This is a genomic window from Corynebacterium sp. CCUG 61414, assembly GCF_024453945.1.
Lineage (GTDB): Bacteria > Actinomycetota > Actinomycetes > Mycobacteriales > Mycobacteriaceae > Corynebacterium > Corynebacterium pseudogenitalium.
Genome location: NZ_JAGPYU010000005.1, coordinates 55,774 through 110,474, shown reverse-complemented (window position 1 = coordinate 110,474; position 54,701 = coordinate 55,774). Strand labels below are relative to the sequence as shown.

The window sequence follows — 54,701 nt, the reverse complement described above, 5'->3', positions numbered from 1 at the left end:
CTCAGGTAACTGTGGGTCGGTCATGAACAAAACCTCCTATGGATTGACGTTCACAACCATCCTGGCACTAAGGGAAAACCAGGAATTTGGTGCGCGTGTCCCCCGCCCAGACACCACATTCCCGTTTTCCGCAAGACCCCCTCGGCGTTTCCCCAGGTCGTCAACTCCACGAGAGGGAATTTGGTGCACTCCCCCTCGCCTCAGTGCCAAAGGACGCAACCCCCTTTTCACGACCTGGGCCTTTACCCCCTCTCCCAACAGGAATTGCGTCCTTTGGCACTGGCACCCCAACCTCGAACATATTTTCGCCTCACGTGCCTGCCGCGTCGGGTCCCGTTCGTATCCTGATGGTTGCAACCACCAAAGAAAGGAACCCATCATGGATCAGTCATTACGCGCGCGGGCCCGCGGCGCCATGTACGGCCAGATCATTGGCGATAACCTCGGCGCGATCGTCGAGTTTTCCTCCCCCGCGCAGATTCGCTCCCGGTTCCCGGACGGCGTCCGCGAACTCACTGGTGGCGGCCCGTTCAATGTCGCACCGGGCCAGGCCACCGATGACTCGGAGCTTGCGTTGGCGCTCGCCCGCAGCATGGTGCGCTGTGGCGGGTACGAGGAAAAGGACATGTTCGAGTCGTATGTGCGGTGGGCGGCGTCGTTCCCACCAGACATTGGCAATACGTGTGCGGCTGCGCTTCGGCCGCCGTTTGAGCCGAATGCGGCCAGCAAGTCGAATGGTGCGTTGATGCGGGTCAGCCCGATCGCCATCGCGTACGCGCACGACCCGCAGCTTGCCGGTGATCACGCTCGCACCGACGCTCGCCTGACTCACCCCAACGAGTACCCGGTGGCCATCAACGGTATGTATTGTGAGGCGCTCGCCCGCACGATCAGTGGTGAGGATCCTCGCGAGGCGCTGCTCGCGGCGGCTGGGGATGAGGCGTCGACAATTAGGGAGTTCATGCAGTACCTTCCCGTGGATGTTTATAGCCATCGCATGGGGTACGTGCAGTTCGCCTGGAATATTGTGTGCTATTTCGTCGCGAACGGTGTCTCCTTCGAGGAGGACCTCGTCTCGATTGTCGGGATGGGCGGCGACACGGACACAAACGCCGCGATCGCCGGCGCGTTCTTGGGCGCGGTGTACGGGGAGGAGGGGATTCCTCGCAGGTGGCGCCAGATTATCGACGCCTACTCCACCCACAAAGCGAACCGACCCGAGGAGTTTTCCGTCGAGGGCGCCCTCGACCTGGTTGACGCTCTCCTGGCCTAGGCGCGCACCACATTCCCGTTTTTTGAGAGGGCGCCTCAGCGTTTCCCCTGGTCGCCAATTCCATGAGGGGGAATTTGGTGCGCTCCCCCTCACCTCAGTGCCAAAGGACGCAACCCCCTCTTTACGACCAGGGCTTTTAGCCCCTCCCCCAACAGGAATTGCGTCCTTTGGCACTGGAGTCCTCAGCAACTATTCGTCCGGGTTCCGGATTTCCACGTAGTCGGGGTCGTGCCAGTCGACGTTGACGTTGTCCTTGGTGTCCAACCCCTGGTCGGCTTCCTCGGGCACCTTGGCGAAGATGTTGCGGCGGGCGCGGCCGGCGCGCAGTTGGCGTTCGACTCGTTGGGCGAGGACGGTGAGTCCCCAGTTGATGAGGATCATGATGATGGCCACGACGGCCAGCGATGCCAGGAAGTTTTGGTTGGCGGATGCGCTTTGGATGCCGGAGCGGACGACTTCGACGTAGCCGATCTGGTAGCCGAGTGCGGAGTCTTTGAGCGCGATGATCATTTGGGCGATCAGGGCTGGCAGCATGGCGGCGATGGCTTGGGGCAGCAGGATGGTCCGCATGGTTTGCGGGTAGGTGAGGCCGAGTGCTTCGGCGGCTTCGGTTTGGCCTTTGGGGAGGCTTTTGATGCCGGAGCGGAGGATTTCGGCGATGACGGACCCGTTGTACATGGTGAGCCCGAAGACGACGGCGGCGAACGCCAGGTGCTTTGGCGGGGCGAGGTGGTAGATGGCGAAGAGCTGGTAGGCGAAGATCATGAGGAGGAGCACTGGGATGGCTCGGAAGATCTCGACGATGACGCCACACACCCAACGAACAAAACGATTGCGGGAGAGTCTGCCCAGGCCGAGGAGGATGCCGACGGCCAGGGCGAGCAGGATGGATGCCACTGCTGCTTTGAGGGTGCCCATGAGGCCGGGGAGGATGTAGGTGGTCCAGGTTTGGGAGTTGAGGAACGGGGTCCATTTCGCCGCGGCGAGTTGTCCGTTGGCCTGCAGTTTCCAGAAGACCCATGCGGCTATCGCGAGGCAGACGGCGAGGCTGATGCCGGTGAGGATGCGGTTGATGCGGCGGCCGTTGGGGCCGGGGACGTCGTAAAGTACTGTTGCGCGGACGCTCATTATTTTTTCACCGCCATGCGTTCGGAGAGGGCGCCAAGGGCGAGGCCGGTTGGCAGGGTGAGGATGATGAAGCCGAGTGCGAAGATCCCGAAGATGGGGAAGAGCATGTTGGCGTGGTTTTCGATGGTGGATTTCATCAGCAGCGATGCTTCGGCGACACCGATTGCGGATGCGATGGTGGTGTTTTTCGTCAGCGCGATGAGTGTGTTGCCGAGCGGCACGATGGCTGCGCGGACTGCTTGGGGGAAGATGATGCTGCTGAATGTTTGGCCGAAGCTGAGGCCGAGGGATCGGGCGGCTTCGGCTTGTCCGAAGTGGACGGTGTTGATGCCGGAGCGCAGCGATTCTGCGACGAATGCCGAGGTGTAGATGATGAATCCGAGCACGGCGAGGCGGAAGTTGTTGTCTACCAGGAACGTCGCGGACTCTCTATCGGCAAGCGTGATGCCGAGGTTTTGGTAGAGCCCGAAGGAGCAGAAGATGATGATGAGGGTCAGCGGTGTGTTGCGCACGACGTTGATGTAGAACGTCGACATCGCGCGCAGCACGGGGATGGGTGCGACTCGCATCGCGGTGAGGATCGTGCCCACGATCATGGAGCCGATTGCTGAGTAGATGGTGAGCTTGATGGTCAGCCAGAAGGCTGCCCAGAGCTGCGGGCCCAGGTCGGACCAGAGTGTGGACATGATGTTCCTGCCTTAGGGGGTCTTACTGTTCGATGAAGGAGAGGTCGCCGGGGGTGCCTGCGGAGACTGCGTCGTCGCCGCCAAGATTCTTATTGACGAGGGCGTCGAACTCTCCGGACGTTTGCAGTTCTTTGAGCGCGTTGTTGATGGCGTCGGTGCCTGCGGTGTCGCCCTTTGCCAGGCCGATGCCGTAGTACTCGTCGGTGAATGGCTTGCCGTCCTTGGTCATTTCGACGACCTTGAAGTCGCCTGGGGTTTGGGCGGAGTAGCCGAGCAGGATGGTGGCGTCGGTGGTCATGGCGTCGATGTTGCCCTGGCGGAGTGCTTCAACGCAGGAGGAGTAGGTGTCGTACTCCTGGAGCTGCACGCCTGGCAGGGCGTCTTTGACCTTCTGGGCTGGGGTGGAGCCGGTGACGGAGCAGAGGATCTTGCCGTCGAGGTCTTCGAGGCCCTTGATGTCCGTGTTGTCGTTGCTGACGAGGAGCGCCTGGTGCGTGACCAGGTATGGTCCGCCGAAGTTGACGGACTCGGAGCGGCCCTTGTTGATGGAGTAGGTCGCCGCGATGGCGCCGACCTCGCCGTTTTGGATGAGGGTTTCGCGCTGTGCGGATGGGCTTTCGCGCCAGGTGATGGTCGGTTCTGCCCAGCCGTTCGCCTTCGCGATGTGGTTGACCACGTACGTCGCCACGTCGACGTCGAGGCCGGACATGGTGCCGTCCGGGTTGCGCAGGCCGAGGCCCGGCTGGTCGTACTTGGTGCCCAGGGTGACCTGGCCGGATTCGATCTGGCCGAGGAGGTCGGTGCCTTCGCCGGCACCGCCGCCACAGGCGACGAGGGTTGCGGCAGCAGCGGAGAGCGCGGCGGTGAGTGCGGCGTAACGGATGTTCATGGTGTTGTCCTTTCGGTTAGTGGGCCAGGATTTTGGCCAGGAAGTCTTTCGCCCTGTCGGTCTTCGGGTTGGTGAAGAACTCTTCGGGGGTGGCGTCTTCGATGATCGCGCCTTCTGCCATGAAGATGATGCGGTCGGCGACGCGCCGGGCGAAGCCCATTTCGTGTGTGACCACGAGCATCGTCATCCCCTCGTTGGCGAGGTTGGCCATGACATCAAGCACTTCATTGACCATTTCGGGGTCGAGGGCGGAGGTGGGCTCGTCGAAAAGCATGACTTTGGGTGACATGGCGAGCGCCCGCGCAATCGCGACGCGCTGCTGCTGCCCACCCGACAGTTGCGCCGGGTACTTGTCCGCCTGATTCGCGATGCCCACGCGATCCAGCAGCTCAATCGCCCGCTTCTCGACGTCCCCCTTCCCCTGCTTCCGCACCTTCAACGGACCAAGCGTCACGTTGTCCTTGATGGTCAGGTGCGGGAACAAGTTGAAGGATTGGAACACCATCCCGACGTCCGCCCGCAACTTCGCAAGGGCCTTGCCCTCCTCTGGCAGCGGGACTCCGTCGATGGTGATGGTGCCTTCGTCAATCGTTTCGAGCCTGTTGATCGTGCGGCACAGCGTCGACTTCCCCGACCCCGACGGCCCGAGCACCACCACTACCTGGCCTTTCGGCACAGTAAGGTTGATGTCTCGGAGCGCGTGGTAGTCGCCGAAGTGCTTCTGTACGCCCGCTAGGTCAATCATGGCTTCACTGGAGCTATTGCCCGACCCACTCTGGGCAGTGAATGTGCTTTGTGTCATAACGGGCACGTTAGTGGCCTGGCCCACACTTTGTATAGTTCTTGGGTGCTTTTCGCCCGAAAGTTCACCCCCACTGCCTGAACTGCGCGCCACATCCCTTCCGGTTCGCAGCCGACCTGGGCTTTTGTTCTCACCCCCACCGCCCCGGCGCACCACATTCCCGTTTTCCGCCAGACCCCCTCGGCGTTTTCCCAGGTCGCAAATTCCGAGCGAGGGAATTTGGTGCCCCCTCACCTCAGTGCCAAAGGACGCAACCCCCTTTTCACGAACTGGGCTTTTACCCTCTCCCCCAACAGGAATTGCGTCCTGTGGCACTGGCTCCCTTAAAGAGCTCCTAGAACGGCAGCTTCGGCGCCAATGCGGGGAAGACCACCGTCACGAGCGCGGCCGCGCCGAGCGCTACTGCGAGGAAGATCCCGGCGAGTGGGCCAGCGACGCTGAGCCAATCGCGCATCTCTGCTGGGCTCACATCTTTAATGCTACTTCCTTCGCTGTTGCCGATTGACCCGGTCTGCTTTGGTCCAGTCTGCTTTGGACGTGGGCTTCGGACTACTCTCCCCTTGTAGTCCTCGCGCTGAGAGCAGGCTTTCAGGGCAGGCTCGAAAGCGCGAAGGAACTTGAGCTGGGAGTTGAGCTGTTTAAGTTGTTGTTCGTCGGCTGTGCCGATGGTGGTGGCGTCGAGAAGTTCGGAGCGCTGCTTGGTGAGTGCGGTGACCTCCTGATCGAGGAGCGCCAGCTTTTCGGATGCTTCTTGTGGCGTTACCAGCGCGAATGCCTCGCGTAACCCATCCTCCGAAAGTGCTTTCTTGGGTGCGATGGTGCTTGCTTTGAGGCTGGGAAGTTCGTCGTCGAACAGGGTGAACGTGCAGGTGCCATTCCGGTACTCAACGTTCGCTGCGTGTGCTGGTGTTGCGGTCGTAGCCAACAGGGCTACGGCGGTTGCGGAAGTAATGATTCGCTTCATGTGGTGTCCTTTCCTGTCGGGGAACCTGATGGTTCAGGTTCTTCAAGAGTTTGACGCTGCGTCGCGCGCTTTGGTTCCATCGCGTCTTTGACTAGCTAGGCGTGGGTTAGTATTTCGGTATGCTTACCCGCTTTGAAGTTGATGGGTTTAAGAACCTGCGCAACCTAGCTATCGACCTCGGCCCATACACCTGTGTCGCCGGGGCGAATGCGATTGGTAAATCTAATCTTTTCGATGCTCTCCAGTTCCTAGCGCTCACTGGGTCGCGGACGTTGAATGAGGCTGCCATCAAGATCCGGGGCAATGGCGGCGACGTGCGCGATATTTTCGCGCCGGGTGGCAAGATGTCGTTTGCTGCGGAGATGATTACGGAGAAGGAGTTTGAGGATTCCTTCGGCAAGTCGATTACTGCTGATCAGACGTATCTCCGGTATGAGGTTGATCTTGAGCTGCGGGACGTGACTGTTGGCAACAATAGGAACGTTTCCAGCATTGTTGTCACCCGTGAGGAGCTGAAACCGCTTACGAAGGCGGATGCTCGAGAGAAGCTGGGTTGGGCAAAGAAAAGCTTTGTTGAGTCTGCGATCGTGGGCGGACGTCGAAAAGCGTTTATTGAGACGAGTGAGCAGGAACGACAAATCCATGTGCGGCATGGAAGTCAGGGAAGGCCGTCGTTGGTGTCGCTGAGCGGGGATGCGCCGGCCCGTACTGCGCTGTCGGTGTATGGGCAGCAGGACCAGTATCCGGTGATTATGGCGGCGCGCCGGGAGCTGGATGCGTGGATGTACCTTTCCCTTGAGCCGAGCGCCATGCGCGCGCCGAGCGAGGCGTTGGCTCCCGACTTTATTAGTGCGAAGGGCGGGAACCTGCCGAAGACGTTGGATCGTCTTGTGGGGCAGTCGCCGGATCATGATGTGCTTGCGGAGCTTGCTGATGTCGTCGGAGATCTTGTTGATGTACGCAGCGTTACGGTGGACTTTGACGAGGCACGCCAGGTGTTTACGCTGCAGGCGCAGGTCGGTAATGGCGGTGTGGTGTCTGCCCGTTCTCTTTCTGACGGGACGCTGCGCTTCCTGGTCCTAGGCACGATCTTGCTTGACTCCGGTGGGAGCCGCCTGATCTGTTTCGAGGAGCCTGAGAACGGCATTCACCCGTTGAAGATTCAGGCGATGTATTGGCTGTTGCACGATTTGAGCGTGGACCCTGAGGAAGCAATCGGGTCGGAGAATCCGCTTCGTCAGGTCATCGTGAATACCCATTCACCAGCATTTTTAGCGCTGCACAAGGACAATTTTGACGAGCTGTTGCTGGGGTCGAAGGATCCGATGAATGGCTCGCTGGTCCTCACCCCGGTGGTGGCGGAGGGGAGCTGGAGGAAGTCGAAGGTGAAGGCTTCGGCTGCGAACGTTGAGGAGCTTCTTCGCGAGTCGTTCCCGGAGCTCAGCTTCCGTGAGCTCTTTGTGGCAGACGATGAGGGGGATCGATGAGTAGTCCACTGTACTGTTTGCTCGTTCGCGAGGGCACCAGCGACGATGGCTTGATGAGCCCGCTCAAGGCGCTCCTCATCGATCTCGGATTCGGGGCTGACTCCCAAATTGTTGCTCAGCCTTTCGCGGGGTCGAAGCGCACGGCTGATGTCCTTCAGCTCATCATGGATGAGGGCCAGACGCCTGACATTGTTTTTGTTCATCGGGATGCAGACAATGACGGCTATGAGCGCCGTGAGCTTGAAGTCCACCAGGCGTCCGAAGAGGTCAGCCCGGAGTTCGCGGTTGTTCCCGTTGTGCCGGTGAAAATGACTGAGGCGTGGGTGCTCCACGCACTGCACAGTCCGCAGTATCAGGCACAGCTGGGGATCAACATTCCTGCGAAGGATCTGCCAGCCAGGAAAACTATCCCGAATATCGCGGCGAAGGATCGGCTAAAGCAGCTTCACGACGCCCACTTCGCCACCCGCGGGCGCCGGAGGCGAAAGCACGATTCCCGCTTCACGACGGACCGGTCTCGCTGGGTCGAGGCACTCACCGATGTGAGCTTCTTGGAGGGGTGCGAGTCCTTCGAACGCGTGCGTGATGAGATCCTCAGCGCACAAACAGGCCTCTAGCCTCACTCACTCCCGATGGGACACCACATTCCCTCCCTGACACTTGCCGACCTGGGCTTTTCCAAACCCGGCTGCCAGAATCCAGGAATTTGGTGCGCTCCCCCTCACCCCAGTGCCAAAGGACGCAACCCCTTCTTCGTGACCTGGGCTTTTACCCCCTCTTCAAACAGGGGAATTGCGTCCTTTGGCACTCGCCCCCCAAAAAAACTAGATCTCGAACCCCTGCCGCCGCGCGACATCGAGGGACCCGTCCTGTGGCATGGCGTGCGTCGGCAACCCTGCGCGGACTTGGCGGAAGAAGTTGTCGGACCTGCGGTTGGCGTCTCGGAGGTCGTAGTAGGTGGTCATCTCCTGGTCGTATTCCCCCAGCGCCTCGGACCAGCTCGCGGGGGCCTGGTAGGTGTTTTCCATGACGCGCAGCCGCGCCGGGATGCGCGGTTTGAGCTGTGGTTCTTGGCCGGGCCACCCCAGGGTCAGCCCGACGACTGGGAAGGTAAAGCGTGGCAGTTCCAGCAGGTCAACGACGGCTTGGAGGTCGTTGTGGATGTTGCCGAGGTAGTTGGCGCCCATCCCGAGTGACTCCGCAGCGTTGACTACGTTTTGGGCCATGAGGCAGGCGTCGGTAAATCCTTCGACGAAGGGGCGGGTGTGCCCGGCGGCTGAGGGGTCCTCCAACAGTGCGGCGTTGCGAGCGGTGTCCACGATGAACAGCAGGTAGACGGGCGCGCGCCCGACGTATTCCTGCTGCCCGATCTCGGCCAGCCTTCGCTGCAGGTCGTCGTCGGTGACGTGGATGATGCTGGCTTGCTGCAGGCCGCGCGAGCTGGCGGTGCGCATCGCGACCTCGAAGAGCTGGTCCAGCACCTCCTTATCGACGCCCCTCCGCTCAAACTCGCGGATCGTCCTGTGCTGTAGTTGGTGTTCGATGGTGTGGTTCATGCCCACACGCTACTTGAAATCGGCTACCCGAGCTCCTCTCGAAGCACATCGCGAACGATTTCGGCGACGTGCTGCGCCTGGGTGCCCGTGCCCTGCTCGACTTGGGTGCGGCAGGAGAATCCGTCGGCGACGACGGGCCCGTCGTGTTCCCTCACGCGCGGGAACAGCTCGCGTTCTCCCAGTTCCAGCGACATTTCGGCGTGGCCGTCTTCGAAGCCCCAGTTACCGGCGAGGCCGCAGCACCCGGTTTGGATCTGTTCCTCGTCGTAGCCGAGCGCCGCCAGGATCAGGGAGGACTGCTGTGGGTCGCCGAGTGACTTCTCGTGGCAGTGCACTTGGGTGAGGATGCTGCCGCTGTGCTTGCGCACCTTGCCCTCGGCGACGAGCTCCTGGATCTTCGGGGCGACGATTTCGGCGAAGGTGTGGGTGGCTTCGGCGAGTTCGCGGACGGCGGGGTCGGCGGTTTGGGTGGTGGCGTCGTGTTGCAGCATGACGGTGCACGACGGCTCCAGCGCGACAACCTGCAGCCCTTGGTCGAGGTACGGCTTGAGCACATGCGCGGAGTGCTCGAGCACGCGCCGCGTCATCGCGAGTTGGCCGGTGGAGTGCCAGGTCAGGCCGCAGCACACGAAGCCGTCGGGGATGATGACTTCGTAGCCGAGCATCTCCAGCGTTTCGACGGCCGCTCGCGCCGGGCCGGTGTTGAGTTTGTTGTTGAAGCTGTCTGGCCACAGCACAATCCGCTCACGCGAAGCTCCCGAACCAGCAGCCCCCGAACGCTTCCGCGCCCACTTCTGCAGCGACTCGGGTGCGAAGCTGATGAGCGGCCGCCCGGTGTCGACGCCGCCGAGTTTCGCGATGGCCGTCGAGACGCCGGGGGCGTGGAGAGCCCAGTTCGTGATGCGTGGCACGAGCGGGAGTTTGTGGGCGATGTGGCTGAGGATTGGCAGCCAGCCCATGAGGTAGTGGACGCGTGGGCGGACGCGGCCGGCGTAGTGGTCGTTGAGGAACTCTGCTTTGTAGGTGGCCATGTCCACGTTGACGGGGCATTCGGAGGCGCACGCTTTGCAGGAGAGGCACAGGTCGAGGGCGGTGGTGGCGTCGTCACCTGTGATGGTTTCGCCGCGGAAGAGTTCGGAGAGGATGCGGGCGCGGCCGCGGGTGGAGTGGATTTCGTCGTGGGTGATTTGGAAGGAGGGGCACATGGCGCCGTCCATGGAGCGGCAGGCGGAGACGCCGACGCAGCGGTTGACGGCGTCGGTGAAGCTGCCGTTGTCGCGTGGGAAGAGTTGGACGGGTGTGATTTCGTGGGTGCGTTGGGCGGGTTCCATGCGCAGGCCGTCGGTGACGGCGTCGGCCCAGACGAGGACGCCGGGGTTCATGATGCGCTGCGGGTCGAAGAGCAGTTTGAATTCTTCGAAGATGGCGCGCATTTCGGGGCTGTACATGGTGTGCAGCAGGGATGAGCGTGCGCGGCCGTCGCCGTGTTCGCCGGACAGGGACCCGCCGTGCTCGGTGACGAGTGCGGCGGCGTCGTTCATGAAGTTGTTGAAGTTGGTGATGCCCTCTGTTGAGTGGAAGTCAAAACTGATGCGGACGTGGACGCAGCCTTCGCCGAAGTGGCCGAATGGGATGCCGCGGTAGCCGTAGGTGTCCATGAGGGCGTAGAGTCCGCGCAGGTAGCTGGCCAGGTTTTCGGGTGGTACGGCGGAGTCTTCCCAGTTGGGCCAGGCTTCGCCGCCGTCGGGGAGGCGGGTGACGGTGCCTGCGGAGGCTTCGCGGATGCGCCACAGCGCGCGGGCTTCGGCGTGGTCGCTGACGACGACGGCGCCGGTGTGTTCGACGGTGGTGGTGAGTGCTTCGGCGGCGGCGATGGCTTCCTCGAGGGTGTTACCTTCGGTTTCGCAGTAGAGCCAGCCGCCGGCGTGGGGTTGGCCGGGGAGGTTCTCGCCGGCGTGTTCTTGCCCGTTTTTGCTGCGCAGCGCGTCGAGGAGGTCGCCGCCCATGCCTTCGATGGTGGCGACGCCGGGTTGGCGCAGTTTGGGGGCGGCGTCGGCGGCGGCGAAGACGTCCGCGAAGGACAGCACGGCGAGTGCGGTGTACTTCGGCTTATCGACGAGCCTCACGGTCATCCGCGTAATCACCCCGAGGGTGCCTTCGGACCCGGCGATGGCTTTGGCCATGTCGGTGCCCAGGTAGTGCAGTCCGTACCCGGAGACTTGGCGGGGGAAGCGCCCGAGTTCCCGCTGGATGATCTCTTGGTTTCGGGTGTAGAGGTCGGAGAGGGCGTCGTGAAGTGTGGGGTCGTCGCAGCCGTCGGCGCTGAAGGTGACTTCCCTGCCGTCGGCGAGGGCGAGTGTGATGTCGACGAGGTTGTCGGCGGAGGTGCCGTAGGCGACGGAGTGGGAGCCGCAGGCGTTGTTGGCCACCATGCCGCCGATGGTGCAGCGGGAGTGGGTGGATGGGTCGGGACCGTAGGTCAGGCCGTGGGGTGCGGCGGCGTCGCGGAGTTGGTCGCAGATGACGCCGGGTTCCACGGTGGCCGTTTTGGCCTCGGGGTCGATGTTGAGGATGCGGTTGAAGTAGCGGGAGGTGTCGATGACCAGGCCGTCGCCGATGGCGTTGCCCGCCACGGAGGATCCACCACCACGCCCCACGATGGACCAGCCGCGTTCGCGTGCGTAGGCGATGCCGTCGAGCACGTCTTGTGTGCTGCTGGGTTCGAGTACTGCCGCCGGGACGCGTCGGAAGAGTGATGCGTCAGAGGAGTAGGCGGCCCGGGTCGGCATGTCTTTGCGGAGCTTGGCCCGGATGGCGTGTGGCGTGGTGTTCATGCGTGTCCTCTGTTATTCTGCGCTGTTTTCGTCGCGGTGCTCGTGGAACTGCACTTCTTTGTCGCGTTTGCGTTGTTCGCGTTGTGCTCGGAGCGCTTCTGGGCGGTAGCCGAGCACGAATGCGGATACTGCACAAAGTGTAGCTGCGCCGAAGACCCATGGCGCGAGCGCCGCTTTGGCGCCGGTGATGGTGTCGCCGCTGCCGGTGACAAGGCCGACTGCCTGCACACCGACGAGTGCGAGCCCGCCGAGGAGGAACGCGGCGAGGAAGAGGTAGAACAGGATGTAGAAGAGTTTGAAGATTGGGTTCATGGTTTTACACTCCTGGTACGTAGACGGGGACCAGTCCCATGCCGACGAGCCACGCCAGCAGGATCATCGGCAGGACAAAGTAGATGATGAGCGGGATGAACATCTTGGTCGGGTTGGCTTCCGCCATCGCGGCCGAGAGGTAGATCGGCGCGCCCACGGGTGGCGACGCCCCCTCCGTCGAGGTGCACAGCAGGGTGACGACGATCGCTACCGTCGGGTCGATGCCCACCGCGGTGAGCGCCGCGACTGCCGGGGCACCGATGGCGGCTGCCGTCGCGGTGGAGGATAGCGGGGTTGCCACGACGACGGCGAGCACGCCGACGACGAGGATCATGACCCACTTCGGCAGGTCCATTGCCCCAAGCGTGTTGGAGAGCTGGTCGCCCACACCGAGTTCCTCCATGATGGACGCGGCCGCGAGCGCTGCGAACAGCGAGATGCCGACGGTGGCGAAGCTCGGTAGGTCACGGACGATTTGCGCCCTGAACTGGGCGTTGTTGCGGCGGATGCGGCCGGCGCCCTCGATGAGGGCGATGAGCGTGATCAACACCGGAACCCACACGATGATGGAGATGGCCTTGATGCCGTCCTCGCCGACGCCGGTGGAGTTTTTGAACCAGTTGGCCAGCGGGCCGATGGTGAGCAGCACCGGGATGATGATGCCGAGGAAGATCGACGGCGAGCGCCACCCCTGCGCCCACGCCTGCCCGAACGGCACGATCTGCTCCTTCGGGGTCTTGGGGATGCGGTCCTTCTTGGTCCAGAAGAACACGACCGCCAGGCGGTACAGCACTGCGTACGCGCCGGCGCAGGCCAGCGCCACGTACACCTGGCTTGCCGACGACGCCGCAGCCGCCGGCATCGCCAGAATGATGAACATGGTGGAGTTCGGCGGCAGCGCCACGCCCAGGCCGGAATTACCGGCGACCAGCGTCGCTGCCCTGTTGGAGGAGAAGCAGGTCTGCTTCATCCACGGGATGGTCACGGAGCCGACCGTGGCGGAGTTGCCAGCGGTCGATCCCGCGATGAGTCCCATCATCGCCGAGGCCAGGGTGGACACGTAGCCCGCCCCGCCGCGCAGCCGACCAAAGATCGAGTTCAGGATGGTAATTAGCCTGTCAATCAAGCCCGTCGACTGCACAATGATCCCCATGAACACGAACGCCATACCGGCGAACGTGACCTCCGAGGAGACGGCCTTTTTAATTCCCAGCCACAGCAGCTCTGGCGCCCTCGTTCCGCCGACGAGCGCCACGCCGACCAGGCCGATCAGCAGCGCTTCTGCAATATTGCGCTTTAGCAAAACATTGAACACAACCGTGATCGCGATGAACACTATCAACGCAACGATGCCCATGTTCACTCCCTTCAACTCCAATTAGTGACGCGGCACACATTACGCGCTGCATGTTGCTGTAGCTACAAAATCCAACTAATTATCGACGCCCCTCCTCCCCCATCAACGCAAAAACCCGGGCGGGTGCGTTGTTGCACCCACCCGGGTTTGACCCCCGGTAGCGGTAATCCTTACTTCGCCGGCACGTTCACTTCGGCCAGGTCGGAGCCGTCCGGGTTATCGATGCTGACTTCCCACTGCAGTACGCCGTTGTCTTCGTCGAGTTCGGCGGAGTCGAGGATGCCGTCGTGCTGGCTCAGGGCGTCCTTGATGGCGTCTTCAATGGCGACGGTTGCCTGGCCCGCCTTCGCGACGTCCTCGGCGTCCTGCTCGGACTCCTTTTCCATCACGTGGTTGCCGTCGACATGCAGCTCAACGATCTTGTCCTCTGCCGCGACCTTGACCTCGAAGGTGTTGGTGTTGTTCTCGCGGTCGATGGCAATGACGGTGCCGAATGGTCGCGCCGCCTCAATCGCGTCGTACGCGGCGTCGTTGGTGGCCTCGCCCGCGCTTTCCGACGCTACGCTGGTCGCCACCGTGGTCTCCGGAGCCTCCGTCACGGTCTTCGTCGCTGGTGCCTCGTCCGTGCCGTTCGAGCAGCCTGCGAGCAGTGCCGCCGCGGCCAAGACTGTCAGTGTGCGTTTCATGATTGCTCCTTCGTTCGGGTTCAGAAAGCCCCCACACTACCTGTTTTGGAGGTAGAGTGTCGCACAACAAAGGTTCACAAACGCGGAGGAAATTCACCATGACCGATGTGGAAAAGATTGAGCGCGACACGCTTCTACCTGCATATTTCGGAGAGTTCGGCGGACAGTACGTGCCCGAGCCGCTCTACCCGGTGCTCGATCAGCTCGAGCGCGCGTTCGTGGACGCCCGCGAGGACAAAGAGTTTCTCGACGAGCTCTCGCGCCTCCAAGCGAAGTTCCTCGGCCGACCGACTCCGGTCTACGAGTGTGCCAACCTGCCGAGGGTTGGGGCGTCGAAAATTTTCCTGAAGCGTGAGGACCTCGCGCACGGCGGCGCCCACAAGGGCAATCAGGTGCTGGCGCAGGCGCTGCTCGCGAAGCGGTTGGGCAAGAACCGCCTCATCGCGGAGACCGGCGCCGGCCAGCACGGCACCGCCACCGCCATGGTCGCAGCGCTGATGGGTATGGAGTGCACGATCTACATGGGCGCGCAGGACGTCGCCCGCCAGCAGCCGAACGTGCGCCGCATGCGCCTGATGGGCGCGACTGTCGTCCCCGTCACCAACGACACCGGCGGCTCCATGTCCAACGCCATCGACATCGCCCTGCAGGACTGGGTCGAGCACATCGACTCCACCCACTACGTCCTCGGCTCCGCCTGCGGCCCCCACCCATTCCCGACCCTGGTCAAGGAGTTCCAGGCCGTCATTTCGCGCGAGTCCCGCCAGCAGATGCTTGAGGACACCGGCCGACTCCCCGACGCCGTCATCGCCGCCGTCGGCGGCGGCTCCAACGCCATCGGCGCCTTCGCCGAATATCTGAAGGACGAGCCCGGCAACGCCGACGTCAAACTCATCGGCGTCGAACCCGCCGGCGAGGGCCTGGACACCGACCGCCACGGCGCGCCGCTCAACCACGGCAAGCTGGGCATCCTGCACGGCTCCCGCTCCTACATCGTCACAGGTCAGGACGGCGAAGTCCTCCCAGAGTCCTTCTCCGTCTCCGCGGGCCTGGACTACCCGGGCGTCGGCCCCGAGCACGCCTACCTCCGCGAGATCGGCCGCGCCCAGTACGTCGCCGTCACCGACGAAGACGCCCTCCAGGCCTTCCGCCTGCTCTCCCGCTACGAGGGCATCATCCCCGCCCTCGAGTCCTCCCACGCCCTGGCCTACGCCCTGAAGCTCGCCGAAGTCGCCGACGCCGACGGCCACGAGCTCAACCTCCTGGTCAACCTGTCCGGCCGCGGCGACAAGGACCTCGACTACGTCTACAACATCCTCGGCGACCAACTCTTCGACGACCCCGAGCAAGCCCCCATCGGCGACCTCCACATCAGCGAGGTCCTCGCCTCCATGACCAGCTCCTCCAACGAACGCGAGGCCGGCCACACCGTCGCCCACTAGTTTTGGGCTGTTTGCTGTGACGTTTGGGCCCCTTCGCTGCTAGCGTGGGGGCCTTTTTCTTTGCTTTCGGCGTGCCTGTGAGTTGCCTGTGCGTTCCCCGTGCACCACTTTCGGTTTTGGCCATTGCGGCGACCTGGGCTTTTCCACGCGGCCCCTCCTAAAACCCTGGAATCTGGTGCGCGCCTCCTCGCAGCAGTGCCAAAGGACGCAATTCCATCTGCCGGATCAGGCAAAAGCCCAGGTCGTGAAAAAGGGGTTACGTCCTTTGGCACTCACCCTGCCCGCGAAGACACCACATTCCTTCCCGCCCAACCTGCGACCTGGTCTTTTGCCCAGGCGCCCTCCCGAAATCCTGAAATCTGGTGCGTCCAACCCCCTCACCAACGCAAAAACCCGCACCCCCAGCCACGAAAGCTAGGGGTGCGGGCTCAAACCCATTTGCAATTATGCCCGTGGAAGGACTGCGAGCGGTAGCACGTCGATGCCGGTGGCAACGCCGTTGTTCTCGTCGCGGAACCACGTGCGGATTTGGTTGATCAACTGCATCATGTGGGTCCCTCCTTTCAAAGTGTGAAGGTTGTTAACCTTCTGTTCACGTTGAGGTAACTCTAGGGCCACAAAATTAGTTTGTCAACACCCACTATTGGCGTGTCGCAGGTATTTCTGGAACGAGCCCCGGTGGCCAGCACACTCATTTCCCCAGGCTTGAGCCGAAGAGCAACAACTCGTTTATGGTGGGGTATGACATGAAGCAACCCAATGCCTCCATGTCAGCGTAAAGGCGAAGCCCCTCACCCGCCGCCAAGCAAAGTGAAGGGCTTCGTGAGACTAGTTAGTCGGCCAACCGGTCAGCTCGCGGACAACATCCGCGAGCAGTTTGGCCACTAACGCCATAAAGGTCCGGATCGTAATCGCACCGATTGCTATCCGGGCCTTTCCCTGATTCTCGGGCAATCAGGCTCTACGGCTGAACCGCAGAAATACCCCGATCCATTCAAAGCGTGGGATTAGAAGCGTGCGATGCAGGTCGCGCATTCGCACCGGCCCGGGTCGATTTTCGGCGACCAGCGTCGCACTCCTTTAGCACCTCGACCGGAACGAAAACCTACAAGAACGGGTACGGGTCCCACCCGGTGAAGTATTCGATCCGTTCGCGCGCGATCAACAGGATCGCGGCGACCACGGCCACGAGCACAATCGCCAGGAACACCCACCCAACGACCCGCCGCACCCCGCTCGCCGCAGTGCCGTCTTCAGCGGGGGAGAGGAAGTGGATGCTCATCGAAAACAGGGTGGGCAGTCCGGCGCCGAGGAGCAGGCCTACGCCGAGGACCATGAGTAGTGATTTCAGCATTGGTGTCTCCTATTTGCCCAGGTGGTGGTTGAGTCCGTGGGTGGTGTCGACGATGTGTGCGGGTCCGGTCGGGCCGGTTTGGGGGCCTTCGGGGCCGTCGATTGGGTCCCAGTCGTCGTTGACGTTGTCGCGGTGCACAGGCTGCAGTTGCGCGCGGTAGAACATGTAGCCGCCGCCGATTGCGAGGATGACGGTGAGGAGGATGCCGCCCCAGACGAGGTCGCCTCCAATTGTCGACGCCCACTTCGCCACCCACCACGTGACGAAGGAGATGGCTGCCGCGATCGGCAGTGTGGTGATCCAGGCGAGCGCCATCCTTCCGGCGACTCCCCAGCGCACCTCACCCTTTGGGCCCGTGAGCCCGGAGCCCATGATGGAGCCGGTGGCGACGTGGGTCGTCGATAAGGCCATGCCGAGGTGGGAGGAGGTCAGGATGATTGCTGCGGAGGATGTTTCGGCGGCGAGGCCCTGTGGCGGGTGGATCTCGACGAGCCCTTTGCCCAGTGTGCGGATGACGCGGAACCCGCCCGAGTAGGTGCCGATGGCGATTGCCAGGGCGCACGCTGCTTGGATCCAGAAGGGCATGGTGTGGTCGGCGTCGAATTGCCCGGCGGCGACCATGGCGAGGAAGATGACGCCCATGGTTTTCTGGGCGTCGGACGTGCCGTGCGCGAGCGCGACGAGCGACGCGGTGCCGACCTGCCCCCAGCGGAAGTAGGTGTCGCGGTGTTCGTGTTCGGCGTTGGCGGTGAGTCGGTAGACCAGCCACGTCGCGACGGCCGCGATGATCCCCGCGACGAACGGCGCGAACACGGCCGGCAGGATGATTTTGTCCAGGACGCCTTCCCACACGACGCCTCCCCACCCGATTGCCGCGATCGCAGCACCAATCAGCCCACCGAACAGCGCATGCGAGGACGATGATGGAATCCCGTATAGCCACGTGAACAGGTTCCACATGATAGCGCCGGTCAGCCCGGCGAACACCACGAGCAGCAGCTTTTCGGATTCGATGGTGTTGGACAGGTCGAACCCGTCCAACTTCACGATGCCACTCGCCACCGTCTTCGCCACCGCCACCGACAGGAACGCACCTATTAAATTAAGGACGCCCGCGAGCGCCACCGCCGTTTTCGGCTTGAGCGCCCCCGTCGCGATGGATGTGGCCATCGCGTTCGCCGTGTCGTGAAAACCGTTCGTGAAGTCGAAGAACAGTGCCACAGCGATAATCAGAATCAGAAGGATAGTGATACTCACAACCTGGCATTATTCTCCTCCCCCGCCGGGAATGAAACTCTTTTCCACTTTTTACCTATTGTTCACCTCCCACCAGGCCTTTTCCCAGAGCGTCCGCCGGTTGTTCACCTTCTGGGGGCTGGCGTGGGGGTGTGTTCGTGTTAGAGTCTGTGCCAATGAGGACACGCCGAGGTTGGGGAGGTGTACCGTGAACGATTCCGCTGCGTACGTTCCGTTTCCGACGTTTGCTGAGTGGTCCAACCAGGCGAATGGGCATGGGGCGTTTGAGCGACTTGCTGCCGAGTTTCGTCGTTTCGGCGCGGAGCAGCGTGCTCGCTATTCGCGTGAGTCGACGCGCTTTGCTGCCGTCGATACGAATGCGATTGAGGGGGTGTTTCGTTCGGATCGTGGTTTTACGTATTCGGTGGCGAAGCAGGCGCATGGTTGGGAATCTGCGATGGAGGAGCGCGGTGTCCATGTGCGGCCGTCGTTTGAAGCGGCGATGGACGGCTACAACTTGGCGCTTGATGTGGCTACGGGCTGCTGGCCGTTGACGGAGGCGTTGATCCGTCGCCTGCACGAAACGATCATGGCGAGCCAGAAGCAGCCGCTGCAGCGTGGCGTGTATAAGTCGCAGCAGAATTCCCCGGTGCGTCCGGATGGTTCGCAGCACGTGTACGCGTCCCCGGAGGAGACGCCGAGTGAGATGCGGCGCCTGGTGGAGCAGTGCCGTTCGGATGCATTTGAGGCGGCGCATCCGGTGGTACAGGCGTCGTATGTGCATTATGCGTTTGTGTGCGTGCACCCGTTTGCTGATGGCAATGGGCGTGTGGCGCGCGCGTTGGCGTCGGTGTTTTTGTACCGGGATCCGGGTATCCCCCTTGTAATTTTCGACGACCAAAAGCACCACTACTATGACACCCTCGAGAGCGCCGATGCGGGTGTGTTCCGCCCGTTCATCGATTTCATTGAGCAGCGAGCGATCGACACGATGAACGTCGCGATGCTCGAACTCGGCGGCACGGACGACGTCGATTCCGCCCTCGCCGACCTCGGCGATGCCCCCGCGCTCCGCCTCGCGGACACGGTGTTCACGGAGCTCGAGCGCCAGTTCGGTGCACTCCAGCACCACCCACTTTTCGACGCCACCATCGCCCGCACCTGCACCACCCCAACCTGCGCCGATACCGGCTACCTCCCCGTCATTGCCGACGCCGACGGCTTTTCCTTCTCCCTCACGCCGACCTCATCTTCCGGCTCCCAAGTGACCGCGAACTTTAGCGTGTTCGCCGACCCGCAGGCTACCGATCGTCCCGAATACATCGTGACTTGTACGTATGCGCAGCCATCTGGTCGTCCTGGTCCACGGAACCTGGAAGTGTTTCGTCGCGAGCTCACCCCGGACATCAGCCTGAGCCTGACTGCCCGCATCCGCGCCTGGTCGGCAGCCGTACTCGCCGACGCGGTGCGGGCGTTCAAGGGTTAGCTCGCCCCTGTTAGCTCACCACGGCAACCCCACAAACACGAACGGCACGACCTCTGTGCATTCAAAGCGTTCGATTAGAAGCGTGCGATGCAGGTCGCGCTTTCTCACCCAGCCCGGCCGATTTCCGCTGACCTGCATCGCACTCCTTAAAGCGCACGCTTTTAACCCGGCTCGAGGGGCACCCGAAGTACCAGAGTGGCTAAGAGGGCTTCCTGAACATTAGCTGTGCACCACAATCCCCGACGTGACGGCAGTGACCTGGGCAAATAGAACGTCGGCAAACAGGAAACCCGGATTTTGGTGCGCCACCGGCCAAACCCAAGCCGGAACACGAAAAACTCCCCTACCAGCACCCTGGAGGGGAGTTTGTGAAGTGTATTAGAACTTCAGCAGGCCTACCTGCTTCGCGCCGAAGGCCAGTGCGCCCAGGCCGGTTGCCGCGACGGCGATCCAGGTGATGATCCAGCCTGCCTACGTAGCCTTATATGCTTCCTCGCCTGAGGATCCGGCCTTGAGTGAGCCGGCAGCCATCTTGCCAGCACCTTCCGTGTTAGGGACGGGGCCAGTTCCATTGACGGCCCAAAGGCCAATGAGTTTACCTACTTCATACGCAACGTCCTGTTCTTCCGCCTGTGCTGGCGCTGCTGCGAGGGACATGGCGGTTGCGGCAGCGAGGGTTGCTGCGGTGATGCGCTTCATTGCGTTCTCCTAGTTGGTGTCGTGAATTACTTGTGGGCAGTTTGTGGGTTTAGCGTGGCAGCGGGATGGTGCCGGCAGGGAGGACACCCGCAGCCTGTGCAACCAGGCCGATGATGCCCAGGCCACTTGCGGCGACTGTTGCCCAAAGCACGAACCAGCCGAACTGAGTCCAGTTGTAGGCGTCCTCAACGCTTGAGCCCGCGTTCGTCGAGCCGTTGATCGTTTTTAGGGACGATGCAATTGCGCCTTCAGTGTCTGGGATGAAAATCTCGGCGTTTGCTGGCGCAGCGGAGATGCCTCCGGCAATGGACGCTGCGGCGACCGCAACGGCGATAGTGCGCTTCACGTTCATAGGAACTCCTCAGTGAATTAGTGGGAAAAATACAGATCGCCTTTATTTAACCCCCCAATCATTTGTCAAGTTTGGGCCGGTCAGCGGCCGAGCCTAAAGATCGCCGTCAGCCCCGCCCGCGCGCGCAAAATACCACTCTCCAGCCATTCATTGGTGTGACTTTTCTCAGGTAATTAGTTTCTGAATAAATATTTAATTTGCCTATTTCAAACTTAAGATAGATAAATATATGACATACCGCTAAGGAGATTCTTATGGCATGGGTTTTACTTGCCGAACTTGCGGTAATGCTGGCGTGCATCTGGTTGGGTTCACGGCACGGTGGCATCGCCCTCGGCTTCTGGGGAGGCATCGGCCTTCTCATTCTGACATTTGTTTTTCGAGAGACACCGGCAAAGCCGCCTGTGGACGTGATGCTGATCATCCTGGCAGTCACGTGCGCGACAGCGACGATGCAAGCTGCTGGTGGTATTGATTTCTTCGTCCGGATGGCGGAGAAGATCATTAAGCGTTACCCGGAGCGCATCACGTTTATTGCTCCGATGGTGGCGTATATTTTCACGTTCGCTGCTGGTACCGGCCACATTTTGTACCCACTGTTGCCGGTTATTCACGATACGGCGCTTCGCAACGGTATCCGCCCCGAGCGTCCAATTTCAGTCAGTGTTGTTGCAAGTTTGCAGGGCATTACTGCGTCCCCGGTGTCGGCTGCGATGGCTGCGTTCATTGTGGTGGTTGAGGGCGCGGGCTATTCACTTCCGAAGATTATGCTGATCGCGGTGCCGGCGACGATCGTCGGTGTGCTGGTCGCTTCGCTTGTGATGTTGCGGTACGGCAAGGAGTTGGAGGATGATCCGGAGTTCCAACGCCGTGTGGCAGCTGGTGAGGTTGAGGACATCCCGCTTCTCGTGAAGGCGCAGCGTAAGGCAAAGCGGGAGAAGATCTCGGTTGAGCAGGCGAAGGATCAGATCCTGGCTTCCTCAAAGGGCTCCGTGGCGGTGCTTGAGGAGACGGAGGGGGCGTCGGCAAGTATTGGTGCCGACGGCCGTCTCGAGGAGGACGTCACCGCTGAGAAGAATGGTGCACGGCCGGGTTCCCCGCGGATCACTGCTGCGATCTTCCTGGTAACAGTCGTGCTTGTCGTGCTCTTTGGCGCAATTCCAGCACTTCGTCCTCCAGGGGAGGAAGGAAAGCCGTTGAGTATTGCGGTGCTGTTGCAGATTCTGATGCTCTCGGCAGCAGCGATCATGGTTGCGGTGACGCACGTGAAGGTCGGCGCGGTTGCTACCTCTTCTATTGCGAGGACCGGTTTGATCGCGATTGTGGGTATTTTCGGCCTCGCGTGGCTGGGCCTCACAGTTATTGAGGCGAATGAAGACTTTATCGTCGGCGGTCTTGAGGGTCTTGTTTCGCAGTACCCATGGATGTTCGCTATTGCCCTGTTTGCGTGCTCGATTGTGCTGTTCTCGCAGGCGTCGACAACACGCACGTTGATGCCGCTTGGTCTTTCCCTTGGGCTCGCGCCGGGTCTGTTGGCTGGTATGTGGCCGGCCGTCAACGGCGCATTCTTCCTGCCGACGTACGGCACGATCGTTGCGGCGATCAACTTCGACCGGACTGGTACTACCCGAATCGGAAAATTTGTATTCAATCACTCGTTCATGCTGCCGGGCGTAGTGGCGATCGTCGCCGCTGTCGCTACAGGCATGGCACTTGGCTCCATATTTGGTTAAAAGAAAGGAATCATTATGTGCGATATGCACGAACCAACTCCCCCGAACCCGGCATTTACGCAGCATCTCGCTGCAGAGACGCAGATCGCTAAGGAGACAATGCGCTACCATGCGCCGACGGCTGAAGGTGCGCCGAAGGAGCTGTGCGATCGGCTCGAAGAGCTTGTCGACGCCCACTCCGACACCATCATCGGTCTGTCTCAATATCTTCACGCGAACCCAGAAACCGCATTTGAAGAATACGGTTCGGTCAAGCGCATCGCTGAAATCCTGAAGGAGCACGACCTCGATGTCGAGGTCGGCGTCTATGGAGTAGAGACCGCGTTTGAGTCCCACCTCGTCAACGGGGACGGACCTACGATTGCGATCCTGTCCGAGTACGACGCACTCCCGGAGATCGGACACGCTTGCGGCCACAACGTGATGGCTGCAACCGGTCTGGGCGCCTACCTTGCCCTGGCAGCACTCGTCCGCGAGAACCCGGATGCGTTCAAGGGCACCGTGAAGTACATCGGCACCCCAGCTGAGGAGGGCTCGTCGGGCAAGGAGGTCATGGCCCGCGGCGGCGCATTCAAACCAGAGGACATGGACGCGTGCATCATGGTCCACTCCTACGGCTACGACTTGGCGGACCAGGTCTGGCTTGGACGCCGCGTCCTGAACGTCACCTTCCATGGTGTTGCCGCCCACGCTTCTTCGCAGCCGTTCATGGGCCGGAATGCGCTTGACGCTGCAGCAATGACGTACCAGGGCCTCGCGGTGCTGCGTCAGCAAGTCCCTCCGTCAGATAGGATCCACGCGATCATCACGAAGGGCGGTACCCGCCAATCCATCATTACTGAGGAAGCGGAGATGAAGTTCTACGTCCGCTCCAAGTACCCAGACACGCTGAAGGACCTTTCACGACGCGTCGAAAACGTCGTGAAGGGCGCTGCGCAGATGACCGATTGTGGCGTCGACATCGAATGGGACTACAGCCCCGCAACCCTCGGCGTTCGTGCAAACGACCAACTGGTTTCCCGCTGGGTCGAAGCGCAGCGTCGCCGTGGCCGCGAGCCACTGCCTCGCGGCGTCGTGTCCGAGATCCTCGCCGCATCGACGGGCTTCGGCAACGTCTCGTACCGAGTCCCGGGCATCCACCCGCTGATCAAGGTCGCGAACGAGGATCAGGCTCTGCACACCCGCGAGTTCGAAGCATCCGTCGGCACGGAAAAGGGTGACCGCGGTGCAGTCGACGGCGCATACGGGCTGGCTCAAGTCGCACTGGACTTCCTTACCGACGCTGACCTGCGCAAGGCAGTGAAGGACGAATTCGAAGCTGCAGGCGGCTCCATCGACGTCGAGCACTACTTCGACTAACAACCTTCGACTAACAGTCAGAACCTTGAAGGGCGACATCCAAGGGATTGGGTGTCGCCCTTCTTGCGGTGTCTCACCTGTTCACTCTGTGTTCGTCTCGTGGAAGAGAACGCAGTCTAATCCTCCACAGAGCAAAAACAGCCTCGGTGGAATTAGTGAGGAAATTCTTCGACAGATATGTAACCGGCAGTGGGAACGACGCATGCATTATCGTTGGCACGCGGCTAGAACCGGACATTTACTTCTCGAAGACCCAGAGGTCGGTCACTACAGGTTGTACTTTTGTCGTCGTTTGATGAATGCCGTCTCACCTCCGTCCAGGATTTCTACGACGTGTTCCCTAATACCGGCTCGATCGAGTTCGAAAGGCGCTTTAAGATCTTTCCCGGACTCTTCAAGTGCACCTGACAAATAATCGAAGGTACGGCCTGCCTCATTTGGTCGGTCGTCACCATTCCTGTTTGCCACTAGTACGAGTTCTGCATCAGCACCAACGACCAGATTCGCATTATGGGTAACCATAATAATTTGGCGCCTGCGTTTTTGTTGTTTCAAAAAGGAAACGATTTCGGAGAAGATGGACTTGCTATCCAGGTCGTCTTCCGGCTGATCAATCAACAGTGGCCATGTTTCGCTTGAGTCGCTCAAAATCAGTGTGAGGGCGAAGAGCGCCTGCTTTCCTGGGGTCATTGTTGATTGTTTGAATCCACCAATGGTGTCGCCATCCATCTCTGCAGAGAACCGGAAATCAGGAGACATTTTCAGGACAGATTTTGCAACGATCTCCGGATCGGAGCCCTTGCGGAGTGTGATTTGTTCAGACGCCAGTAGCTCTAGGAAGTGACCAGGGTTGTTCTGGATATTTTTGATGCGTACGTGCTCATCGTCTTCCAAAACACCATTGTTCCCCCGTTTAGAAATCGGTTTAAAGACTGATTCGAGGTTCTCCTCTGTAAACTGACTCTCCAGTGAGAGTTTTAGTTTTTCCTCTACCAAAAGCCTTTGGGAGTTAAAATCGTCGACTGTTTGCTGTTCTAGGTCAATCCTGTTCGAAATCAGTTCGCTGATGGTTTCAGAGCAATGAGAAAGCTGGTTCTCTGCTTCTTTCTTTTGCTCCAGGTGCTTATTGAGCTCGTTTTGCTTGTTTTCAATCTGGAAAATCTTTTTGCGCTCAGCATCGATTGCTGAGTTGCTTTTAACTCGTTCAAATAAGCTCTTGTGTGTGGAGAGAAGTTGGGTAAGTTGTTTCTCGCTCTCTTTGATCAACGCTTTGTTATTACTGATTAACACGGCTATTTCGCTGCCTAGTTTGATCTGAAGAGATTTCTTTGCATCGGAGACTATTTGATTCAGGGGTGAAAGGTCCTCTGGGTAAGCGACCTCCGCGAGCTCTTGAAAGTTTACCTCCAGGCGAAGGAATTCAGACTTATATGCAGGCTCACCGGAATTAGATGTTGTGATTAGAGATTCTGCGAGCGATACGATCTTCTTTGCACGTTCAATCTTCTCTTCAAGGGTTTTGATTTCGTCCTGCGCGGTCTTGCTTTGTGCTAGTTCATCCGGGGTAAGATTCGCTGACTTGCTTAGCAATGCAACTTGATTTTCGATTTTCTCCTTTTCATTAGAGAGAGCCTCAGCATCTGGAAGTTTTTTGATCGCAGCAGCTATTGATTGAACGGAGGACCAATGATTGAACCATTCGCCTACCGCAGAATCAATTTGGTTCTGCAGCGTCTTTATTTCATCTTGATTCGTTCTGTACGACTGATATAACTTTTGGTTCTTCTTCTCTATTGCGGGAACAATGTATTCATTCACTTGTTCGGGCTGGGAGCTGAGTTGGTTGAGAAAGTTTTGTGGAATATAGACTAGGTAGCCTCCTTCGTCGGATCCATTTCGCCAGTTGATTTGGCAGAAGTCGTTTTCCACCGTGGACCACTTATAACCGGCGGCAGGTCCTGGCTCGGTGATTCCACATTTTTTCTGTGCTTGAATCGTCCCATCTTGGGAGATGGCGTAAGCGATGTGCGAAAGTAGAGAAGACTTGCCAGAAGATCTGCTTCCAATGATGGCATTCAATCCTGGGTTGAGCTCAATTCGTTGCGGAAAATTAGCGGTGTTTTTGAATTCCACAGAATCGATTACTAAATAGTCTTCTTTAGCATCAGGTGATAGCTCCTGCAGCATCACCCTACTGTCTGGTTCTACTAAAGTTTGTAGTAGCCCATCCCATGTGGGCTTAGCTTTCACCCAAGTTGTCTCTGCCTGATTATCTCCTTCGTGAATTGTTTTTCCGAGTGCACTCTCCAGTCGTTCGAAGCTATGCGCATCGCAACCTCCGAATGTCGGATGGGGTGCAAATGTTCTATCATCTGAGCTAGACCGTACTTCGGGTCGCAGCCAGTGATCGCGGCTACTCGAGTTCGCAAAAATCCCGTGAACGCGAAGGTCGATTTCATCAATTAAAACGGCGTTTCGGTCCTTTGGGCTTTCTTTAGCACCGGAGGCCTTGTCTTTTCCTGGGGAGATCCCGTCCTTTTTCCCCGAGGCAATCAAGTAAGTGGCATCGTACAAGTTGGAGTCTGTGATGCCATCGAAACTAGCCTTAGCTGCCTCGATGCAAGCTTCAAGCGATACCGAGAATGATTTAACCGCGTCTTTATCCCAGTCTCTTGTATCCCAAACTGATAGCTTCCTAGTGGCTAATGCGGATGACTGGATTAGTTTTAGGTTGCGTAGGAAGTTCCCAGCTTCGTCTTCGGTGAGGCTATCCGGAAATAGCATATGAAAGTTGACGTGCTGGCCTGAACTATTCACAGCATTGGGGAGTCTGAGCTCAAGGTTAGGAAAGAAGACCTTTTGATCTTCAGGGTAGCGATTCTTGTATTCCTTGATAAAAGCAAAGTACGTATCGAAAGTGAAGTAGTCGGTTATGCCGATAACGTCTACATCCGAGTTGTGGATGATTTGACAAAATTTATCCCAAATCTCTTTGGAGCCAGCCTCCGAGTGATTGATGGTTTTACCGTTGATCTTGTACTGATCATTTAAGCGAGTACCGGGAGCATGCACATGCAGGTCCCATTTCCGCCATTCTGACCCTTTGTTTAATGCCCGTCCAGCGAAGCAGGTAGCAGTAGTCTGATTCATCATCTTGAATTTTCCAATTCCCCGGGGCCGCCTTCGCGTAGTCAACCCGATTGTCTTGAAGTGTTCGTGCGCAGCATCGATTTTAGCCTGCTCGGTTGTGTGAACACACTAGGCGGACCTGACCCCCGTTAGGTAGACACCTCTGAAACCGACAACACAGCGTCGGAGAAAGGTAACCTACCCTAATGCCACGGAAAACATATTCGGAGCAATTCAAGCGCGACGCCGTCGCCATGTACGAAAACACGCCAGAGGCCTCACTAAAAACCACGGCCGAAGACCTAGGCATCAACCGCGCCACACTACGTGCGTGGGTCCAACGACTCGGTACCGGCGCGAAGGCCCGATCCCTTCAAACAACAACACCTGCCAACGAAGCAAAAACGCTGACGGACGCAGAACGACTTCGCCAGCTCGAACGCGAAAACGCCAAGTTGAGAGAAGAACGCGACATCTTGCGCAAAGCAGCGAAGTATTTCATGGAAGAGACAAACTGGTGATCCGCTTCCGGTTTGTTGATGACCACCGCACCGAGTACTCGGTCAAGCGGATGTGCACGGTATTGAATATCAACCGAAGCTCCTACTACAAGTGGAAAGCCACCAAGCCCAGGCGGCAACGTCGCCAGGTGGCCGATGCACTCCTGGGAGTAAAGGTCAAGACGATCTTCGAGGAAAAAGACCAACTCTACGGTGCCAAACGCATCGCCGCTGAGCTAAACTACAGTGACAAATACCCCGATAATGATCCGGTAAACCACAAGCGTATCGCCCGGATTATGCGCATGTTGCGCCTGCGTGGCTACACGAAAAAACGCAAAGTCACCACCACGCGATCCGCCCGCAACCGGAAGGTGTTTGCCGACTTAGTCAAGCGTAACTTCACAGCACCAGCAGCCAATACGGTCCTTGTCGGCGACATTACCTACCTACCGGTTGCCGGTGGGGCGAACATGTATTTAGCAACGGTGATCGACTGTTACTCCAGGCGACTTGTAGGCTTCGCGATTGCCGATCACATGCGCACTGAGCTGGTAGAAGAAGCACTCGAGCATGCCTGTCGTAGCCGTGGAAGTCTTGCTGGGGCGATTTTTCACTCAGATCACGGCAGCGTATATACCTCGTCGCAGTTTCAGGCGACGTGTCGCCGACTGCAGGTAACCCAGTCGATGGGTGCGATTGGCACGAGTGCAGATAGTTCGTTAGCGGAGTCATTTAACGCGACGTTGAAGCGAGAAGTACTCAAGGACAACAAAGTCTTTGCAAACCAGTTGATATGTCGCCGCGATGTCTTTGCGTGGTGCGTGCGTTACAACACCAGCCGGCGCCATTCTTGGTGCAAGTATTTGACTCCTTGCGAGTACGAATCTCGTTGCGCGTAGCGATGCGCTAGACTCGAACCCATTATTTGACCACCCCATGGTGTCTACTTTTCAGGGGTCGGACCCATTCGGGTGCAGTTGACTTTAGGAGACAATGATGAGCGGTAGCGATCAAAAACTGAGTGGAGACAAGCAAGGATCTACCGAATTAGTAGCGGGGTCGGTGCTTGAAAGTGGGAAGATCGTCGACTATATCTCGGGCCAGGTCGTCGAAGCAGGGCCAGAGGAACTCGACGCCACGCAGCCATTTTCGCGATTGCTTGTCGAAGATTATGGGTATCCCAAAGGAAACATTCAGACACGTCCCCAGTTTCGTGTCAAGGCCTCTCCCTCTGATCAAGCAAGAACTGTTCCGGTGGACATTGCAGTTTTTGACTCCACGGACCACTCCCCTGATCAGCTGTACATGATTGTTGAGTGCAAAGCTTCACATGAGAAGTCCGAAGAGACTGATGACAAGCAAATATTTAACTATTTGAATTGGTCGCAAGCTCGTATTGGCGTTTGGACAAATGGTGAAGAGCGCGAAATCTATTTGAAAGTACCGCATGGCGGGAAATTCAAATATGAAAAGATTCCGTCGCTTCCGCGTTACGGAGAAAACCCCCAAGAGATTGGTCAATATCTTAGGAAAGAGCTACGCGCACCGCAGAACCTTCAACAGGTGTTTCGCACAATACGCGCGCACTTGGCGGGTAATGCCAGGGGTACGACTCGAGATGAGGCGATTGCCCGGCAGATGATTAATTTGATCTTCTGCAAAATCTACGATGAGAGATTCACGGCACCGGATGAGCTTGTCACATTCCGTGCAGGAATTGATGACACAGATGAGACTGTGATGACACGTATCAAAGACGTTTTTTCACAGGTTAAATCAAAATACGATGAAGTGTTTGATGAATCTGACGTACTTACGTTGGACGCCGCTTCTGTGAAGTATGTGGTGGGTGAATTGCAGAACTTCTGCCTGACTGATGCCGGCAGAGACGCTGTGGGTGAAGCATTTGAAGTCTTTATTGGTGGCACGCTTAAGGGGGATCAAGGGCAGTTTTTCACTCCGCGCAACGTAATTCAACTAATGACCTTTATTGCGTCGCCGGGTGTGCGAGACCAAGTTATCGATCCTGCTTGTGGAGCAGGCGGGTTTATTATCGAAGCCTTGCGCCAAAAATGGCAAAAGGTGGACGCTCTTGGCGAGAAGAATCATTGGTCTCCGGACGCTATATCTGAAGAAAAAGTAGCAACAGCGATAAAAACCATTAAAGGTATTGATAAGGATGACTTTTTAGTTAAAGTAGCTAAAGCGTATATGGCAATTCTTGGTGATGGAAAGGGGTCTATCTATTCGGAAGACTCCCTTGACCTTCCAAGTTCTTGGAGGCAGGCGGGCTCTGACGTTCACTTGGGAAGTTTCGACCTGGTTCTGGCTAATCCTCCTTTTGGTAAAGACATCAAGGTCCGAGGCGGTAATAAGCTGAAGCAGTATTCACTTGCACATGTCTGGACCAAGAGAAAAGGGCAACCACCGACAAGAACCGAGAAGATTCAGAAAGAGATGAATCCACAAATTCTATTTGTGGAGAGGTGCCTTCAACTAGCTAAGCCTTGCGGAACTATCGGTTTAATCCTGCCCGAAACTTACTTCCACTCTCCGAGTAACTCGAATGTTCGTGAGGTCCTGCTGCGGCAAAATAATGTCAAGGCGCTAATTGATCTCCCGCATAACACATTTCGACCGTTTAACAATGCGAAGTGTATTGCGGTTATTTTGGAAAAAGGTGTGGTTCAACAAGACAAGATACTTGGTGTGGTTGCTGAAGAAATGGGCCATAATCATCAAGGAAAACCGATTTATCGGAGACCGGGGGATGGGTCCGACAAAGCGCAGATCTGGGACGACATTACTGCGGCATATGAGGCACTTCGAGATCAGTGTGAAAGCGATCTTGTTTTTGAGATTGATGCTGCTGAAGTTAAGGCGAACGACATTTGGGTTCCTCGATACTACTGGCCCAAGCTTAATCAAGATTTCGATGCTCCAGGGAACTATGAAATCCAATGGACTTCACTAGGCGAGTTCATCGATCGAGGAATCATTGAAGATTCCTCGGGCCACGGAAGTCCGGCCTCGACTGAGAAGGGGCAAGGCAGGTACACGTATGCCCGAGTAAAAGACATTGTGAATTGGGAGATTTATAGGGATCCAACGTCGGGTATTACCCAAGCAATGATGAGGGAATTAACGGAGAAGAATCCGCTAAAGGAATTGGACATTGCCTACGTCTCACGCGGATCCTATCGTATCGGTGATGTAGCGATGGTTGGTCCATCTGATGTCGAGACAGCTTTGACCCGGGAGATTCGGCGTTTTAGAGTCAATCCTGCGCATTTCGACGAACTTGATCCGTACTACTTGCTCTACCTATTGAGCACCGAGGCGGTCCATCTTCAGACAGAGGCGAAGGTATTGCTCGATACAACGCTTCCTAACATCGGGAATCGGTACTTGACACTGGAACTCCCCTGGGCGGTTGATCCGGATGTGCGGAAGGAGATTTCCGACCAAGTACGTCAAGCATTAAACGCCAAATGGAAAGCGGCAGAGAATATTCGAGAGCTGTTGAGTTCAATCGACAGTAACTAGGAGGCCTCACCTAAGTCTGTTATGTCCATAGAGTTTTTGGGCTCCGTGGCCAAAAACTCTATGGACATAACTCATGTAGCCACAAGGCGATTGTGGAACGCGAAGGGGTTCGATCGGCACCGACGGAGTCGAACAAGAAGTAGTAGATCGATCAAGGACCGTAATCCAAGCCCTGTTCCATCAACTGTTGTCTGGCGTGGACGACCGCGATCTTGTCGGCGTCCTCAAATTTTCCGGCCGGGTGCTTTTGGGGCAGTCGAATCCGGCACGCTGCCAGATCGTCTCTTCTGTGCTATCCGGTCTTTGATGTTGTGGTACGTCTGCCGCGAGATGCCCAGTTCTTTGCAAAACTGTGTGATCGTTTTGCCGTCCCGAACGGGATCGAAATCCGCGACTTTTCTGCGCTTGTGCAATGGAATAGCCATCCGGCTATTCCACCGCCGTCAACGTCCAAAAGCCATTAGACATCGTGTCCAAAAAGTCCACCGCCGAAATCGAACACGCCACCCGCAGCGTCCTCGGCGTCGCCGCGAAGGCCGTCAAACCCTACACCGACGCCCAGGCCCAAAGCGTATGGGACAGTATCCTCTTCACCGCCGACGACGAACTTTCCACCGAGATCGCGAACCAGACCTTCCTCGCCGCGGAGTACGAAACCATCGTGCTTGCCCACGGCATCACCACCCAGGCCGAATACCTCCGCGTCGCCCGCACCGGCCGCGGCACTCCGCTGAACCGTAAGCAGCGCAAGCTAGTCTGGCCGCTCCTCGAGTCCGTCCTACAAACCCAAGCCATCGACGGCAAACTCCTCTGGCCCACCATGTCCGCCATCGGCGCCGCCGTCCTCACCATGCGCGGCCCGATCTTCGACCACGTCGTCGTCGACGAGGCCCAGGACTTCAACGCCGGACACTGGCACTTCCTGCGCGCCAGCGTCGCCCCCGGCCCCAACGACATTTTTCTCGCCGAGGACTCTCACCAGCGCATTTACGGCCAGCCCCTCGTACTCAGCCGCTTCGGCATCTCCACTCGCGGCCGCGCTTCTCGACGCCTCACCCTCAACTACCGCACCACCCGCGAAAACCTGGACTACGCCCTCCGCATCCTCGACGGCTCCGAGAACGCCTACATCGACGGCGAAGGCGAAACCGACAACACCTTCGGCTACCGCTCCGCGCGCTCCGGCCCCGAACCGACGCTCGTGCGCTGCACCGACCCTACCGAGGAATTCGACGCCGCCGCCCACTTCATCGGCACCTGGTTAGAGGAGGACCCCAACGCCCGCATCGGCGTCATGTGCCGCACACGCGGCCAGATTCCCCGCATCCTCTCTGGACTTCGCGACCACGGCATCGAAGCCATCCAAACCAAAAACGCCGACACCGCCGCCCACGAACAGGTCTCCGTCATGACCATGCACGGAGCCAAAGGCATGGAGTTCACCCACGTCGTCCTGATGGGCGTCGGCCGCAACATCCTCCCCCAGCGCTTCCGCCTCCGCGGACTCGCCGAAGCCGAAGTGGCACACGCCCTCCAACAGGAGCGCTCCCTCCTCTACGTCGCTGCTTCCCGAGCCCGCGACGCCCTCCTCGTCACCACCCACGGCGAGCCCTCCGACCTGCTGCCGGAGGTGTAGAAGTCGGCTGTAATTCCCGCGCGGCCCCACCCGCAATTCTGTTCACAAATTCCCGACTCCACGCGTAGGCAAGCGCCTTGTTGGTGGTGAACGACGCCAACAATCCCAGTCAGGCCGGGAGGGCTGATTTCCAGCTTTCAAGCTGAGCGATGACAGCGGGGGCTGTTTGCCTAATCTGTTCTTCGGGCGTATTCGTGCGACGGATTTCGTAATCTAAGAAATCAATAATTTTTCCTTCAGAGTCCGGGGGATTTGAAACTCCTGAGACTCGACCCAGTCGATCACGTCGGACACGGCGATACCTTCTCTGTTGGTGATAAATAATGCGCTAAAGCGCTATTGTCATCTGACTTCAGCTCTTTGCATTGAAGAAGGTGCGATAAGTTAATTATTGGGCTATCTGCGGTTTCCATAGGATACTCTATGTCCCAACACTGAGCTGGAGCCGTACGGTGTGCGGTTGTTTGTTCCCATGGGGCTTCAGCTGGTGATCTTGCACGAGGGATTGGGTTATTTATCTAACATTTTCTTTTAGATTTTATTTGACAGTGCAACATAGTGATGTGCTGAAAACCTACTTCAGGGGGCACGTTTGTCTTTCGATTGGAATAGCATGGTCATTTGGATTCGCACGTTCATTGCAGAGCAAATTGGGGCCTTCATTGGTGCAGCTTTGGGTGCGGTAGCGCTTTGGGCTATCTACCGTTGGATTGAGACTGAGTGGCCAAGTTCGTACACCAGGCCGGAGACCTCGGCGGAATCAAGTTACAAGCAAACCCGGTCCGAGCCTTCTTGTTTTTTCGAGGAGGTCCTGTCGCACTCGTAAGCTTGTTTCTGGCGGTAATTCTTGAGAGACGTGGAGCTAGTCCTTGGCTGGGTGTGGGTGTCTTATGTCTATTGCATATTTGGACGACTAACTTCAAGGCCTTGGTCGATCTCCTTCGTCCACCGAAACCCTCTACCTGGGTAGTCTGGACGTTCTACCACTTGTTCACAATTGCAACAGTTGTAGGAACCGCTGCACTTGTTACGTATTTTCGGGCCAACCTTCAATGGATGATCCCTGGTTCTGATGAACTCTTGCAAGCGGTTTGGGCTGGCATTTTCGCAGCTATCGCTTGGACAATTGCTCGTTCGATATTGAGTGCTCAAAAGCTCGAGGACGAAGAACTTATTGATTCCTTGATTGATGACATGGGTCGAAAGAATTGGGAGTTGATCGAACAGTTAGCTGCAGAGAATCAAACCGAGGAATTTCTAGTGAAAGCGATTGTGCTGGCAGAAGTAGAACAGCGACCACGGTGGTTTAGGCGGCTTGAACGCGCGGTTGGGTTTTTCCGGAAGCGGGGTACCTATGGGCCTGCGCAAGTTATGGCTGAGAGGCCGATCAGTGATGCCGAATCAATCGAGCTGTTATTCGGCAATATTGAGCGGGAGGGGTGGGCCGCCTTGGATAATGGCCAGGGGTATGTGGAGTCTGGTGCGTTAGAAGAGGCCTTCCTATCGCATAATCAAGATAGTGGCCATGCGAATCGGATGATTTACTTGTTTCGATTACTAGAAAAGCTAGAAAGCGAGAGGGGTAATCGGTAGGAATTTTCTTCTTGCTTACCGCCGACTGCTTTCGTTGCAAATGATCAGGCACCATGACTTCTGGGTCACTTCCATACGCCAGATCTAAATCTGGTTACTCTTTAAACTGCAGTAGCTCGTGGGGTGTGCTTTCGGACGTGGAGGTCGAGGCACGGAGCTGCAGAACAGTTCAGGCTAGTCCGTGTCTGCCATGTCGTTCCTACTCGGGTATACAGTCACCCATTCCACCAGAGTGTGCTTCGGTCTAGGAGCACGTTCGAACAAGAATTCCACAGCCCGCCAGTAACGTCCGGACCGTCTTTTATATTGGGGTCTATGATAAATGAAACCCCTACATACGCGCGGTATGTGCTCACGTTGCCGTCGAGAACAGCCGAAAAAATCGCGACAGACCACGGCGCTGGCCACCGCCTTTTGATGGCGCTGCTCCCTGATGGAGTGCTTGATCACCAATCCCCACGACAGTCCGCACACCTGCTGTGGACGATGGCGAAACCAACTGAGATGCTCGTCAGTTCCTGCATCCCGTTGAAGCAGACAGCCGATATTTCGGTGGCGGACGCAGAACACACCGAACCGCAGGCTGGAAAGCGCTATCTCCTCCAGACAACGGTTGAAACCACGTACACCCCTGCTACGTGGGTGCCGGAGGAAATCTGGAACCTTCCGAACCGGCCGGCAATCCATGGCAAACGTGTCCCCGTGCCGAACGAAAAGCTCGAGCAATGGTTGGTGGAAAAGCTTGAGCGGGTTGGCTTCTCGGTCGCCAGTCTTGATGCTGCGCGTTCGTACCGGATGCCGATCAGGAAACGTACGGTGCCGGTTGCAGATATTGCCGCTGAAGTCACGGTCGCGGATCTTGAGCTGGCGCTCAAAGCGTATCGCGAGGGCTTCGGTAGATCGAAAAACTTTGGCTGCGGGCTTCTGAGGCTCTCCCCAATTGCATAACCTCACTTGAACTATCTGAAAGGACTATTTCCTATGTCTCATGATTCCCTCTCAAAGAACTACGCGGCGATCACATATGTTGGGGACATGGTGCCCACAGCTGGTCGTGGCGCACCGATCGCACCGCCGACCTACATTGGAAGCTCTGATGGGGCTGCGTTTGCTCGTTCTGAGGCGCAACCAGTACCTACTCCTGAATCGGGCTATCGCGAGTTCGCGAAGGACCCTGATTCTGGTGCGCTCGTGCTTCGTCCGTCGGTTGTTGTGAATTCGCTTGGTGCTGAGGCAACGCGGATTGAAACGGCGATCATCGAAAATGAGGATCTCTTGGAGCTAAAGCTGCCAGGTATCTTCTTGGATCATGAAAAGACCAGCGACGAGAAGCTACTCGAGGTGGCAACGAAGGCGTTGAAGAAGAAGGATGCAGCACCGTATGACGAGAAGTTCCTCGCTGAAATGCTGCGTAATGACCTACGCCAGGCTGAAGCGAGCACGTGGGTGACTTCTCACCGTCATGCGGATGCGTACATCAGGCACAGCGAGATTGATGGCAAGCAGATCTGGGCAGATCGCGATAGCGAGGTGTACAGGATCATCACTAACGCCTCAGCCGATCGTGCAGACTTGCTGTTCCGCTACTTCCCTAACTCCGCGCTGTTTGGGTTCTGGCTGTCGTCGGTCGCTCCGCGGCGTCACAAGCTGGCGCGTTCGCTCTCGTCGGTGATGACAGGCTATGACGCGCACGATATTGCGTATGGCGCGACGAAAGGTGACGTACTTGGCGGCATCTCGGCCGAAGTGAATTTGCAGCGGGATGATAAGACACTGGAGCTTTGCGAAGGCGGCGACCAATCCCCATCGGAGTTCGGTCTCGGTCCTGTACCAAACGCACCGACGACAAAGGCCTTTTCGTGCGGTTCTATTCTGCGCCAGTCCTCTGTATCGTTGACCAACCTGCGGCACCTTAAGGTGCCTGGTAACCGCGAAGCGTCGCATCTGATTGCTGATGTACTGGCCTGGCTAGGAATCTTCGGGTTGCTTGTTACGCAGGATGACAACTTCCTCCGTTCAGGGTGTGACCTGGTCACGGTGCAGTCGACATCAGGATTCAAGCGCATCACCGCTGCTGGTACTGCTGAGGATTGGGACATTGACTTGGACGCAGCGATCGCTGGTTTCCAGGCAGCATATGGCCGACTGCCTGAGGAGCTGCGCTTCGCAGAGCCGATCTATACCGAGTGCCCGGAGGCCATTTTGGCTGCACGAGCGACGACTATCCTGAATGAGTCCAAAGCTTCGAAGTCTGAGAAAGGCAAGAAGAAGTCTGAGAAAGGCAAGAAGTAGTGGCACTGACATTTTCCGTTCAATTTGTCGCGGGGATGTACTCGGGGCATCACGAGGATCATGTCGTGTTCCCGCCGTCGCCAGCGAGGTTGGTCGCAGCGCTGCTTGCAGCGGCACATCGCTTACCGGAGGTCGAAGATGCTCGTGCGATTTTGAGTGAGATATGCGCTGCGGCGGATCCGCTCATCGTTGTCCCGCCCGCGTATGCAGGAGGCTCAGGAGAAACGTATATGCAGCCGATTACCGCAACCCCGGGCGGTAAGAAAGCTAATCATAAGGTGTTTGAAGGTCCGCAGAGAATCATGAGGCAACGCGGTGGAAAGATTCGCAAGCGCTCCAGTGGGCATTTTGTGGTCACTGGGGACCTGTACTTCGTGTGGGAGCAGCTCGACATCAACGATGAGCAGCTTGCGCTGGTGCAGCAGCTCGCCAACGACGTCGGGTATTTCGGCCGCGAGTCTGACCTGGTGGTGATCAGCGCAGGCCGCACCTCCAAGGTTGACTTGATCCGCGAGTGTGCGAACTCGCATGAGTTCTACTCGCCGATGCCACGGGGAGGTAAGCAACTCCGTGTGCTCTCACCGGGTTTTCTGAGCTGGCTCGATGATCGCTACGCGTCCACGTTCGGTGAGGATGCACGGGTCACCATTCCCGTGGATCACCGCGTGCGGACAGCTTCGTATGCTCCCGCCGCAGTGGTTCCGAACAGCGACAGTGTGCTCGTTCCCCTCGCTTTTCGACGCCCACTTCCCCTCGAGCAGGCGCTCAAGTACGCGAAGTCGGTTCGTGGCGAAGGCGGCGTCGCAGCCTTCCCTCTAACCCGTTCCGGCAACCGTTACCTGGATGGCTCCGCGGTAGGCCTAGGCGTCGTGACCACCGGTGGAGTCGTTCTTGATCCGTCATTCGATACTGAAGTACTCGGCGAGAATACAGGGGCGATCACGCTGCAGCCGAGCTATTGGCTTCGCCCAGCGCAGGTTTGGATGACAGCGGTTCCGTTCATAGGCCACCCTGAAAAGTGGGTCGCTACCCAGCAGATTCTTGCCGCGGTACCCGATGCCGAAATCCTTGAGATGTCTGCAGCGCCTGTTCGCGCCGGGCAACAGCATGTTCCGACGTTACCCACGCAGCGCGCTTGGCATCTTGTTTTGCGCACCCCGGATGTCGTCCACGGCCCGCTGTTACTGGACCCTAAGCATGGCACCGGAGTCTGTCTTCCCGATTATCGAGCGAAAGAGGCCCAATCATGAGCACTTTCCCAACATTTGCCTCGTTCTACGAGGCGGTGCATGGATTCGCGCCGTTCAAGTGGCAAGATGAGCTCGCCCAGCAAGTGTGGGAGCGCAAGAGCTGGCCTGAGCAGGTCGCTGCACCAACCGGTGCCGGCAAGACCTCGACGTTGGATATTGCCGTCTGGGCGCTAGCAAAAGACGTTGCCGAGCACGGCGTAGGTGCGCGCCATTTTCCGCTGCGTATTTTCCTCACAGTTGAGCGCCGCTTAGTAGTGGATGGTGCTGCTGCACACGGCGCCATTATCGCGAACAGACTCGAGACACAGCCGCAGCTTGCGCCGGTACGAGACGCGCTACGCCAGCTGCTTCCACGAGATCACAAGGGGCCGGTGCTTCGTGTCACGTCGCTCCATGGTGGCAAAGCCCCCGAACGTGAGTGGCTTACTCCGGTGGGCGCACAAATCATTACGGCAACGGTAACGCAGCTTGCTTCCCGCACGCTGTTCCGAGGCGTCTCTGTCTCCCCACGCACACTGTCCATGCATGCAGGTCTTACGGGTGTTGATCGCCTCATTCTTATCGACGAACCCCACCTTGCCCCGGCCGCCGTCAAAATGTGGCGCGAGGTGGAGCAACTCCAACGCCAGTACCCGCGTTCGCCTCTCGTAGGCTCGACCGTTGTTCTCGGAGCGACAATTCCTGAAAGCCTGAGGTCAGCTGATTGCTTCATTGGTTCTCTTGCCGAGGATCCGTCTCCAGCGGCGAAGGCCCGGTTGGGGATCAAGAAACCGGTCCGATTAGTTGAGACGTCGAAGCCGGTAGACGAGCTGGTAGCGGCTGCGGAAACCGCATTTCAATCACGCTCCCAAGACCCAGACAGCGATGGCGTCTTGGTCGTAGTGAATACGGTGAAGCGGGCTGTTGATGTGGCGAAGAAATTGCGTACGAAGCTGAAGCGTAGTTCTGCCAATGTCGTGTTGCTGACTTCGACGGTTCGACCCATTGATCGGGTACTGCCGGATGATTTCACTCCGGACACGGTGATCGTCGCAACGCAGACTGTCGAGGTCGGCGTGGACATTGATGCAGAGGTACTGGTGACGGAGTTGCCGTCGCTACCTGCACTAGTGCAACGCTTTGGGCGTGTGAATCGTACCGGCCTGCGCCAGCAGCGCGAGTCCACTGTTGTGATTCCGGTAAAGCCTGACGGTGCCGCGAAATCCATTTATGGACGCGAGCAGATGCAGGCATCGCGTGACAGTCTCTTTGCACAGGCAGAAGACGGTCTGATCGGAGACGCAAGCACGCTCGTGGTTCCCTCTGAGGCATGGGAACCTGATCCTCGTACCTGTTCGGTGGAGGAGTACTTGCCTCGTTTGACTTCGACCAGGCCTCCGGCGCAGGTTCCGTGGGAAGCGTTGGCGTTCGGACCTGATGCGACAGACCGCGCTAGTGTCACATTGGCGTGGCGTGAAAACCTGGATGAGATACTTGACCAAGCGCAAGTATTTCCCGACGAAACGATCGCTATTCCGATCGGGCAGGCGCAGGCGTTTCTCTCTGGAAAGTCATCGGATGCGGCGTTCGCGGATACTGTGGCGAGGAGTGGCGACAAACCGAAGTCGCAGCGTATCACCATCAACTGTCGTATTCGTGTTGGCGAAGAATGGGTGCAGCCCGAGTCCATCAGCCAGGTGGAACCGGATGCGCTAGTGGTTATCTCTGCGTCCGAGGGAGGCTACTCCCCAGAGACGGGGTTCTCTACGAAGCTGCAAGCGCCGGTGGAAGACCAATCGATGCAGATCTGTGTTCAGCAGGGACGTGGTTTCTTCGATATCGGGCTTCTCGATGAGCAAGACCTCTTCATGCTTGCCGAGCAACTTGGCCTCGAACCAGCCGATCTCATCTTGCAACGCATAGCGGAGCGCTTCTCCGACGTTGACGTTGAGAACCTCGACGTTGTGCTCAGCGGCCGTGCCGTTGGCGTCCGCTACTCCACAGCTGCAGCGCGACGCACCCCCAAACGCGTCACGCTTGCCGACCACAGCGTGCAGACTTCCCAGCTCGCCGAACAATACGCGACGCTTTCCGGTATTCCCGACGACATGGTTGAAGCAGTCTCTCGCGCTGGGCTCCTTCATGACGCCGGCAAGGTTGACCCCGGATTCCAACACAGTTTCGGCAACTATCTGCCTGAACCCGTTGCGAAACCGGTCGGTCGCGTCATGCCGTCGTTGCTTGATCGCGGTCAAACGACGTGGCGTCACGAAGTCCTTTCAGCGACCGCGGTTCGTGGTGACTCTTTCGCGGACGAACTCGTGCGCCACCTGATCCTGTCCCACCACGGTTGGGCTCGGCGCCTGAGCCCGCACGATGGCACAACCTACACGAACTCACTGCGCTACCGACTTCTCGAGGAACAATTTGGACCTTGGGGCGTGGCCCTTTACGAAACAATGCTGCGGAGCGCGGATTGGGCGGCATCGGCCTCTCCACGCAGTGGACTAGCCGAGTCGTGGGAGTCCCTCAACATCCATGTCAACCCCAATTCCCTCGTCGATGTCTCCGAGTACGCGGTGACGCACGTGTTCACAGGCCCACGGCCGTATTCCCTCACGATGCTTCTCGCAGGCATCGGAGCGCTCGCTTCTTGCGTCCGCAATGGCGATACCTCGGCGAAACTCAGGGTGGTCGACGGCAAGGTGGAACTGTCGTCGACAGTTGATCCTTCTTGGGACATGCAGCTCTATAACTCGATGGCCTTTTCTCTAGAGGTCGGGGCCGGTTTCAAGAGTCCGGATGGCACTTTGTGCGATAGTGATGCAAAGGATCGAGTGAAGGGGCGAAATAAGTGGTACCTCCAACACCGGCAGTCGGCGCTTGAACAGTGCCCGGAGGCCGCTCCTTTGTTTTTCGATGCCTTCACTGACGATGGGGAGTCGAGGTTGTTCTCAATCCCGATTTTCCACGGGAACGGAAAGCCGTATTTTGCCATTGTCACCGATGACCCCGTTCAACGAACACAATCACTTTACGACCCCACCATCGGCCTCGTGGATGGCAAAGGGACCGGAGGACTCGACGTCAACACAGACGATCGCTTCTCTGGTGACATGGATCGGCGATACTCCGAAGACCATCTGGCCTGGGCAATCGCGGGCATGGTTGCACTCGGCATGCCAGGTGACGAGAACGGGTCCGGTGTCCGCGATAGGCAATTGACACTGACCGCGCCTACCGAATGGTCGACTTTGGAAGAAATCCAAGACTTCGTCATGAGTCCCATTTCGACCTTGCCAATCTACAAGTGGCGCGACCAGCCAACCCGGCAATCTGGCCAAATCAAAGTATGGGAGCCCATCATGGACAGTTCTTAATCCCCGTAGTGTCACGGTTGTGCTCCGGTTTAAGACTACTAGTGCTCCTGCCTTGCTGACGGGGCAGTCGTATCTAAAATGGTCGGTGGTGTGACATCACTCCAGGTCAGTAAGCGTCTTCCCCGCATGCGTGGGGGGTGGTCCCCACCAAAGGGGGCACATGTCAAACCAACCGAGGTCTTCCCCGCATGCGCGGGGGTGGTCCCGCGGGGCATGGGGTGGTGGCGAACATTGTGGCGTCTTCCCCGCATGCGCGGGGGTGGTCCGGTTTTCCACACCCCGGCTTGTACGACAACGACGTCTTCCCCGCATGCGCGGGGGTGGTCCCCATGCGCGGGGAACGAGAATGTGATACGTGGTGTCTTCCCCGCATGCGCGGGGGGTGGTCCCACTCCGGCCGCGCTCAATGGTGGGCTGAAGCAGTCTTCCCCGCATGCGCGGGGGTGGTCCCGCCTAGCCATTGACCACCTCCAAGACCGCTTCGTCTTCCCCGCATGCGCGGGGGTGGTCCCTATCAGACGCGGTAGGCGGGCTGTTTGGTGGCGTCTTCCCCGCATGCGCGGGGGTGGTCCGGTAGACGCGGATACCGCACTGGCCGAGGCGAAGTCTTCCCCGCATGCGCGGGGGTGGTCCCAGCCCGGATGGTCACGGCGCGGGGGTTCGATTGTCTTCCCCGCATGCGCGGGGGTGGTCGAGGATGACCTTCCCAACCTGCCCCGGCCACGACCTCTCTACCCCCATTACTCTCCTCTGCAATTCTGTTCACAAATTCTCGACTCCGCGCGTGAAGCACGTCCCCACCCACTACCTAATCCCTCTTCTGCCCCCATGTCTCCGATTCGCCGATCCACCCCTCGAACGCCAGCATTCAGGCCTCGGATCTGTCCCCATCGATCTTGCCTGCGACTGGGGAGCGGTCCGAGCGTGATGTGGGTCCGAGTGCGGTCGCAAGATGTTAGGTTGTAGCACTTCGGCCGCCATCATTGCTCGCCTAAAATCCGCTCCGGTTAACCTCCTATGGTCGACCAACCCCGGTACGCACTTTCGGCGATTAGGCGATCGCCGAACCGCGAAATCGGCCCAGATACTCAGAATGGGCCGAAAACCCCGTGACCAGCATTGGTCGACGAGACCGAAGTAGCATGCGGAGCGCACTGGGCACCCGGGGTGCGGAGGGGCGTCGATAATTAAAGCTCTATTAAAACCGTCTGCAAAGGGTTACTGTTATCTGTGTAAGTCGCCTGTGTTCGGCGTTGTACAGATTTGTGGAGAAATAGAGTATGAACCGGAAAAAGCTACTTGCCGTGTGCGGCGCAGTTGCTATTGCGTGCGGGTCAATTACTGCCGTGGGAGGCCCGGTGGCGGGCGCGTATGTGGAGAAGCAAGACACGGCAGGCATGCAGCCGAGCCCTGATGTGACAGACTCTGCGAAGATTCCGGCTGTGGACGTGAAGGTCGAAACGGATAAGACGGACGCGGTCAAAGCTGGTGACACGTTTAATATAACGATTTCGGGAACAGCGGAGGCGCCGTTTCCTGCTGGGGACGCAGCTGCTCAACCTGGTCAATCCAACATTTTAGGCTTCACTGTTGAGGTAACGCTGCCAGACGGCATCGAGCTTGCCGACCAAGCGGCAGTAAACATCAATGGCCAGTCCTTGGGCACTCTGGCGTTTAATCAACTCCCGTCAGGGTCGTACGAAGTAGACCTTCGTGGCGCTATGGGCGAGAAAGGCAACTTCCAGATCACCGTCCCCGTCAAAGCAACGAAAGATGCTCCCGCGGGTGAGACTTTGACGTTTTCTGGCGCTGCCCAAGCGCTGATTAATCCGGAGTTCTCTTTCGACGCTGTCCCGGGTAAGCGTACTGTTTCGCCTCACGAAGTTGACGGCAAGTGCACCTGGATTGCCAAGACGGAATACGAACTCCACGCTGGTGAATACGGCGCCTGGCTTACCGAGCTTTTCCTCGGCGTCACCGACCCAGCCAATGTTCAGCTTGGCGACGCCACCATTACCATTTTTGACGCCGACGGCAAGAAGGTCACCGGCAAAGCTGGTGAGTTCGACGCTGAGGGACGGTTGACAGACCCGAGAACGTTGGAGAAGCGCAATGAGCAGTATAAAAACACGACTTGGCAGCAAACTTACGACTGGGGTTTGAACCTCAATCGCGCCGACCTGAACAAAACGCTTGGGCAGGTGTTCCTTCCTAGCGGTAGCCGCGTAGTCATCGAGCAGCCCGTATACGATAACCAGCGTCATTGTTCGATGACGGAGGTGTACCCGTCGGATATTTACAGCAGCTACGTCGGCGGCGTCATCATGAACCCAATCAAGCGTGAGACCGCCAAGACCCAAATCTCAGCGCCGGAAGCCCCGACCTCGCCTGCCGAGACGCCAACGCCCACCGTAACTACGACGGCAACTACGACGGCGACTACCACCGCAACCACCACGGCAACGATGACGGCAACTACGACGGCGACTACCACCGCAACCACCACGGCGACGACGACGGCGGACTGCGATTGCTCTCCAACGACGGTGACTGAGACCGCGACGACGACGGAGAAGGCCCCTGAGCCGACCACCGAAACCGCCACGGTGACCACCAAGGAGATCACCCCGACCACCGTTACGAAGAAGGTCCCTGAGCCGACCACCGAAACAACCACGGTGACCACCAAGGAGATCACCCCGACCACCGTAACGGCCACAGCAACCGAGACCACTACGACGACCACCACAACGACCGAAAAGGCCACGGAGACCGTTACGACCACTGTCACCACGACTCCGGCCACCCCGGTGGACCCGCAGGATCCCACGCCGACCGTCACCGCAACGTCGACCCCGACCGCGCCTGGCAAGACTGCCGAGCGCTGCTTCGCTAACGCGTTGGCGTCGCCATTGTTCTATTTCGTGCCGGTGGGTGTGCTCGCGGCGGTTGGCGGTGAGCTCGCCCGTCCGTACGCCGGTGCGCTGAATGAGCAGCTCGCACGCATCAATGCGGATATTCAGGCAGCGTTCCAGCAGGATTCGCCAGATCGCGGTCGCAATGGTCGCACCCCGCGTAACGACGACCCCTCCGCCGCCCTCCGCGCCCAATTAGCGGAAGCGAACCGGAGGTTCCAGGAGATTGCTTCTGACCCGAACGTCCAGCGTATCGGCACGGTCGCCGCAGTGATCTTCGGTTTAGCTGCCGCCTCTGCCATCCTTTACGACTGGTGCTCCTCCGAGCCCGGCAAAGCCTTCACCGCCGTAGAGGGAAGCAGTGCCGCGGAGCGCTTCCTGAACCGGAACCGCTAACCCCCTGCCCTGCCCCAACCGAAAACGGGATACTAGTGAACTGAATTGAGCAGCGACTGTGTAGTGCCTCAACCCCCATTACTCCCATCTGCAATTCTGTTCACAAAATCCCGACTCCGCTGGAGGCAACTACTTCAGAAGGCCTCCAGCCTCCGCATCCACTGGGCGAGCGTGCCGTCGATAATCGCGGCATGCAACATAGCGGGGCCAACGATCCGCCGCCCGGTGAACTCGCTTGAGCCCCCCATCGCTTCGGTGGGGAGCACGGTTTGGGGCGGGTGAGCGTAGTCGTCGCCATGCGCCGTAGAATCCGGTTGATCGCAGTGCAGTTGGCGCGATTCGGCCCCATCATCACCTACGGTGGGTCGTGTTGACTCAATTTTGACTAGCGGGCGTCGATGAGTAGCTCGGTTGCGTAGTTCTTTGACCGCAAGCGCCTGGCTTTGGAAACGCCTGCGATTACTGGAGCTTCGGCCATAGGGCGAGAGGTTCGGTTCAAGCGCCTCATTCCAAAGAATTACGCGAGCATTGCGTTCTCCCGCATGAGGCTTGGGGAGAAGATGCACCCACTGACCAAACGTCAGCCCCGCTAACGAGTCATCCTGCGTACGCCACACGCTGCGGACTGAGCCGATAAAATGGTGCGTAAACGCCCAGATGCCACCACCCCCGATACCCCACAGATTGGATCAACGATGTCTCAGCCAAAAGACGACCTACCTGTCAACCGCCCCGAAGTGTTTGGTGCTGCCGACTCGGCAGACTCGACCGACCACGCCACCTGCATCCAGACGATCAACGCCGTTGCTCCGCGGCCGGACAACGCGCGGCCAGGGGTGAAGCGACTGCTGCAGGGCGACGGCGCGAACCTCATCGTCTTCAATTTCTGCCCTGGCCAGACGTTGCCGGACCACAAGGCGGCCCACCCGATTACCGTGCAGTGCCTCAACGGGTCTCTCGAGTTCGAGTGCGGCGGCGAGCGTTTCCCGCTCAAGCAGGGAGAAGTTGTCCACCTGCGCGCGTACGTGCCGCACGCGGTCTACTGCCCGGATGATGCCCTGTCGGCGGGCAACATTTTGCTGCTCAGCATGCTTACGGGCGAACGCCACGGCGAGCAAGACAGCTAAGCCCAAACACACCCCTAAAGGTGCACGATCTCCACGTCGTCCCAAACTTCGGCGAGGTACTCGGCGGCAACTAACCGATGACAGGTGGAGGGGTCTGCTTCGGAGCAAAGCAGCACGGCGTCGTCAAAAAGCGAGCGGTCCAGAGACGAGACTTCACCAGCGCCGTACTCCTCGCGCAGCTGCTTCGAAAACTCATCGAAGCCAACCTCGTCATGCCGATATGCGCGCATCAGATCCGCCGACGGCGCGAGAGCCAGCTCGTGCGTGTACGGCATGTCCAGGATGACCCGCAGGAAGTAGCGCAGGTCGTCCTTCTTGGTAAACCCAGCGAGCTGATTCGTGTTCGAGCGGCGAATATCCACCACGCGCCGCACGCCGGAATCGCGCAGAATGTCGAAGAACTCCTCCGCGCTCTTGTGTGAAAACCCGAGTGTGTAAATTCGCATAATCCTCCTAGATCACGAAGTCTTGCCCGCAGCCACCGGGTCGTAGCCCTGCTCGCGCAGCTCCGACGGCGCGTCGATCGAAAGGTCTTCAGGCTTCGGTGCAAGTGCATCAGTCACGCAGCCCACGGTACCGCAGGGACTCTTGCTTATCGACGCCCCACTGTCCCACCAAACGTCTTCCGCTGCGCCCTAATGTCCCGTAAGCCCGGATTACTCCCATCTGCAATTCTGTTCACAAATTCCCGACTCCGTTTGTGACGCCTATCCCTTCCCCTATCCTGTCCCCATGCCTACGATTCGCCGTGCCACGCCTGCCGACGCCGAAGCCCTCGTCGAACTGTCCACCGCCACGTTCACGCAGACCTTCGGCCACCTCTACGACCCCGCCGACCTCGCAGCCTTCCTCAACGAGGCCTACGACCTGCAGAAACACAAAATCCTCCTCGCCGACCCCGACCACGCCACCTGGCTCGTCGAGGACAACGACGCCCTCGTGGGCTACGCCCTCGCTGGGCCCTGCGGCCTCCCCCACCCCGACGTCCTCCCCGAGGACCGCGAGCTCAAACGCCTCTACCTCCTTGCCGATCACCAAAAGTCCGGCCTCGGCTCCACCCTCATCGAGCTGGTCCTCGACTGGATCGGTCCGCGCACTGCGTGGCTCGGCGTGTGGTCACAGAACTTTGGTGCGCAGCGCTTCTATCACCGCTACGGCTTCTCCAAGGCTGGCGAGTACTTCTTCAAGGTCGGCAATCACCGCGACCACGAGTTCATCTATCGACGCCCCGCGTCCTCTTGCTAATCCGCTGGGTTTAATCTCGAACGATTTTGGCGTCGTTATCCGACGGACATTCCCAGCTTTCGGGTACGGGCATCTGGAACTCATTCACAAGTATCTCGTATGCCGTTTGAGGACAGTCGCGTATAGCGGCTGCTGTTTGGATCTTTCGCCATTTCAAGCGTGACTTATTTAGGTGCGCTTTCCATCTTCCTAGATCGGTATCGAGGTTGAACTCCTGGCGGAGGCTCTCTAAGACATCTTCCAATGACGGGCGGAAACGGTGCCCACCAGTAGGGAAATGGATTTTTGAGAGTCGAGGGAATTCCGAAGTAAATTTCTTTATCTTCTGATCGTTCGTTGAATCCAACTTCTTTGTTAGGCCTAGAAGGTGGGCTACTTCGTCCCGATGCGCGTGAACGTGGAAGTGCGAACTCGGTCTGTTGCTTTTGTTGCGGTCGTACTCAACTCTGAAAAGCGGTTCGTCGTTTGATTTTGCTTGAGCGTGAACAGCGAAGCTGGAGTTCGCCACGGCCAAGAAACTGTGAGTTGAATCCCAGGTGCATTTAAACGTCGGACGCAATCCGAGTATTACGTGCCCGTTCCAAGATAGAGGAATGATGCCTACACGGTCCTCTATCTGCTTTAGGCGGATCGAAATGCTGCCGTTCTCAACTATTTTGCTACTAAACTCAAAATGCTGTCCGGTGAACGCTTCCACCGTAGCGGCGAGGTCTGCGCTGAACTCGGCGACCAGGGCCTGTAATTGCTCAGCGTTTTTAGTCATCGCCAAGGAGCCAGCGTAGTTCCGAAATACGCTCCCACACGGCGAATTCACGGGGTGTGAGATTGTAGTTGTCCGCACGCTCTTCAAACTCTTCGAACGAGTCCCCAGAAAGGGATTCGATCGACTTTTTGAGTTCAGCAAGCTCATGACGTGCAGCTTCTTTCGACAGATTTTCAACGAGCGGGGCGGTCATGATCGCTCCTTTCGGGTAGGGCAAGTGAAAATTGAAAATGAACTATATGCCTTTATCTTAACTTTGCAAAAGACAAATGGATCCTGCCACCCCCAAACGATATAGAACAAATGTGCGATATGTTTCTGGATTTTCCTGGTGAATGCGGTGCTGACCAAACTCCGTGAAACCGGCACGATCGTGCCGAAACTGCCTCTTGTGCACCACTATTCCGCACAATATACTCCAAAACGGCACGATCGTGCCGAAACTTCAAAAGGCCGAAACCCTCCAGAATCACAACACCGAAAGGCCCCCATGCCCCCGACACCCCGCAGTCTCGGCGAGCAGGCTCGCGAGCAACGCCGTGCCATGCGCCTGACCCAGGCGGACGTGGCCGACCTGTCGATGGTGTCGGAACGGTTCATTCGCGAGTTTGAACAGGGGAAACGCTCGGTTCGCCTGGATAAGGTTGAAGCCGTGCTGGCGGTGCTTGGCTTGGATGTGGTGGCGGTGCAGCACGTTCCGGAGGCACTCCGATAGCCCAGGCGCAATTCTGTTCACAAAATCGCTAAGGACAGTTTTTGACACCTTCCGCCCAAGCCTCCGTGCAGCTGGCCGTCGATAAGTTAGCTCAATTTCATTCATCGGCTAAGGTGTGTGGGGTCACATTATTGTCGAGCGAGAGAGGATTTCATGAGCGAGCGCGCCACGGACCCCGTACCTTTCAGCAGCGAGCACCAGGAGGTTGCCGCTGACGAGTTCGAGCTGGAGAACCTCACGCCGGCGGACAAGCGCGAGATCCGCCGTACGCGCCGAGCCCCGTCTCCGGACGGTAGTACCTGGTCGTGGGCGATTACGCTGTTTGGCACCGCGGTCGGCGCCGGAATCCTCTTCCTTCCTATCGACGCCGGTTCCTTTGGCTTCTGGCCCCTCCTCCTTGCGACGATCCTGGTTGGACCAATGGTGTTCTTCTCGCACCGGATGTATTCGAGGATTGTGTCGGCCTCGCCGGTCAAGGGCCTGGACGTGCTGCAGGTCATTACTTCTCTGGCCGGGCGGAAGCGTGGTCTAGCCACCGCGTTGATGTACTGGTTGGCGATCTACCCGATTGTGCTGATTTACGGCGTTTCGGTGACGAACACGATGGACAGTTTCATCGTGAACCAGATGGGCGGCCAGCACGTGGACCGTTGGCTGCTGGCCACGATTTGTGTCGGCGTGATGACGGGCGCCTACGCCCTCGGCAAGAAGGCGACGCTGTGGTTCGCGAATTTGCTGGTCTACCCGCTGATCGTGGCGCTCGCTGCCGTCTCCCTGTACTTGATTCCGTACTGGGATCTGGAGAGTTTCATGGCGTACAAGTCGGATGTGCCGCTGTGGAAGGCGATGCTGTTTGTGTTGCCTGTGCTGGTGTTTTCCTTTTCGCATATGGCGGCGGTGTCGCAGTCTGCGTTGGATGTGCAGAAGTCGCATGACGGTGATGTGGCCGGTACGGAGAAGGAGGTGTCCAAGATTGAGTTGATCACCTGCACCCTCCTGGTCAGCTTCACGATGTTCTTCGTCTGGTCTTGCACGCTCGCCCTCGGCGCGGATGGCATGGCTGTCGTGCGCGAGGAGAACATCCCGGTCCTTTCCTACTTCGCTAATACGACGAATGCGCCGTTCATGGCGGTGGTGACTCCGGTGGTCGCGCTGTGTGCGATTGCGTCGTCGTACTTTGGGCACATGCTTGGCACGGAGGAGGGCACGCAGTATTTGCTGCGTGCGGTGGCGCCGAAGGCTTCGGAGAAGTGGAATCCGCGTGCGGTCCGCGCGGGCATCTACATCTTCGTCTTCGTATCGACGGTCGCTGTCGCCATCTTCAACCCGTCAATCCTGGATTTGATTTCGGTCGTCGGCGGTATCTTCATTACTTTGCTGGTCTACATCGTGCCGATGCTCCTGTTCCGCCACGCGACGGCCTTCCGCCACTACGCGAACCAGCCGGAGGCGATCTTCGTGTTCGGCCTGGGCATCGTGATCATTTGCGTGACGGTCTGGCAAATGGTGGCGTAGTACGGCGGGTTGCACGTTTATGGTGTGGATGTTACAGTTATAAGTGTAAACCCTCTGGAGGTGAAGCGCTGTGACAACGAAAACTAATCCGGCAATTGAGGTCACTCAAGCTGTCGAGCAGCAGGCCAGCCAGGTCGTGGCTAACCCCGAAACGTTTCATGATGCCGTGCGCGGTACGTTTCCACCTGCATTAGCCTCTTTTATCGAGTCCATCTTGGCCAGGGTCGCGCGCGGAGAGAGTGTCGCGCTTTCCCGCCCCTCCGAGATACTCACCACCACTGAAGCCGCTGAGTACCTCGGTATTTCCCGGCCGACTCTGATGAAGCGGATTCGCGAAGGCGAAATCGATTACTTTAAAGTCGGGTCACACACGCGGCTTCACAGGGAAGACGTCGTCGCATACTTGCAGCGATGCCGTGCGCGCGCACGCCACGAGTTCGATGCGATTCGAGAGCTCGATAATGAGATCGAAGGCCTGTGAGTATTCCAGTCCTTTTTGACGCCAACGTCTGGTACTCCCGCACTCTCACCGACTGGTGCTTCCTTCTCTTCCTGGGCTCTGATAAAGATGTGGAGCCACCATTCTTTCCAGCGTGGACCGAGGATATTATCGCCGAAGCTCAGTATCATTTGCGCAGAAATAACCCACACGCTCCCGAGGGCGCTATTTCAAAACGCTTCAAGCGAATTCGCGGTGCGTTGGCGGAATGGGAAATCTCCGGTTTTGCTGTTGGCGAGTATGGGTACGCGGACATTCATGATCATCACGTTCTCAGCGCTGCCGTCGCTGGCAACGTCCAGTACGTCGTAACCAGCGACAGGGGACTCGTTGACTATGTTGACTCACAGCAGTTTCTGTTTGACGTGCTGACTCCGGATGATTTCTTTTGCCACATTTTTGAGGCGTTCCCAGGGCTTTGTAAGAGGGTGGCGCAGGAAAACGAGGCTTATTGGGAGAAGGTGAAGGGCATCAAAGTGGCGGACCGGCCGATAACTGCCGTAATGCTAGAGCGCTCGGGCTGTCCGAATTCCGCAACGGTTATTGATTACGTTTTAAGGTAGCGAGTGCAGTCGGCGTTTCGCGCACCACATTCCATTGCTGATTGTTCGCGAACTGGGGAAATGGCATGCGACTCGGTCGAAAATAGAGATTGTGGTGCACAGGGAGTTCGCAGAGTGCCAAATCTGACATCGCGTAATATCTAGCACTTTGCTCACCTGGAACTATAAATGGACAGACCAAATGGGGTTGCGTCTCTTGGCATGCGTCTCACTTTGCTAGGCGCCAAATTCCCTCGCCGGAGGTCGCCGACCTGAGGGAATGTAGTGGAGCCTCGCCGAAAAGTCGGGTTTTGGTGCGCAGCGCTCCGCCGCTACGTGAATCAGACGCAGCCCGGGAATACTCTCAGCGCCGACGCGTTAAGATAGTTGACACGTCACATAAATGAGAGGGGCTAACGATGCATATCGGAATCCTGGGGGCGGGCAAGCTCGGCACCGTCCTGGGCAGGCACGCTATCGCCGCAGGCCACGAGGTTACGCTTGCTGGTTCGGGCGAGCCGGCGGCGATCGACCTGATTGTGCGTGCGCTCGTACCGGGTGCGGTGACCGCTACCGCAGGGGACGTCGTCAAGGTTGCCGACGTCGTGATCCTTGCGTTGCCACTGCGGAACTTCCGCCAACTGCCCGCTGATGCGTTGGCTGGAAAGCTGGTCGTCGACGCGATGAATTACTGGTGGGAGACGGACGGCCACCACCCCGAGCTCGCGGAGGCGAACTCCTCGCGGCTGGTGCAGGATCACCTGGCACAATCTCGCGTGGTGAAGGCGTTCAACCACATGGGCTACCACGATCTCGATGAGGGCTCCGGGACCGGCAAGGCGATTGCGGTGGCGGGGGATGGCGAAGGGGACGTCGAAAAGGTGGCGGGGCTCGTCCGCGACTTTGGGTTCGATCCCCTGCCCCTGCACTCCCTCGATGCCGGGGTTGCGCTGCAGCCCGGACACCCCGCGTTCGGTGCGAATGTTGACGTGCACACGCTACGCACACTGATCAATGACAAGGAGCAGGCATGACCACGGTAGATACCGCAGCTATTGAGTTCGGCTTAGATACGTTCGGCGACATCCCGCGCAAGGAGGACGGCGCGCTGTTCACGCACGCCGAGGCGATCCGCGCGACACTCGAGGAAGCCAAACTCGCCGATGCCATAGGTGTCGACGCCTTCACCGTCGGTGAACACCACCGGCCCGACTACGCCATCTCCTCCCCGCCGACGATGCTCGCGGGCATCGCCACCGCCACGCAACGCCTCAAGTTGGCGTCCGGGGTGACGGTGTTGTCCTCCGACGACCCTGTCCGCGTCTTCGAGCAGTTTGCCACCCTCGACGCGTTGTCGAACGGCCGCGCAGAGGTGATCCTCGGGCGCGGATCTTTCACCGAGTCCTTCCCGCTCTTCGGCTACAACCTCGAGGACTACAACCAGCTCTTCGAAGAGAAGCTCGGCCTGTGGGCCGAGGTGGTGAAGGAGGAGCCGGTGACCTGGTCCGGCCAGACCCGAGCCGCGCTCAATAACGCGGACCTCTACCCGAAAACCGAACATGGCCTGACTACCTGGGTCGGCGTCGGCGGTTCGCCGGAGTCCGTCGTGCGCACCGCCAAGTACGGGTTCGGCCTGATGCTCGCGATCATCGGCGGCGCACCCGTCCGGTTCAAGCCGTACGTGGATCTGTACAAGCAGGCCTCGGCGCAGTTCGGAACCACCGCGCACCCCGTGGGCGTACACTCCCCCGGCTTCGTCGCCGACACTGATGAGGAAGCCAAGGAACTCATCTTTGAGGAGTACGCGGCGGCTCAGCATCGCATCGGGAAGACGCGCGGGTGGCCGCCGCTGACCCGCAGCCGCTTCGAGTCGGAGATCAGCCGCGGCGCGCTCACGGTGGGTTCGCCGGAGACGGTGGCGGCGAAGATCGCCAACACGGTTCGCACGCTTGACCTCGGGCGATACGACATGGTGTACTCCACCGTCGGGCACATCCCCCACGCCGCCCGCATGCGTTCGGTGGAGCTCTACGGGACCAAGGTCGTGCCCCTGGTACGCGACATGCTTGCCGACGCCTAGCACCTAGCCCCGCGTTTGCCTGAACTCCTCGAAGTCCCGGCCGAAACGGCTCACTCCCAATGAGCAGCGCATACACCCATTCGTCGCTGGTGTTCTCGATGTGCATCGCCGTCTCACCGACGCCCATGTAGCCGATCGCATGCACCGGCAGCTCCACGTTCTCGAGGCGGATGCCGGCGGCGTCGACAAGCAGGCCGTGCTCGAACGGCGCCTCAACCGCAAGCTCAACCTCAGCCCCCGGGGCAATGTGCAACTGCGCCCCAAGCGGCGGTGTCCGCGTATCGACGCCACTCCGCCACCCCCCAAGCTCCCCCAAAAACACCTTCACCCTCGCCCCCGCGATCTCCCCTTCCTCCGGCACGAAGTGCTCAAACGCCCTCGGCGCCACATCCATCCCACCCGTCACCGCGACGTCATCCGGCCCATAATGATCCACAAAACACCACGCCCCAATCATCGGACGCTGCCGATGCGGAATCGTCCGATGCACCGTCATCGCCCTCGGGCCACCAAGCGGCACCTCCCGCGGGAGGATCACCTCGACTGCGCTGTACTGGGAACTCATGGCGGCAATGGTATCCGGTGCGGGGTGAAGGTTCAGGGGGCTTGTGTGCTCGCGGGCCGCACCAAATTCCATTGTTGGCCAGTGGCGACCTGGGCTTTTGCTGTTTCGGCACGCCGAAACCCCGGGTTTTGGTGCCCAGCTAACTGCCAGAAAACCCTTTCGTTAGTGGAGCCAGTGCCAAAGGACGCACCCGAAAATTCACGACCTGGGAAAACATCCGTTTCCAAAACCGAAATTGCGTCCTTTGGCACTCGCTCCCTGTAACCTTGCCGAAAACTCCAGGTAATTCTTTTTGGAGCCCATTTCCGTGCCAGAAAGATATCGGAAAGATATAGGGGGCCTGGAAGCCCCGCCGAAATGTTATTTGTGCAGGTCAGCGATTTGTTTCGATATCTTTCTATCTCTTTATGCCCGGATCCAACGGGTGCCGCGGCCGCGCGGAGGACCATCCGGGTCGATCTTTGCACGCCCGAGGCTGCGCAAGTGTCGAAGGATCCGGCCTGCTTCGGCGACGCTGACGCCGGTCTGGTCGGCGATGTCGGCGGATTGGAGTGCGGCACCGTCGTGGAGTTTGGCCTCGATCCATTCCTGGACGCTCACGGTGACCAGGTCGCCGGGTTGTCCCAGGTTAAGAAGTTTCCGGGCTTCACCGCTGAGGGTCCACTCGTCGGCGTCGGTGACGGGGTCGAGAAGGCTGCGGGCGACGAGGTCGTCCATAAGCTCATGTACTTCGAGGGAGCTGAACTGGGTTTTCTGTGCAGCCGTTGTTGCTGTAATGAGTGGCGCGGAGTTCAGGTGCCAGAGTACGATCAGCGCCGCAACACTATCGACGACCTCCTCGCCGAAACGCTCCGAGAGCTTCCGCAAGCCCTTGATGAAGTTGGTATCTGGCTGCTGCGCTGCCAGCACCACCTGCACATTTGCCTCGGTCGCGGTTACCTCCGGGGCGCTGCGGCCGGTGCGGATCATGGTGGCCCACATGCGGTCGAAACCGCGCGAGCTTTCCTCGGCGAGACCGAGGGTTCGCATTGCCGCCATGAGCCGGTTGTTTCGTGGGACTGAGGGCGTCGATAGCAATGTGTCAACTGTTACTCCTGGTGGGAGAGGTCCCGGGGAAGTGATCTTGAGCGTGCGGTTCGTTTGCTCGACCACGACTGGGCCGGGCAGGCGCCAGTCGCGGTGAATGAATGCGTTCGAGACGGCCTCGTCGACTGCCTGCGACGGGAACCTACTGATGGCGACTTCCTCACCGTCATCGAATTGCACCCTCTCAATTTCGCGGTCACCATTTTCCGCAATCAGACGTCGCAGGCGTGGCAACGCGAGCAGCAGAGGGTCTGAAATGAGCGTGGCCTGCGGTTCTTGCCCTGGGATGCTGCGCCACAGGTGGCGGACC

At 58.7% G+C, this 54,701-nt stretch carries 43 protein-coding genes and 1 pseudogene (1 of these 44 running past the window's edge); 25 read left to right on the top strand and 19 right to left on the bottom strand.

What is annotated here, in order from left to right; translation table 11 throughout:
* Nucleotides 1-379: 379 nt before the first annotated feature.
* Nucleotides 380-1,273 carry an ADP-ribosylglycohydrolase family protein gene (locus tag KBX14_RS06000; protein WP_256042076.1) on the top strand — a complete coding sequence of 298 codons (894 nt, stop codon included), beginning with the start codon at nucleotides 380-382 and terminating at the stop codon, nucleotides 1,271-1,273.
* A gap of 189 nt (nucleotides 1,274-1,462) precedes the next feature.
* On the opposite strand, the gene KBX14_RS05995 is transcribed toward KBX14_RS06000, so the two are convergent.
* From KBX14_RS05995 to KBX14_RS05975, 5 genes are all read right to left on the bottom strand, one after another.
* On the bottom strand, nucleotides 1,463-2,401 hold the full coding sequence (locus tag KBX14_RS05995; RefSeq protein WP_256042075.1) for an amino acid ABC transporter permease: 939 nt from the start codon (nucleotides 2,399-2,401) through the stop codon (nucleotides 1,463-1,465).
* Nucleotides 2,401-3,087 (bottom strand): glutamate ABC transporter permease GluC, encoded by a 687-nt coding sequence (gene gluC, locus KBX14_RS05990; protein WP_256042074.1) that lies wholly within the window; start codon nucleotides 3,085-3,087, stop codon nucleotides 2,401-2,403. The genes KBX14_RS05995 and gluC overlap by 1 nt, the downstream gene beginning before the upstream one ends.
* A gap of 22 nt (nucleotides 3,088-3,109) precedes the next feature.
* Nucleotides 3,110-3,976, bottom strand: coding sequence for a glutamate ABC transporter substrate-binding protein (locus KBX14_RS05985; protein ID WP_256042073.1), 867 nt, complete (start codon nucleotides 3,974-3,976; stop codon nucleotides 3,110-3,112).
* Nucleotides 3,977-3,992: 16 nt separating this feature from the next.
* Complete coding sequence (gene gluA / locus KBX14_RS05980; protein WP_256042072.1) at nucleotides 3,993-4,721, bottom strand: glutamate ABC transporter ATP-binding protein GluA; 729 nt, start codon at nucleotides 4,719-4,721, stop codon at nucleotides 3,993-3,995.
* A 391-nt stretch (nucleotides 4,722-5,112) separates the two neighbouring features.
* On the bottom strand, nucleotides 5,113-5,742 hold the full coding sequence (locus tag KBX14_RS05975) for a hypothetical protein (RefSeq protein WP_256042071.1): 630 nt from the start codon (nucleotides 5,740-5,742) through the stop codon (nucleotides 5,113-5,115).
* A gap of 119 nt (nucleotides 5,743-5,861) precedes the next feature.
* Between KBX14_RS05975 and KBX14_RS05970 the strand changes: the two genes are divergently transcribed.
* Complete coding sequence (locus tag KBX14_RS05970; protein ID WP_256042070.1) at nucleotides 5,862-7,229, top strand: AAA family ATPase; 1,368 nt, start codon at nucleotides 5,862-5,864, stop codon at nucleotides 7,227-7,229.
* Nucleotides 7,226-7,846 carry a hypothetical protein gene (locus KBX14_RS05965; RefSeq protein WP_256042069.1) on the top strand — a complete coding sequence of 207 codons (621 nt, stop codon included), beginning with the start codon at nucleotides 7,226-7,228 and terminating at the stop codon, nucleotides 7,844-7,846. The genes KBX14_RS05970 and KBX14_RS05965 overlap by 4 nt, the downstream gene beginning before the upstream one ends.
* A 207-nt stretch (nucleotides 7,847-8,053) precedes the next feature.
* Here the strand turns inward: KBX14_RS05965 and KBX14_RS05960 are convergent, their stop codons facing one another.
* The 5 genes from KBX14_RS05960 to KBX14_RS05940 all read right to left on the bottom strand — a co-directional run bounded on the left by KBX14_RS05960 (nucleotide 8,054) and on the right by KBX14_RS05940 (nucleotide 13,974).
* Nucleotides 8,054-8,785, bottom strand: a complete 732-nt coding sequence (locus KBX14_RS05960) for a nitroreductase family protein (RefSeq protein WP_256042068.1) — start codon at nucleotides 8,783-8,785, stop codon at nucleotides 8,054-8,056.
* A gap of 23 nt (nucleotides 8,786-8,808) precedes the next feature.
* The gene (locus tag KBX14_RS05955; RefSeq protein WP_256042067.1) at nucleotides 8,809-11,619 is read right to left on the bottom strand and encodes an FAD-binding and (Fe-S)-binding domain-containing protein; all 2,811 of its coding nucleotides are present in this window, start codon (nucleotides 11,617-11,619) and stop codon (nucleotides 8,809-8,811) included.
* 12 nt (nucleotides 11,620-11,631) lie between these two features.
* Nucleotides 11,632-11,931 (bottom strand): hypothetical protein, encoded by a 300-nt coding sequence (locus tag KBX14_RS05950; protein WP_256021854.1) that lies wholly within the window; start codon nucleotides 11,929-11,931, stop codon nucleotides 11,632-11,634.
* 4 nt (nucleotides 11,932-11,935) lie between these two features.
* Complete coding sequence (locus KBX14_RS05945; protein ID WP_256042066.1) at nucleotides 11,936-13,288, bottom strand: TRAP transporter large permease subunit; 1,353 nt, start codon at nucleotides 13,286-13,288, stop codon at nucleotides 11,936-11,938.
* Between the two features lie 170 nt (nucleotides 13,289-13,458).
* The gene (locus KBX14_RS05940) at nucleotides 13,459-13,974 is read right to left on the bottom strand and encodes a PepSY domain-containing protein (protein ID WP_256042065.1); all 516 of its coding nucleotides are present in this window, start codon (nucleotides 13,972-13,974) and stop codon (nucleotides 13,459-13,461) included.
* 98 nt (nucleotides 13,975-14,072) lie between these two features.
* Here KBX14_RS05940 and trpB point away from each other — a divergent pair, with 98 nt between their 5' ends.
* A complete protein-coding gene (gene trpB / locus KBX14_RS05935) occupies nucleotides 14,073-15,416 on the top strand; it encodes a tryptophan synthase subunit beta (RefSeq protein ID WP_256042064.1) in 1,344 nt (447 codons plus the stop codon).
* A gap of 1,105 nt (nucleotides 15,417-16,521) precedes the next feature.
* Here trpB and KBX14_RS05930 read toward each other — a convergent pair.
* Nucleotides 16,522-16,770 carry a hypothetical protein gene (locus KBX14_RS05930; protein ID WP_256042063.1) on the bottom strand — a complete coding sequence of 83 codons (249 nt, stop codon included), beginning with the start codon at nucleotides 16,768-16,770 and terminating at the stop codon, nucleotides 16,522-16,524.
* Between the two features lie 9 nt (nucleotides 16,771-16,779).
* Complete coding sequence (locus tag KBX14_RS05925; RefSeq protein ID WP_070478690.1) at nucleotides 16,780-18,027, bottom strand: inorganic phosphate transporter; 1,248 nt, start codon at nucleotides 18,025-18,027, stop codon at nucleotides 16,780-16,782.
* A gap of 187 nt (nucleotides 18,028-18,214) precedes the next feature.
* Here KBX14_RS05925 and KBX14_RS05920 point away from each other — a divergent pair, with 187 nt between their 5' ends.
* Entirely contained in the window at nucleotides 18,215-19,492 is a 1,278-nt protein-coding gene (locus KBX14_RS05920) for a Fic family protein (protein ID WP_256042062.1), read from the top strand.
* 471 nt (nucleotides 19,493-19,963) lie between these two features.
* Here KBX14_RS05920 and KBX14_RS05915 read toward each other — a convergent pair whose 3' ends face one another.
* Nucleotides 19,964-20,191 carry a hypothetical protein gene (locus tag KBX14_RS05915; RefSeq protein WP_256042061.1) on the bottom strand — a complete coding sequence of 76 codons (228 nt, stop codon included), beginning with the start codon at nucleotides 20,189-20,191 and terminating at the stop codon, nucleotides 19,964-19,966.
* 49 nt (nucleotides 20,192-20,240) lie between these two features.
* A complete protein-coding gene (locus tag KBX14_RS05910; protein WP_256042060.1) occupies nucleotides 20,241-20,543 on the bottom strand; it encodes a hypothetical protein in 303 nt (100 codons plus the stop codon).
* Between the two features lie 254 nt (nucleotides 20,544-20,797).
* On the opposite strand from KBX14_RS05910, the gene KBX14_RS05905 reads away from it, so the two are divergent.
* Together KBX14_RS05905 and KBX14_RS05900 are read left to right on the top strand one after the other, a co-directional pair.
* Entirely contained in the window at nucleotides 20,798-22,276 is a 1,479-nt protein-coding gene (locus KBX14_RS05905; RefSeq protein WP_256042059.1) for an anaerobic C4-dicarboxylate transporter family protein, read from the top strand.
* Nucleotides 22,277-22,291: 15 nt separating this feature from the next.
* Nucleotides 22,292-23,635, top strand: a complete 1,344-nt coding sequence (locus tag KBX14_RS05900; protein ID WP_370687069.1) for a M20 family metallopeptidase — start codon at nucleotides 22,292-22,294, stop codon at nucleotides 23,633-23,635.
* A 267-nt stretch (nucleotides 23,636-23,902) separates the two neighbouring features.
* On the opposite strand, the gene KBX14_RS05895 is transcribed toward KBX14_RS05900, so the two are convergent.
* Complete coding sequence (locus tag KBX14_RS05895) at nucleotides 23,903-26,788, bottom strand: TrlF family AAA-like ATPase (protein ID WP_256042057.1); 2,886 nt, start codon at nucleotides 26,786-26,788, stop codon at nucleotides 23,903-23,905.
* Between the two features lie 182 nt (nucleotides 26,789-26,970).
* Here KBX14_RS05895 and KBX14_RS11310 point away from each other — a divergent pair.
* The 11 genes and pseudogenes from KBX14_RS11310 to KBX14_RS05840 all read left to right on the top strand — a co-directional run.
* Nucleotides 26,971-27,171: pseudogene (locus tag KBX14_RS11310) on the top strand (transposase); the annotation flags it as partial.
* Nucleotides 27,096-28,166: an IS3 family transposase gene (locus tag KBX14_RS05885; protein WP_256042056.1), complete on the top strand. Its 1,071-nt coding sequence runs from the start codon at nucleotides 27,096-27,098 to the stop codon at nucleotides 28,164-28,166. The pseudogene KBX14_RS11310 and the gene KBX14_RS05885, both read left to right, overlap by 76 nt.
* 97 nt (nucleotides 28,167-28,263) lie before the next feature.
* Nucleotides 28,264-30,813, top strand: coding sequence for an N-6 DNA methylase (locus KBX14_RS05880; protein ID WP_256042055.1), 2,550 nt, complete (start codon nucleotides 28,264-28,266; stop codon nucleotides 30,811-30,813).
* 469 nt (nucleotides 30,814-31,282) lie between these two features.
* Nucleotides 31,283-32,449, top strand: coding sequence for a 3'-5' exonuclease (locus tag KBX14_RS11305; protein WP_256042054.1), 1,167 nt, complete (start codon nucleotides 31,283-31,285; stop codon nucleotides 32,447-32,449).
* 720 nt (nucleotides 32,450-33,169) lie between these two features.
* Nucleotides 33,170-34,042 carry a hypothetical protein gene (locus tag KBX14_RS05870; protein WP_256042053.1) on the top strand — a complete coding sequence of 291 codons (873 nt, stop codon included), beginning with the start codon at nucleotides 33,170-33,172 and terminating at the stop codon, nucleotides 34,040-34,042.
* A gap of 315 nt (nucleotides 34,043-34,357) precedes the next feature.
* Nucleotides 34,358-34,990, top strand: a complete 633-nt coding sequence (locus KBX14_RS05865) for a type I-E CRISPR-associated protein Cas6/Cse3/CasE (RefSeq protein ID WP_256042052.1) — start codon at nucleotides 34,358-34,360, stop codon at nucleotides 34,988-34,990.
* Nucleotides 34,991-35,023: 33 nt separating this feature from the next.
* Nucleotides 35,024-36,334, top strand: coding sequence for a type I-U CRISPR-associated RAMP protein Csb1/Cas7u (gene cas7u / locus KBX14_RS05860; protein ID WP_256042051.1), 1,311 nt, complete (start codon nucleotides 35,024-35,026; stop codon nucleotides 36,332-36,334).
* Nucleotides 36,334-37,584 carry a type I-U CRISPR-associated protein Csb2 gene (gene csb2 / locus KBX14_RS05855; protein ID WP_256042050.1) on the top strand — a complete coding sequence of 417 codons (1,251 nt, stop codon included), beginning with the start codon at nucleotides 36,334-36,336 and terminating at the stop codon, nucleotides 37,582-37,584. The genes cas7u and csb2 overlap by 1 nt, the downstream gene beginning before the upstream one ends.
* The gene (cas3u, locus tag KBX14_RS05850) at nucleotides 37,581-40,943 is read left to right on the top strand and encodes a type I-U CRISPR-associated helicase/endonuclease Cas3 (RefSeq protein WP_256042049.1); all 3,363 of its coding nucleotides are present in this window, start codon (nucleotides 37,581-37,583) and stop codon (nucleotides 40,941-40,943) included. The genes csb2 and cas3u overlap by 4 nt, the downstream gene beginning before the upstream one ends.
* 1,280 nt (nucleotides 40,944-42,223) lie before the next feature.
* Entirely contained in the window at nucleotides 42,224-44,254 is a 2,031-nt protein-coding gene (locus KBX14_RS05845; protein ID WP_256042048.1) for a hypothetical protein, read from the top strand.
* A 695-nt stretch (nucleotides 44,255-44,949) separates the two neighbouring features.
* The gene (locus KBX14_RS05840; protein ID WP_256042047.1) at nucleotides 44,950-45,381 is read left to right on the top strand and encodes a cupin domain-containing protein; all 432 of its coding nucleotides are present in this window, start codon (nucleotides 44,950-44,952) and stop codon (nucleotides 45,379-45,381) included.
* Nucleotides 45,382-45,395: 14 nt separating this feature from the next.
* Here the strand turns inward: KBX14_RS05840 and KBX14_RS05835 are convergent, their stop codons facing one another.
* Complete coding sequence (locus KBX14_RS05835) at nucleotides 45,396-45,827, bottom strand: DUF488 family protein (RefSeq protein ID WP_256042046.1); 432 nt, start codon at nucleotides 45,825-45,827, stop codon at nucleotides 45,396-45,398.
* Between the two features lie 286 nt (nucleotides 45,828-46,113).
* On the opposite strand from KBX14_RS05835, the gene KBX14_RS05830 reads away from it, so the two are divergent.
* Complete coding sequence (locus KBX14_RS05830) at nucleotides 46,114-46,626, top strand: GNAT family N-acetyltransferase (RefSeq protein WP_256042045.1); 513 nt, start codon at nucleotides 46,114-46,116, stop codon at nucleotides 46,624-46,626.
* Nucleotides 46,627-46,636: 10 nt separating this feature from the next.
* On the opposite strand, the gene KBX14_RS05825 is transcribed toward KBX14_RS05830, so the two are convergent.
* Nucleotides 46,637-47,389 carry a hypothetical protein gene (locus KBX14_RS05825; protein ID WP_256042044.1) on the bottom strand — a complete coding sequence of 251 codons (753 nt, stop codon included), beginning with the start codon at nucleotides 47,387-47,389 and terminating at the stop codon, nucleotides 46,637-46,639.
* A complete protein-coding gene (locus tag KBX14_RS05820) occupies nucleotides 47,382-47,582 on the bottom strand; it encodes a hypothetical protein (RefSeq protein ID WP_256001199.1) in 201 nt (66 codons plus the stop codon). Before KBX14_RS05820 ends, KBX14_RS05825 begins: the two co-directional genes overlap by 8 nt.
* Nucleotides 47,583-47,879: 297 nt before the next feature.
* Here KBX14_RS05820 and KBX14_RS05815 point away from each other — a divergent pair, with 297 nt between their 5' ends.
* The 6 genes from KBX14_RS05815 (at nucleotide 47,880) to KBX14_RS05790 (ending at nucleotide 52,740) form a co-directional block, all read left to right on the top strand.
* A complete protein-coding gene (locus KBX14_RS05815) occupies nucleotides 47,880-48,104 on the top strand; it encodes a helix-turn-helix domain-containing protein (protein ID WP_256042043.1) in 225 nt (74 codons plus the stop codon).
* Between the two features lie 153 nt (nucleotides 48,105-48,257).
* Entirely contained in the window at nucleotides 48,258-49,619 is a 1,362-nt protein-coding gene (locus KBX14_RS05810) for an amino acid permease (RefSeq protein ID WP_256042042.1), read from the top strand.
* A gap of 70 nt (nucleotides 49,620-49,689) precedes the next feature.
* Complete coding sequence (locus KBX14_RS11300; protein ID WP_070478714.1) at nucleotides 49,690-50,100, top strand: helix-turn-helix domain-containing protein; 411 nt, start codon at nucleotides 49,690-49,692, stop codon at nucleotides 50,098-50,100.
* Nucleotides 50,097-50,681 carry a PIN domain-containing protein gene (locus KBX14_RS05800; RefSeq protein WP_256042041.1) on the top strand — a complete coding sequence of 195 codons (585 nt, stop codon included), beginning with the start codon at nucleotides 50,097-50,099 and terminating at the stop codon, nucleotides 50,679-50,681. The genes KBX14_RS11300 and KBX14_RS05800 overlap by 4 nt, the downstream gene beginning before the upstream one ends.
* 398 nt (nucleotides 50,682-51,079) lie before the next feature.
* Entirely contained in the window at nucleotides 51,080-51,694 is a 615-nt protein-coding gene (locus KBX14_RS05795) for an NADPH-dependent F420 reductase (RefSeq protein ID WP_256042040.1), read from the top strand.
* A complete protein-coding gene (locus KBX14_RS05790; RefSeq protein WP_256042039.1) occupies nucleotides 51,691-52,740 on the top strand; it encodes an LLM class flavin-dependent oxidoreductase in 1,050 nt (349 codons plus the stop codon). The genes KBX14_RS05795 and KBX14_RS05790 overlap by 4 nt, the downstream gene beginning before the upstream one ends.
* Nucleotides 52,741-53,710: 970 nt before the next feature.
* On the opposite strand, the gene KBX14_RS05785 is transcribed toward KBX14_RS05790, so the two are convergent.
* Nucleotides 53,711-54,701: the 3' portion of an ATP-binding protein gene (locus KBX14_RS05785; RefSeq protein WP_256042038.1), read on the bottom strand. The gene runs 743 nt beyond the window's last position; the window shows 991 of its 1,734 coding nt (coding positions 744-1,734); the start codon falls outside the window, past its right edge; the stop codon is at nucleotides 53,711-53,713.

Excerpts from the sequence above, each read along its gene's own strand:
- KBX14_RS05985 (WP_256042073.1), bottom strand. The coding sequence starts at position 3,976 with ATGAACATCCGTTACGCCGCACTCACCGCCGCGCTCTCCGCTGCTGCC.
- KBX14_RS05955 (WP_256042067.1), bottom strand. The coding sequence starts at position 11,619 with ATGAACACCACGCCACACGCCATCCGGGCCAAGCTCCGCAAAGACATG.
- KBX14_RS05820 (WP_256001199.1), bottom strand. The coding sequence starts at position 47,582 with ATGACCGCCCCGCTCGTTGAAAATCTGTCGAAAGAAGCTGCACGTCAT.
- KBX14_RS05865 (WP_256042052.1), top strand. The coding sequence starts at position 34,358 with ATGATAAATGAAACCCCTACATACGCGCGGTATGTGCTCACGTTGCCG.
- KBX14_RS06000 (WP_256042076.1), top strand. The coding sequence starts at position 380 with ATGGATCAGTCATTACGCGCGCGGGCCCGCGGCGCCATGTACGGCCAG.
- KBX14_RS05915 (WP_256042061.1), bottom strand. The coding sequence starts at position 20,191 with ATGAAGCGCATCACCGCAGCAACCCTCGCTGCCGCAACCGCCATGTCC.
- KBX14_RS05945 (WP_256042066.1), bottom strand. The coding sequence starts at position 13,288 with ATGGGCATCGTTGCGTTGATAGTGTTCATCGCGATCACGGTTGTGTTC.
- KBX14_RS05900 (WP_370687069.1), top strand. The coding sequence starts at position 22,292 with ATGTGCGATATGCACGAACCAACTCCCCCGAACCCGGCATTTACGCAG.
- KBX14_RS05845 (WP_256042048.1), top strand. The coding sequence starts at position 42,224 with ATGAACCGGAAAAAGCTACTTGCCGTGTGCGGCGCAGTTGCTATTGCG.
- KBX14_RS05930 (WP_256042063.1), bottom strand. The coding sequence starts at position 16,770 with ATGCTGAAATCACTACTCATGGTCCTCGGCGTAGGCCTGCTCCTCGGC.
- KBX14_RS05815 (WP_256042043.1), top strand. The coding sequence starts at position 47,880 with ATGCCCCCGACACCCCGCAGTCTCGGCGAGCAGGCTCGCGAGCAACGC.
- KBX14_RS05810 (WP_256042042.1), top strand. The coding sequence starts at position 48,258 with ATGAGCGAGCGCGCCACGGACCCCGTACCTTTCAGCAGCGAGCACCAG.
- KBX14_RS05940 (WP_256042065.1), bottom strand. The coding sequence starts at position 13,974 with ATGAAACGCACACTGACAGTCTTGGCCGCGGCGGCACTGCTCGCAGGC.
- gluC (WP_256042074.1), bottom strand. The coding sequence starts at position 3,087 with ATGTCCACACTCTGGTCCGACCTGGGCCCGCAGCTCTGGGCAGCCTTC.
- KBX14_RS05895 (WP_256042057.1), bottom strand. The coding sequence starts at position 26,788 with ATGATGAATCAGACTACTGCTACCTGCTTCGCTGGACGGGCATTAAAC.
- cas3u (WP_256042049.1), top strand. The coding sequence starts at position 37,581 with ATGAGCACTTTCCCAACATTTGCCTCGTTCTACGAGGCGGTGCATGGA.
- KBX14_RS05960 (WP_256042068.1), bottom strand. The coding sequence starts at position 8,785 with ATGAACCACACCATCGAACACCAACTACAGCACAGGACGATCCGCGAG.
- KBX14_RS05835 (WP_256042046.1), bottom strand. The coding sequence starts at position 45,827 with ATGCGAATTTACACACTCGGGTTTTCACACAAGAGCGCGGAGGAGTTC.
- KBX14_RS05880 (WP_256042055.1), top strand. The coding sequence starts at position 28,264 with ATGAGCGGTAGCGATCAAAAACTGAGTGGAGACAAGCAAGGATCTACC.
- KBX14_RS05950 (WP_256021854.1), bottom strand. The coding sequence starts at position 11,931 with ATGAACCCAATCTTCAAACTCTTCTACATCCTGTTCTACCTCTTCCTC.
- KBX14_RS05910 (WP_256042060.1), bottom strand. The coding sequence starts at position 20,543 with ATGAACGTGAAGCGCACTATCGCCGTTGCGGTCGCCGCAGCGTCCATT.
- KBX14_RS05970 (WP_256042070.1), top strand. The coding sequence starts at position 5,862 with ATGCTTACCCGCTTTGAAGTTGATGGGTTTAAGAACCTGCGCAACCTA.
- KBX14_RS05975 (WP_256042071.1), bottom strand. The coding sequence starts at position 5,742 with ATGAAGCGAATCATTACTTCCGCAACCGCCGTAGCCCTGTTGGCTACG.
- KBX14_RS05840 (WP_256042047.1), top strand. The coding sequence starts at position 44,950 with ATGTCTCAGCCAAAAGACGACCTACCTGTCAACCGCCCCGAAGTGTTT.
- KBX14_RS05905 (WP_256042059.1), top strand. The coding sequence starts at position 20,798 with ATGGCATGGGTTTTACTTGCCGAACTTGCGGTAATGCTGGCGTGCATC.
- KBX14_RS05795 (WP_256042040.1), top strand. The coding sequence starts at position 51,080 with ATGCATATCGGAATCCTGGGGGCGGGCAAGCTCGGCACCGTCCTGGGC.
- KBX14_RS05790 (WP_256042039.1), top strand. The coding sequence starts at position 51,691 with ATGACCACGGTAGATACCGCAGCTATTGAGTTCGGCTTAGATACGTTC.
- KBX14_RS05825 (WP_256042044.1), bottom strand. The coding sequence starts at position 47,389 with ATGACTAAAAACGCTGAGCAATTACAGGCCCTGGTCGCCGAGTTCAGC.
- KBX14_RS05965 (WP_256042069.1), top strand. The coding sequence starts at position 7,226 with ATGAGTAGTCCACTGTACTGTTTGCTCGTTCGCGAGGGCACCAGCGAC.
- cas7u (WP_256042051.1), top strand. The coding sequence starts at position 35,024 with ATGTCTCATGATTCCCTCTCAAAGAACTACGCGGCGATCACATATGTT.
- KBX14_RS05995 (WP_256042075.1), bottom strand. The coding sequence starts at position 2,401 with ATGAGCGTCCGCGCAACAGTACTTTACGACGTCCCCGGCCCCAACGGC.
- KBX14_RS05830 (WP_256042045.1), top strand. The coding sequence starts at position 46,114 with ATGCCTACGATTCGCCGTGCCACGCCTGCCGACGCCGAAGCCCTCGTC.
- gluA (WP_256042072.1), bottom strand. The coding sequence starts at position 4,721 with ATGATTGACCTAGCGGGCGTACAGAAGCACTTCGGCGACTACCACGCG.
- trpB (WP_256042064.1), top strand. The coding sequence starts at position 14,073 with ATGACCGATGTGGAAAAGATTGAGCGCGACACGCTTCTACCTGCATAT.